The 56,552-nt window shown below is 72.8% G+C and carries 53 protein-coding genes and 1 tRNA gene (2 of these 54 cut by a window edge); 21 read left to right on the forward strand and 33 right to left on the reverse strand.

Going from position 1 to position 56,552, the window contains the following annotated elements:
* The 16 genes from AB0C84_RS08705 to AB0C84_RS08780 form a co-directional block, all read right to left on the reverse strand.
* Nucleotides 1–354, reverse strand: partial view of a S28 family serine protease gene (locus AB0C84_RS08705; RefSeq protein ID WP_361062921.1) — the start only. 1,059 nt of this gene lie to the left of the window's left edge; 354 of the gene's 1,413 nt are visible here — the first part of the coding sequence; its start codon is at nucleotides 352–354; its stop codon lies off the left edge, out of view.
* A 305-nt stretch (nucleotides 355–659) separates the two neighbouring features.
* On the reverse strand, nucleotides 660–1,253 hold the full coding sequence (locus tag AB0C84_RS08710; protein ID WP_361062924.1) for a GNAT family protein: 594 nt from the start codon (nucleotides 1,251–1,253) through the stop codon (nucleotides 660–662).
* Nucleotides 1,250–1,681, reverse strand: a complete 432-nt coding sequence (locus AB0C84_RS08715; RefSeq protein ID WP_258944469.1) for a thioesterase family protein — start codon at nucleotides 1,679–1,681, stop codon at nucleotides 1,250–1,252. The genes AB0C84_RS08710 and AB0C84_RS08715 overlap by 4 nt, the downstream gene beginning before the upstream one ends.
* A gap of 41 nt (nucleotides 1,682–1,722) precedes the next feature.
* A complete protein-coding gene (locus AB0C84_RS08720) occupies nucleotides 1,723–3,066 on the reverse strand; it encodes an enolase C-terminal domain-like protein (protein ID WP_361062927.1) in 1,344 nt (447 codons plus the stop codon).
* Complete coding sequence (locus AB0C84_RS08725; RefSeq protein WP_361062930.1) at nucleotides 3,063–4,598, reverse strand: aldehyde dehydrogenase (NADP(+)); 1,536 nt, start codon at nucleotides 4,596–4,598, stop codon at nucleotides 3,063–3,065. Before AB0C84_RS08725 ends, AB0C84_RS08720 begins: the two co-directional genes overlap by 4 nt.
* 248 nt (nucleotides 4,599–4,846) lie before the next feature.
* The gene (gene ettA, locus AB0C84_RS08730; protein ID WP_361062933.1) at nucleotides 4,847–6,511 is read right to left on the reverse strand and encodes an energy-dependent translational throttle protein EttA; all 1,665 of its coding nucleotides are present in this window, start codon (nucleotides 6,509–6,511) and stop codon (nucleotides 4,847–4,849) included.
* Nucleotides 6,512–6,558: 47 nt separating this feature from the next.
* Nucleotides 6,559–7,848: a GGDEF domain-containing protein gene (locus AB0C84_RS08735; RefSeq protein WP_361062936.1), complete on the reverse strand. Its 1,290-nt coding sequence runs from the start codon at nucleotides 7,846–7,848 to the stop codon at nucleotides 6,559–6,561.
* Between the two features lie 663 nt (nucleotides 7,849–8,511).
* Entirely contained in the window at nucleotides 8,512–8,976 is a 465-nt protein-coding gene (locus tag AB0C84_RS08740) for a single-stranded DNA-binding protein (RefSeq protein ID WP_179846908.1), read from the reverse strand.
* An 84-nt stretch (nucleotides 8,977–9,060) separates the two neighbouring features.
* Nucleotides 9,061–10,776: an ABC transporter gene (locus AB0C84_RS08745; protein WP_361062939.1), complete on the reverse strand. Its 1,716-nt coding sequence runs from the start codon at nucleotides 10,774–10,776 to the stop codon at nucleotides 9,061–9,063.
* Nucleotides 10,773–12,758: an AAA family ATPase gene (locus AB0C84_RS08750; protein WP_361062942.1), complete on the reverse strand. Its 1,986-nt coding sequence runs from the start codon at nucleotides 12,756–12,758 to the stop codon at nucleotides 10,773–10,775. Before AB0C84_RS08750 ends, AB0C84_RS08745 begins: the two co-directional genes overlap by 4 nt.
* The gene (gene cobA / locus AB0C84_RS08755) at nucleotides 12,755–13,993 is read right to left on the reverse strand and encodes a uroporphyrinogen-III C-methyltransferase (protein ID WP_361062945.1); all 1,239 of its coding nucleotides are present in this window, start codon (nucleotides 13,991–13,993) and stop codon (nucleotides 12,755–12,757) included. Before cobA ends, AB0C84_RS08750 begins: the two co-directional genes overlap by 4 nt.
* Before the next feature lie 127 nt (nucleotides 13,994–14,120).
* Nucleotides 14,121–15,200 (reverse strand): nicotinate-nucleotide--dimethylbenzimidazole phosphoribosyltransferase, encoded by a 1,080-nt coding sequence (gene cobT / locus AB0C84_RS08760; protein ID WP_361062948.1) that lies wholly within the window; start codon nucleotides 15,198–15,200, stop codon nucleotides 14,121–14,123.
* Nucleotides 15,201–15,217: 17 nt separating this feature from the next.
* The gene (gene cobC / locus AB0C84_RS08765) at nucleotides 15,218–16,243 is read right to left on the reverse strand and encodes an Rv2231c family pyridoxal phosphate-dependent protein CobC (RefSeq protein WP_361062951.1); all 1,026 of its coding nucleotides are present in this window, start codon (nucleotides 16,241–16,243) and stop codon (nucleotides 15,218–15,220) included.
* Entirely contained in the window at nucleotides 16,240–16,836 is a 597-nt protein-coding gene (locus tag AB0C84_RS08770) for a precorrin-8X methylmutase (protein WP_361062954.1), read from the reverse strand. Before AB0C84_RS08770 ends, cobC begins: the two co-directional genes overlap by 4 nt.
* Nucleotides 16,833–18,077, reverse strand: a complete 1,245-nt coding sequence (gene cbiE, locus AB0C84_RS08775; protein WP_361062956.1) for a precorrin-6y C5,15-methyltransferase (decarboxylating) subunit CbiE — start codon at nucleotides 18,075–18,077, stop codon at nucleotides 16,833–16,835. Before cbiE ends, AB0C84_RS08770 begins: the two co-directional genes overlap by 4 nt.
* A 2-nt stretch (nucleotides 18,078–18,079) precedes the next feature.
* Nucleotides 18,080–18,559: a hypothetical protein gene (locus AB0C84_RS08780; RefSeq protein ID WP_361062959.1), complete on the reverse strand. Its 480-nt coding sequence runs from the start codon at nucleotides 18,557–18,559 to the stop codon at nucleotides 18,080–18,082.
* A 132-nt stretch (nucleotides 18,560–18,691) separates the two neighbouring features.
* Between AB0C84_RS08780 and AB0C84_RS08785 the strand changes: the two genes are divergently transcribed.
* Nucleotides 18,692–19,291: a TetR/AcrR family transcriptional regulator gene (locus AB0C84_RS08785; protein WP_361062962.1), complete on the forward strand. Its 600-nt coding sequence runs from the start codon at nucleotides 18,692–18,694 to the stop codon at nucleotides 19,289–19,291.
* A gap of 198 nt (nucleotides 19,292–19,489) precedes the next feature.
* Here the strand turns inward: AB0C84_RS08785 and AB0C84_RS08790 are convergent, their stop codons facing one another.
* The gene (locus AB0C84_RS08790) at nucleotides 19,490–20,002 is read right to left on the reverse strand and encodes an ATP-binding protein (RefSeq protein ID WP_179846900.1); all 513 of its coding nucleotides are present in this window, start codon (nucleotides 20,000–20,002) and stop codon (nucleotides 19,490–19,492) included.
* A gap of 203 nt (nucleotides 20,003–20,205) precedes the next feature.
* Between AB0C84_RS08790 and AB0C84_RS08795 the strand changes: the two genes are divergently transcribed.
* From AB0C84_RS08795 to AB0C84_RS08810, 4 genes are all read left to right on the forward strand, one after another.
* Entirely contained in the window at nucleotides 20,206–21,051 is an 846-nt protein-coding gene (locus AB0C84_RS08795) for a helix-turn-helix transcriptional regulator (RefSeq protein WP_361062965.1), read from the forward strand.
* Nucleotides 21,048–21,248: a DUF397 domain-containing protein gene (locus tag AB0C84_RS08800; protein ID WP_258945524.1), complete on the forward strand. Its 201-nt coding sequence runs from the start codon at nucleotides 21,048–21,050 to the stop codon at nucleotides 21,246–21,248. Before AB0C84_RS08795 ends, AB0C84_RS08800 begins: the two co-directional genes overlap by 4 nt.
* Before the next feature lie 147 nt (nucleotides 21,249–21,395).
* The gene (locus tag AB0C84_RS08805) at nucleotides 21,396–22,415 is read left to right on the forward strand and encodes an LLM class F420-dependent oxidoreductase (RefSeq protein WP_361062969.1); all 1,020 of its coding nucleotides are present in this window, start codon (nucleotides 21,396–21,398) and stop codon (nucleotides 22,413–22,415) included.
* A gap of 97 nt (nucleotides 22,416–22,512) precedes the next feature.
* Entirely contained in the window at nucleotides 22,513–24,273 is a 1,761-nt protein-coding gene (locus tag AB0C84_RS08810) for an acetolactate synthase large subunit (RefSeq protein WP_361062972.1), read from the forward strand.
* A gap of 13 nt (nucleotides 24,274–24,286) precedes the next feature.
* Here the strand turns inward: AB0C84_RS08810 and AB0C84_RS08815 are convergent, their stop codons facing one another.
* The gene (locus tag AB0C84_RS08815) at nucleotides 24,287–25,087 is read right to left on the reverse strand and encodes a methyltransferase domain-containing protein (RefSeq protein ID WP_361062975.1); all 801 of its coding nucleotides are present in this window, start codon (nucleotides 25,085–25,087) and stop codon (nucleotides 24,287–24,289) included.
* A gap of 140 nt (nucleotides 25,088–25,227) precedes the next feature.
* On the reverse strand, nucleotides 25,228–25,434 hold the full coding sequence (locus AB0C84_RS08820; protein ID WP_258945528.1) for a hypothetical protein: 207 nt from the start codon (nucleotides 25,432–25,434) through the stop codon (nucleotides 25,228–25,230).
* A gap of 334 nt (nucleotides 25,435–25,768) precedes the next feature.
* Here AB0C84_RS08820 and AB0C84_RS08825 point away from each other — a divergent pair, with 334 nt between their 5' ends.
* The 4 genes from AB0C84_RS08825 to AB0C84_RS08840 all read left to right on the forward strand — a co-directional run bounded on the left by AB0C84_RS08825 (nucleotide 25,769) and on the right by AB0C84_RS08840 (nucleotide 28,828).
* Nucleotides 25,769–26,962, forward strand: coding sequence for a histidine kinase (locus AB0C84_RS08825; protein ID WP_361062978.1), 1,194 nt, complete (start codon nucleotides 25,769–25,771; stop codon nucleotides 26,960–26,962).
* A 25-nt stretch (nucleotides 26,963–26,987) separates the two neighbouring features.
* A complete protein-coding gene (locus AB0C84_RS08830; RefSeq protein WP_179846894.1) occupies nucleotides 26,988–27,635 on the forward strand; it encodes a response regulator transcription factor in 648 nt (215 codons plus the stop codon).
* A gap of 89 nt (nucleotides 27,636–27,724) precedes the next feature.
* A complete protein-coding gene (locus tag AB0C84_RS08835; protein WP_361062981.1) occupies nucleotides 27,725–28,057 on the forward strand; it encodes a hypothetical protein in 333 nt (110 codons plus the stop codon).
* A gap of 96 nt (nucleotides 28,058–28,153) precedes the next feature.
* Complete coding sequence (locus AB0C84_RS08840) at nucleotides 28,154–28,828, forward strand: DUF4328 domain-containing protein (protein WP_339154761.1); 675 nt, start codon at nucleotides 28,154–28,156, stop codon at nucleotides 28,826–28,828.
* A gap of 15 nt (nucleotides 28,829–28,843) precedes the next feature.
* On the opposite strand, the gene dnaE is transcribed toward AB0C84_RS08840, so the two are convergent.
* The 3 genes from dnaE to AB0C84_RS08855 all read right to left on the reverse strand — a co-directional run bounded on the left by dnaE (nucleotide 28,844) and on the right by AB0C84_RS08855 (nucleotide 32,867).
* Nucleotides 28,844–32,206 (reverse strand): DNA polymerase III subunit alpha, encoded by a 3,363-nt coding sequence (gene dnaE, locus AB0C84_RS08845; protein WP_361062985.1) that lies wholly within the window; start codon nucleotides 32,204–32,206, stop codon nucleotides 28,844–28,846.
* 1 nt (nucleotide 32,207) lies between these two features.
* Nucleotides 32,208–32,483 carry a DUF6504 family protein gene (locus tag AB0C84_RS08850; RefSeq protein WP_179846891.1) on the reverse strand — a complete coding sequence of 92 codons (276 nt, stop codon included), beginning with the start codon at nucleotides 32,481–32,483 and terminating at the stop codon, nucleotides 32,208–32,210.
* Between the two features lie 111 nt (nucleotides 32,484–32,594).
* On the reverse strand, nucleotides 32,595–32,867 hold the full coding sequence (locus tag AB0C84_RS08855; protein ID WP_258945532.1) for a hypothetical protein: 273 nt from the start codon (nucleotides 32,865–32,867) through the stop codon (nucleotides 32,595–32,597).
* 315 nt (nucleotides 32,868–33,182) lie between these two features.
* Here AB0C84_RS08855 and AB0C84_RS08860 point away from each other — a divergent pair, with 315 nt between their 5' ends.
* From AB0C84_RS08860 to AB0C84_RS08875, 4 genes are all read left to right on the forward strand, one after another.
* The gene (locus AB0C84_RS08860) at nucleotides 33,183–33,875 is read left to right on the forward strand and encodes a TetR family transcriptional regulator (RefSeq protein WP_258945533.1); all 693 of its coding nucleotides are present in this window, start codon (nucleotides 33,183–33,185) and stop codon (nucleotides 33,873–33,875) included.
* 80 nt (nucleotides 33,876–33,955) lie between these two features.
* The gene (locus AB0C84_RS08865; RefSeq protein ID WP_361062990.1) at nucleotides 33,956–34,918 is read left to right on the forward strand and encodes a quinone oxidoreductase; all 963 of its coding nucleotides are present in this window, start codon (nucleotides 33,956–33,958) and stop codon (nucleotides 34,916–34,918) included.
* 73 nt (nucleotides 34,919–34,991) lie between these two features.
* Entirely contained in the window at nucleotides 34,992–36,302 is a 1,311-nt protein-coding gene (locus AB0C84_RS08870) for a DUF4389 domain-containing protein (protein WP_361062993.1), read from the forward strand.
* Nucleotides 36,303–36,377: 75 nt separating this feature from the next.
* Entirely contained in the window at nucleotides 36,378–38,078 is a 1,701-nt protein-coding gene (locus AB0C84_RS08875; protein ID WP_361062996.1) for a serine/threonine-protein kinase, read from the forward strand.
* Here AB0C84_RS08875 and AB0C84_RS08880 read toward each other — a convergent pair.
* Entirely contained in the window at nucleotides 38,071–39,048 is a 978-nt protein-coding gene (locus tag AB0C84_RS08880) for an alpha/beta hydrolase (protein ID WP_361062998.1), read from the reverse strand. The genes AB0C84_RS08875 and AB0C84_RS08880 overlap by 8 nt on opposite strands.
* Nucleotides 39,049–39,156: 108 nt before the next feature.
* On the opposite strand from AB0C84_RS08880, the gene AB0C84_RS08885 reads away from it, so the two are divergent.
* Nucleotides 39,157–40,818 carry a serine/threonine-protein kinase gene (locus tag AB0C84_RS08885; protein ID WP_361063001.1) on the forward strand — a complete coding sequence of 554 codons (1,662 nt, stop codon included), beginning with the start codon at nucleotides 39,157–39,159 and terminating at the stop codon, nucleotides 40,816–40,818.
* A gap of 43 nt (nucleotides 40,819–40,861) precedes the next feature.
* On the forward strand, nucleotides 40,862–42,265 hold the full coding sequence (locus tag AB0C84_RS08890; RefSeq protein ID WP_361063003.1) for an amino acid permease: 1,404 nt from the start codon (nucleotides 40,862–40,864) through the stop codon (nucleotides 42,263–42,265).
* 7 nt (nucleotides 42,266–42,272) lie between these two features.
* Here the strand turns inward: AB0C84_RS08890 and AB0C84_RS08895 are convergent, their stop codons facing one another.
* The 5 genes from AB0C84_RS08895 to AB0C84_RS08915 all read right to left on the reverse strand — a co-directional run bounded on the left by AB0C84_RS08895 (nucleotide 42,273) and on the right by AB0C84_RS08915 (nucleotide 46,836).
* Nucleotides 42,273–42,911, reverse strand: coding sequence for a LysE family translocator (locus tag AB0C84_RS08895; protein WP_361063006.1), 639 nt, complete (start codon nucleotides 42,909–42,911; stop codon nucleotides 42,273–42,275).
* A 64-nt stretch (nucleotides 42,912–42,975) separates the two neighbouring features.
* Nucleotides 42,976–43,608 (reverse strand): DUF1444 family protein, encoded by a 633-nt coding sequence (locus tag AB0C84_RS08900; RefSeq protein WP_258945541.1) that lies wholly within the window; start codon nucleotides 43,606–43,608, stop codon nucleotides 42,976–42,978.
* Between the two features lie 51 nt (nucleotides 43,609–43,659).
* Nucleotides 43,660–45,171, reverse strand: a complete 1,512-nt coding sequence (locus tag AB0C84_RS08905; protein WP_361063009.1) for a cobyric acid synthase — start codon at nucleotides 45,169–45,171, stop codon at nucleotides 43,660–43,662.
* Complete coding sequence (locus AB0C84_RS08910) at nucleotides 45,168–46,064, reverse strand: cobalamin biosynthesis protein (RefSeq protein ID WP_361063012.1); 897 nt, start codon at nucleotides 46,062–46,064, stop codon at nucleotides 45,168–45,170. Before AB0C84_RS08910 ends, AB0C84_RS08905 begins: the two co-directional genes overlap by 4 nt.
* Nucleotides 46,048–46,836: an aminoglycoside phosphotransferase family protein gene (locus AB0C84_RS08915; protein WP_179846884.1), complete on the reverse strand. Its 789-nt coding sequence runs from the start codon at nucleotides 46,834–46,836 to the stop codon at nucleotides 46,048–46,050. The genes AB0C84_RS08910 and AB0C84_RS08915 overlap by 17 nt, the downstream gene beginning before the upstream one ends.
* Nucleotides 46,837–46,941: 105 nt before the next feature.
* Between AB0C84_RS08915 and AB0C84_RS08920 the strand changes: the two genes are divergently transcribed.
* Nucleotides 46,942–47,015: transfer RNA gene (locus tag AB0C84_RS08920), tRNA-Arg, on the forward strand.
* Nucleotides 47,016–47,091: 76 nt separating this feature from the next.
* Here the strand turns inward: AB0C84_RS08920 and AB0C84_RS08925 are convergent.
* Complete coding sequence (locus tag AB0C84_RS08925) at nucleotides 47,092–48,360, reverse strand: MFS transporter (protein ID WP_361063016.1); 1,269 nt, start codon at nucleotides 48,358–48,360, stop codon at nucleotides 47,092–47,094.
* A gap of 254 nt (nucleotides 48,361–48,614) precedes the next feature.
* On the opposite strand from AB0C84_RS08925, the gene AB0C84_RS08930 reads away from it, so the two are divergent.
* The 5 genes from AB0C84_RS08930 to AB0C84_RS08950 all read left to right on the forward strand — a co-directional run bounded on the left by AB0C84_RS08930 (nucleotide 48,615) and on the right by AB0C84_RS08950 (nucleotide 54,157).
* Entirely contained in the window at nucleotides 48,615–49,781 is a 1,167-nt protein-coding gene (locus AB0C84_RS08930) for a cytochrome P450 (protein ID WP_361063019.1), read from the forward strand.
* Between the two features lie 362 nt (nucleotides 49,782–50,143).
* Nucleotides 50,144–51,529 (forward strand): M28 family peptidase, encoded by a 1,386-nt coding sequence (locus AB0C84_RS08935; protein WP_361063022.1) that lies wholly within the window; start codon nucleotides 50,144–50,146, stop codon nucleotides 51,527–51,529.
* Complete coding sequence (locus AB0C84_RS08940) at nucleotides 51,526–52,524, forward strand: aspartyl/asparaginyl beta-hydroxylase domain-containing protein (RefSeq protein WP_361063025.1); 999 nt, start codon at nucleotides 51,526–51,528, stop codon at nucleotides 52,522–52,524. The genes AB0C84_RS08935 and AB0C84_RS08940 overlap by 4 nt, the downstream gene beginning before the upstream one ends.
* A 67-nt stretch (nucleotides 52,525–52,591) precedes the next feature.
* On the forward strand, nucleotides 52,592–53,365 hold the full coding sequence (locus AB0C84_RS08945; protein WP_361063028.1) for a class I SAM-dependent methyltransferase: 774 nt from the start codon (nucleotides 52,592–52,594) through the stop codon (nucleotides 53,363–53,365).
* 33 nt (nucleotides 53,366–53,398) lie between these two features.
* Nucleotides 53,399–54,157, forward strand: coding sequence for a sulfotransferase family protein (locus AB0C84_RS08950; protein ID WP_361063031.1), 759 nt, complete (start codon nucleotides 53,399–53,401; stop codon nucleotides 54,155–54,157).
* A 136-nt stretch (nucleotides 54,158–54,293) separates the two neighbouring features.
* On the opposite strand, the gene AB0C84_RS08955 is transcribed toward AB0C84_RS08950, so the two are convergent.
* From AB0C84_RS08955 to AB0C84_RS08970, 4 genes are all read right to left on the reverse strand, one after another.
* Nucleotides 54,294–54,752 (reverse strand): MarR family winged helix-turn-helix transcriptional regulator, encoded by a 459-nt coding sequence (locus AB0C84_RS08955; RefSeq protein ID WP_361063033.1) that lies wholly within the window; start codon nucleotides 54,750–54,752, stop codon nucleotides 54,294–54,296.
* A gap of 32 nt (nucleotides 54,753–54,784) precedes the next feature.
* Entirely contained in the window at nucleotides 54,785–55,774 is a 990-nt protein-coding gene (locus AB0C84_RS08960; RefSeq protein WP_361063036.1) for a LysR substrate-binding domain-containing protein, read from the reverse strand.
* Between the two features lie 201 nt (nucleotides 55,775–55,975).
* Nucleotides 55,976–56,170 (reverse strand): hypothetical protein, encoded by a 195-nt coding sequence (locus AB0C84_RS08965; protein ID WP_361063039.1) that lies wholly within the window; start codon nucleotides 56,168–56,170, stop codon nucleotides 55,976–55,978.
* Nucleotides 56,167–56,552, reverse strand: the 3' portion of a protein-coding gene (locus tag AB0C84_RS08970) for a hypothetical protein (RefSeq protein WP_361063042.1). Its footprint extends 199 nt past the window's final position; 386 of the gene's 585 nt are visible here — the last part of the coding sequence; the start codon falls outside the window, past its right edge — the gene reads right to left on this strand; the stop codon is at nucleotides 56,167–56,169. Before AB0C84_RS08970 ends, AB0C84_RS08965 begins: the two co-directional genes overlap by 4 nt.

Consider the following 56,552-nt stretch of genomic DNA (forward strand, 5'->3'; position numbering starts at 1 on the left):
GACCAGGGCCGTCGGCTCGGAGGTGAACATCGTCTCCGGCGTGTTGTACCCGCTGGTGTAGAGCACCATGGGACGGTCCGCCGACTTGTGCTGCAACATGATGCGCTGCTCGAACCACTGCCCTCGCGGGTTGCGGTGGTCGACCGGCTGCCTGTACTCCAGCCAGAACCAGCGGTAGCCCGGCAGGGTGGACGGCTTTTCCGTCACCTGCATTCCGGGGATCGCCTTCAGCTGGGCAAGGATGTCGCCCGCCTGGGCGGCGCCGGCCTTCGCCGTGCCCGCCTGGGCCAAGCCCGCGGCCTGCGCCGCGGTGGCGCCCGCCCCGGTCATGCCCGCGGCGAGCAGCAGTGCCATGGCTCCTCGTGAGACGCGCCGCATTGTGCCCCTTTCACGTGGGTTCTCCACATTCGCGTCGCGACCCTAGAGGGAGAAGCCCACCGAAAACGGATTGCTGTTGGGCTTGTTACCTATCCGTGACGGGTCGGTTGTCACCCGATCAGACCGGCAAACAGGCCCAGGAGGGACGCAACCGTGATCAGGTAGGCAATGGCGTACACGCTGGAAGAACGCGGGGCGGTGCGGTGGGCCTCGATCACGTCCGGAACGGCGAACGGCCGCGAGCGGAGATCAGGAGCGGCGCTCAGGCCGCGAGGCGGGGATCAGGCGGGAGGGACGAGGGTGAACCCGTCGTCCCAGGGAGCCAGGCGTTCGAAGAGCCGCTCGTCGTGCCAGCGTCCATCCAGGTGAATGTGGCGGCGGGCCGTCCCCACGGGCGTGAAGCCGTTGCGTTCGAGCACGCGCTGGGACGCGAGATTGTCGACCCTCGTGAACGCCTCGACGCGGTGCAGGAGGAGCGCGCCGAACGCCACGTCCAATGCCTGCCTGACCGCCTCGGTGGCGACGCCCCTGCCGGCATGCGCGCGCGCAACCCAGTAGCCGACGAAGCAGCTCTGGAGAGGACCGCGCAGGATGTTGTTGAGCGTGATGCGACCGGCGATCTCGCCGTCGACGAGGATCACGCCCGGCCACATCTCCTCCACCGCGTACGCCTCGACCAGCTCGCGCAGGTTGGCACGCTGGCCGTCGACGGTGAAGTACGCCTCGCCCCGCTCCGGTTCCCAGGGACGCAGGTAGGCGCGGTTCTCCCGGTACAGCACCGCCAGCGCCTCCGCGTCCGCCATCTGGACGGCGCGCAGCCGCACGCCCGCCCGACGGCCGTCGAGCGCGGGCGGGGGACCGGCGAGGGCCGTCATGCGCGGGGCACCACGTACCGCCCGATGAACTCCCGTTCCTCCGGGGTGAAGCGGCGCAGGCGGTTCGCCTCCACGTCGAACGCGACGAGGGTCGAGGTCGCCTCGGCGTACACGTGGTCGTCGTCCCGCACCTCGTAGGCCAGCTTGAACGACGCCGCGCGGGCCTCGGTCACCCACGTCTCCACCCGGATCGGGTAGACGGTCGGCAGCAGCGGGTACCGGTAGTCGATCTCGTGCCGGGAGATCACCATGCCGCGAACGGGCTCCTCCCCCTTGCGCACCGGGTCGCCGTGGAACATCTCCAGCCGGGCGTCCTCCAGGTAGCCGAGGAACTTGACGTTGTTCACGTGTCCCTGGGAGTCGATGTCACCGAACCGGATCTTGAATTCGTAGACGTGGCGGTACTCGGCCGCGGGCAACTGCTGCATGTCCTCGCCTGGGTTACGGGGAACCGGGGGTCGGCCCGATGCTACCCGGAGCGGGCGGAGCCCCTGACGAGGCAGGGGCGCTTCGGGTCGAACCGCCAGCCCGGGACCAGGTACTCCATCGCGGCGGCGTCGTCGCGGTCGCCCAGCCCGTACCGGACGTAGAGGTCGTGCGCCGCCTCCAGCCGCTCCTCGTCGACCTCGACGCCGAGCCCCGGGCCCTCGGGCAGCGCGACCGCGCCACCGGTGATCCGCGGCGGGTCGGTCGTGAGGCGCTGGCCGTCCTGCCAGATCCAGTGCGTGTCGATCGCGGTGATCTCGCCGGGCGCGGCCGCGGCGACGTGGGTGAACATCGCCAGGGACACGTCGAAATGGTTGTTGGAGTGCGATCCCCAGGTCAGCCCCCACGCCTCGCAGAGCTGCGCGACACGGACCGAACCGCGCATCGTCCAGAAATGCGGGTCGGCGAGGGGGATGTCCACCGCGTCCAGCCGGATCGCGTGGCCGAGCTGCCGCCAGTCGACCGCGATCATGTTGGTGGCGGTGCGCAGGCCCGTGGCGCGGCGGAACTCGGCCATCGTCTCCCGGCCCGAGTAGCCGCGCTCGGCGCCGCACGGATCCTCGGCGTAGGCGAGGACGTCCCGCAGCGCGGTGCCGAGCCGGACCGCCTCCTCCAGCGACCAGGCCCCGTTCGGGTCCAGGTTGACGCGGGCGCCGGGGAACCGCTCGGCGAGCGCCCGCACGGCCCGCGCCTCCTCCTCGCCGCGCAGGACGCCGCCCTTGAGCTTGAAGTCGGCGAACCCGTAGCGCTCCCGCGCGGCCTCCGCCTGCCGGACGATCGCCTCGGGCGTCAGCGCCTCCTCCCGCCGCACCCGCAGCCAGCCGTCCGCCCCGTCCGGTGGCGCCTCGTACGGAAGGTCCGTCCTGTTGCGGTCGCCGACGTAGAAGAGGTAGCCGAGCACCGGGACCGAGCGGCGCTGGACGCCGTCGCCGAGCAGCGCCGCCACCGGCACGCCGAGGAACCGCCCCATCAGGTCGAGCAGCGCCGCCTCGATCGCGCTCAGCGCGTGCACGGTGATCCTGGTGTCGTGCGTGAGGGGGCCCCGCCCGCCCGCGTCCAGGTGGCCGAACGTCGCGCGGACGGAGTTGAGGATCTCGTCCGAGCGTCCGATGGGCTTGCCGACCACCAGGTCACGGGCGTCCTCCAGCGTCCGCCGGATGCCCTCGCCGCCCGGAACCTCCCCTACGCCCGTGCTGCCGGACGAGTCGGTGAGCAGCACCAGGTTCCGGGTGAAGAACGGCCCGTGGGCGCCGCCCAGGTTGAGCAGCATGCTGTCGTGTCCCGCGACCGGCACCACCCGCATCCCGGTGACGACGGGCGTGCTCACCGCGGCACCCCCTGGTAGGCGATCGGCCGCTGGAACCGCTCGACGGCGAGGCTCCCGACGGACGTCGTGCGCTCGTCGGACGTCGCCGGATACGGTCCGCCGTGCACCATGGCGTGCCCGACCCGGACACCGGTGGGCCAACCACCCCACAGGATCCGTCCGGCGAGCCGTTCCAGGATGGGCAGCAGCCGCGCCGCCGCCTCGCCCCCGCCGTGGACCGTCGCCGTGAGCTGGCCCTCCAGCCCGCGGGCCAGCCCGATCACCTCGTCGAGGTCGGCGCAGCGGACGACGAGCGAGCACGCGCCGAAGATCTCCTCCTGGAGGTCGGGTCCGAAGTCCCCGGCGTCCACGGCCGCGAGAGCCGCCCGGCAGCCGGCCACCGCGTCCGGCTCCCGGCCGCGCGCGAGGATCTCCACGCCGGGCCGCCGTTCGAGCCTCTCGACGCCTTCGGCGTAGGCGCGGGCCAGGTCGCGCGTCAGCATGGGAGCCCCGGGGTCGGCCTCGAACGCCGTCGCCGCCGCGGCCAGGAAGGCGTCCAGACCGGGGCCGTCGACCGCGAAGACGAGGCCCGGGTTCGTGCAGAACTGCCCGGCCCCGAGCGTCACCGACCCGGAGTACTCCCCCGCCAGCTCGGCGGCACGCTCCGCCAGCGCGTCCGGCAGCAGGAAGACGGGGTTGACGCTGCTCATCTCCGCGTAGACCGGGATCGGCCGCGGCCGGGCCGCCGCCGCCCTCGCGATCGCCAGGCCCGCCTTCCGCGACCCGGTGAACCCGACCGCCCGCACCCGCGGGTCGGTGACGAGCGCGATGCCGAGCGTGGGCCCGTCCCCGTACAGCATCGAGAACACGCCCTCGGGCAGCCCCGCCTCCTCGGCGGCCTCCGCGACGGCACGTCCGGCCAGCTCGCACGTGCCGGGATGGGCGTCGTGCGCCTTGACGATCACCGGGCAGCCCGCCGCGAGCGCGGCGGCGGTGTCGCCGCCCGCCACCGAGAACGCCAGCGGGAAGTTGCTCGCCCCGAAGACCACGACGGGCCCGAGTGGCACCCGCCCCTGCCGGATCTCGGGGGCGCCCTCGCCCGCGGGGTCGACGCTCGTCGCCGGCCCGGCCGCGACACCGGCGCCGCCCGGCGGGTTCGCGCCGTAGCGGGCGGTGGAGCCGGGCGCCGTCGCCGCGCGCAGGTCGGAGGCGAACAGGCGCAGCTGCCCCGACGTCCGCGCGACCTCCCCGGTCAGCCGGGCGGCGGGAAGCCCCGTCTCGGACGCGGCGCGCCGGACGAGCTCGTCGGCCTGTTCGTCGAGCCTCCCGGCGATCGCGTCGAGGAACGCGGCACGCTCCTGAAGACTCGTCTCGCGGTAGGCGTCGAACGCCTCCTCCGCGAGGGCACAGGCCCGTTCGACCTCGGCGTCGCCGCCGTAGCGGTACTCAGGCCCGAGACGCTCGCCGGTGCGGGGATCGACGGCGCAGATCGCCTTCCCCGTCCCGCTGACGCGCTCGAACCCGATCAGCATCTGCCCGGTGAGCTGCGCCAACGTCCCCGTCCTCCTAGCTTGGCCCGACTACCTGACCCGGACGATAGGAGACACGATCGATACCTGTCCAACACGAAAAACGCATCGTTCGATGCCCCCCAAGCATCACCACCGACACACCTCCGTCCGAAAACGCCGCCGGGTGGGAACGCCGCCGCCCGGGAACGCCGCCGGGTGGGAGCGCCTCTGGTGGGAATGCGAACGGCCGCGCGGGTGGGGGTCGCGCGGCCGTTCGGGGAGGTTTGGGGTCAGTCGCGCTTGAGCTTGCGGTGGGTGACCCGGTGCGGGCGGGCGGCGTCGGCGCCCAGCCGCTCGATCTTGTTCTTCTCGTAGTCGGCGAAGTTGCCCTCGAACCAGAACCAGTTCGAGCCTTCCTCCCACGCGAGGATGTGCGTGGCGATGCGGTCCAGGAACCACCGGTCGTGCGAGGTGATCACGGCGCACCCGGGGAACTCCAGGAGGGCGTTCTCCAGGCTGGACAGGGTCTCGGTGTCCAGGTCGTTGGTCGGCTCGTCCAGCAGCAGGACGTTGCCGCCCTGCTTGAGCGTCAGCGCCAGGTTGAGCCGGTTGCGCTCGCCGCCGGACAGCACGCCGGAGGGCTTCTGCTGGTCGGGGCCCTTGAACCCGAACGCCGCGACGTACGCGCGGGACGGCATCTCGACCTGGCCGACGTTGATGTGGTCCAGGCCGTCCGAGACGACCTCCCACACCGTCTTCTTCGGGTCGATGCCGCCGCGGCCCTGGTCGACGTAGGAGATCTTGACGGTCTCGCCGACCCGCAGGTCGCCCGCGTCCGGGTGCTCATCCCCGATGATCATGCGGAAGAGCGTGGTCTTGCCGACGCCGTTCGGGCCGATGACGCCGACGATCCCGTTCGGGGGAAGGTTGAACGTCAGGTCGTCCATCAGGAGCCGGTCGCCGAACCCCTTGTTCAGCTTGTCAGCGACGATCACCGTGTTGCCCAGGCGCGGGCCCGGCGGGATCTGGATCTCCTCGAAGTCGAGCTTGCGGTACTTGTCGGCCTCGGCGGCCATCTCCTCGTACCGCTCAAGGCGGGCCTTGCTCTTGGTCTGGCGCGCCTTCGGGTTCGACCGGACCCACTCCAGCTCGTCCTGGAGGCGCTTCTTGCGCTTGGCGTCCTTGTTGCCCTCGACCTTGAGCCGCTCGGCCTTCTTCTCCAGGTAGACGGAGTAGTTGCCCTCGTAGGGGTAGCAGCGGCCCCGGTCGAGCTCCAGGATCCAGGTGGCCACGTTGTCGAGGAAGTACCGGTCGTGCGTGACGGCCAGGACGGTGCCCTCGTACTTGGCGAGGAACTGCTCCAGCCACTGGACGCTCTCCGCGTCGAGGTGGTTGGTGGGCTCGTCCAGGAGCAGCAGGTCGGGCGCCTGCAGCAGCAGCTTGCACAGCGCGACGCGCCGGCGCTCACCACCCGACAGCTTCGACACCTCGGCGTCGCCGGGCGGGCAGCGCAGCGCGTCCATCGCCTGGTCGAGCTGGCTGTCGAGGTCCCAGGCGTTGCGATGGTCAAGCTCCCCCTGCAGCTTGCCCATCTCCTCCATCAGCTCGTCGGAGTAGTCCGTCGCCATCTGCTCGGCGATCTCGTTGAACCGGTCGAGCAGCGCCTTGGTCTCGGCGACGCCCTCCTGGACGTTCCCGAGGACGTCCTTCTCCTCGTTCAGCGGCGGCTCCTGCTGCAACATGCCCACGCTGAACCCGGGCATGAGGCGCGCGTCGCCGTTCGAAGGCTGTTCCAGACCGGCCATCATGCGCAGCAGCGTCGACTTACCGGTGCCGTTGGGCCCCAGGACGCCGATCTTCGCGCCCGGAAGGAAATGCAGGGTGACGTCGTCAAGGACGACCTTGTCGCCATGTGCCTTGCGCACACGCTGCATCGTGTAGATGTACTCGGCCATATCCTCAAGACTAGGGGGTACTGGAACCTGTTTTTCGCGTCGCCGCCTCAGTTGCCGGACGGCTTGGGCCCCTCCAGCGCGGGGAGGCACACCCGGTCGCGCCCCGAGGACTTCGCCCGGTAGAGCGCGAGGTCGGCCGCCGTCATGAGTTCCAGGAGGTCATGGCCGTGCGTGCGGAACAGCGAGACCCCCACCGAGACCGTGACCGTGACGGTGCCCTCCTCCGCGGGGACGGCGAGGCGGCGCACCCGGCCGCGGAGGCGTTCGGCGACGCGGCAGGCCTCCACGGTGTCGGCGCCCGGCAGCAGGACGACGAACTCCTCTCCCCCGAAGCGGCCCACCACGTCGTAGTCGCGCAGCTGATGGCACAGGGTGCTGGCCACCCCCACCAGCACCTGGTCGCCGACCAGGTGGCCGTGGGTGTCGTTGACGCGCTTGAAGTGGTCGATGTCGATCAGGAGGAGGGCGACGGCGTCGTGGGTGCGCTGGGCCCGGGAGAGCTCGGTGTCGGCCTCGCGCTGCCACGCGGCGGCGTTCAGCAGCCCCGTCTTGGCGTCGGTGCGCGCGGCGGCCTGGAGCTGCTGGTGCATCAGGCTGCGCTGCAGGAGCATCACCGGCGGGAGCGCCAGCAGGAGCAGCCCCAGCGACAGGGCGCTCGTGATCGCCACCAGGATGCCGACGCAGAGTTCCACCGTGTCGAGCAGGAGGCTCTCGCGCGTCCACAGGACGTCCCGCCACCGGCTCTCGGGATCGGCGGCGTGCGCGGCGACCGCGACGATCGCCGCGTTCACCACCGTGAACAGCGCCGCGCAGCCGACGGCCGCCGGGATGCCCGGGTAGCTCTCGACGACCCACTGCGGCGCCCCCTGCAGCGGATCGGCCACCACCCGGTGGAACACCACCGACGCGCACGCCCCGGCGATCCCGAGCGCGGCCGCGACGACCGCCCGCCGGTAGATCAGCGTCCGGCGGACGCGGAACTGCAGCAGCGCCTGCATCGGCACCGGGATCAGCAGCGCGTACACCGGCGGCAGCAGCAGCGCGACCGGCAGCCACCAGGCCGACAGCAGGTCGCGCGCGACCCCCGCCGGCATCCCCAGCCTGCGCGTCGCCTCGATGCACACGGCCCCGCACGCCAGCAGGGACCCGAAGGTCATCAGATCGTCGCCGCGGAACGGGGTCTCCACCAGCCCCGCGACGATGAGGCACAGATGGACGGCGACGACCACCGGCACGTAGACCACGAGCAGGGACGGACGCCCAAGTCGCGCCCTGCGCCTCGGCCTGCGGACCAGCTCCCCACCACGCTCCTCGGCGGACGACTGCACTGCCGTCATCCTTCCCCCTTACGCACATCACGTTGTGTAACACGATAGTTGCAACGTGTGCGGAACGGGCGTGAAACAGGTACGTTCGGGAACGCACATGCGGGTGACCGTTCTGATCACCGTTATCCGGGCCCGCTGATCAGTGAGGCCCGACCATCCTGAGGGGGACCATCATGCGCGGCGTTTCCTGGATCTGACCAGCTGAAAGCCACCGACGACGCCGGGGGCGCGCACTCACCGCTCCCACGGCTCACACTCCCCCCACCAACACTTTCCGCCCCACCTCCGATCTCACCCAGCAACCACCCCTGCCCACCCCACCCCCGCGACCAACCAATGGCCGCACCTGGCCGCCCACCCTCCACGACGCACCCACCCCAGCCCCAGCCCGCAACGCCGCAGGCCGGGTGACCGGGGTGAGCCCATGGACGACGCCATGGGGTAGGTGGAGGGCATGCGGCGAGGCCCTGCCGCCTACGTGCGGCTGCGCCATAACCGGCTGGCCTCGGGCAGACCCCGTCGAGCGGCTCCGCAGCCGGGTGACCGGGGTGAGCCCATGGCAACGCCATGGAGCAGGTGAGGGCGTGCGGCGGGGCCCTGCCGCCTACGCGCGGCCCTGGCATGACCAGCCGGCCTCGGGCAGACCCCGTCGGGGGGCTCCGTGGGGCTCTGTCAGGCGGCTTTGGGCTCTTCTTCTTCTGTGGGGGTGGTCAGGGCCCATTCGTCGGCGGCGTCGCGGGCGAGTTGGCGGTCTTCGTCGGTGAGGGGGCCGCTGCGCTGGGCGGGGCGGTAGTCGACGGTGCCGCGGGTCAGGTCGGGGCCCAGGGTGGTGGCCTCGACCTCGGCCGAGAAGCGCCACTGGTCGTCGCGTTCGTACTGGCGGATGCGCAGGCGGCCGGTGACCAGGATCGGCGTGCCGCGCTGGAGGTCGGACGCGTTGACGTTGTCGGCCAGGCCGCGCCAGCAGTTCACCGTGACGTACAGGGAGTCGTCGTCCTGCCATTGGCCGGTCTGCCGGTCGAAGCGGCGGGGCGTGCAGCCCACCCGCAGCGACAGGAAGGGGTGGCCGTTGGCCGTCACGGCGTAGCGGGGCTCGGCCGCTACCCAGCCGGTGATGGTGACGTGCGCCTCGTTCATCGCGTCCTCCGTTGTCTCGCGTACGAGGACAACGCTGGCTCAGCGGCGGCGGGCGGGGCCGGAGGTCGCGGAACTGTGGATAACTCAGCCGCGGCCGAGGGCGACGTCGACGTCCCGGCGGAACCGGGCGTAGACCTCCAGGTCCTCCTCGATGGGGACGATCACCTTCTCGCGCGCGACGCGCTCGATGCCCTGGCGCATGTGGTGCTCCATCTTCTCGCCGTGTTTGGCGGACGACAGCGCGACCATGTTGCGGCACGCGGACGCGGTGAGCCAGCCCATTCCGAGCGTGCAGACGACCAGGACGGCGACGTACGGGATCAGGCCCGCCTGGCCGATGAGTCCGTCCGGGTCGTCGCCGCCGAGGCCGAGCAGGCCGTAGGCGACGAGGAAGCCGATCCACACGACGCTGAGGGCCGCGACCAGGACCAGGAAGTACTGCCAGGTCTTGACGAGCCACCACCAGCGCGGCACCACGTTGAACGTGGGCAGGGCGTCCTTGAGGGACTCGCCGAGGGCCTCCGGGATCTCGGCGGCGTGGGAGCGGGCCGCGGTGCGGACGGAGCGGCCCCAGTGCGGCGGGAGCTCGGCGGTGACGCCCTCGGCGACGCTCTGGAGCGCGTTGTCGACGTCGCCCTGCTGGGCGCCGATCGGGCCGGTGAAGGCGTTGCGCAGCTCCTCGCGCAGCTCGGTGAGGCGCATCCGGCGCAGCGGGTCGGACCGCAGCCGGGTGACCATGGCGGTGACGGGCCAGCCGATGAAGTCGGCGGCGCGCAGCTCGTAGGCGCTCTCCATGGCCTCGGCGACGGCGGGCGCGCCCGCGGCGTCGGTGAGGGCCTGCAGGAGCTCGGCCTTGCGGCCGTCGTCCACGGTGACGGGAGGCTCGGCGTCGAAGCGGTAGCCGGTGAACCGCTCGGCGGCGCGGTCGACGTCGGCCGACAGCCGCTCGGTGCGGGCGCGGCGGGCGGCGACGGTGTCGACGAGGGTGTCGCGGAAGCCGTGCACGCCGTCCTCGGCGACCGCGGAGGTGGTGACGATCCGCGGGTCGGCGAGCCCCTCGGCCTCCAGCAGGCGGCGCAGGTCGGCGACGCAGTCGTCGATCTCGTGCGGGGCGAGCCGGTCGACCTGGTTGAGGACGATCAGGGTGACACCGGCGTGCCGGGCGAACGGGACGATGTAGTTGCGGTGCAGGGCCGCGTCGGCGTACTTCTGCGGGTCGACGACCCAGACCAGCAGGTCGGCGATGGTGACGAACCGGTCGACCTCGGCGCGGTGCATCGCCTGGATGGAGTCGTGGTCGGGCAGGTCGATCAGGACGAGGCCCTGGAGGGTGGCGTCGGCGCGCTCCAGGTCGAGGGCGCTGGCACGGGCGTAGCGGTGGCGCTTGTCGACGTCGAGCCAGTCCAGGAGGGGGCCGGCGCCGTCCAGCCCCCAGACGCAGGCGTGGGCCTGCGACGTCATCGGGCGGCGCATCCCGGTCGGCGACAGTTCGAGCCCGCAGATCGCGTTGAACAGCGAGGACTTGCCGCTGCCCGTGCCTCCGGCCAGGGTGACCACGGTGTGGTCGCCCGACAGCCGCAGCCGCTGCCCGGCGCGCCGCAGCAGCGCGCCGGCGTCGTCGAGGACGGGCTTGTCGAGCCGTCCGATGCCCGCCTGGACGAGCCGGTCGAGCCCGTCGAGCCGCTCGACCAGCCCGGGCGGGCCGGCGGGCTCGGCGGGGGCGCCGGGTCCGGGCGCGGCGGGGAGCGGGGTCTCGCCGGTTCCCGCGGGGGAGTTCGCGGGGATGGCCGAGGTGGTCATCGGGCAACCTCGAGGTTGTAGGTGGCCTGGTACAGCTGGACGGGAACGGTCTCGTCGGGGATGCCGGCGGAGTCGAGCACCTGGCCGAAGCGGATGGCCTCCTCGTCGAACAGCATCCCGATGCGGCTGCGCAGGTCGGCGCGGGCCTTGGCGCCCATGCCGCGCAGGGACTCGGCGCCGAACAGGGCCTTCAGCAGCCGCTGCGGGACGGCGCTGTTGCCGCCCTCCACGGCCACGTCGGACGTCCCGTACCCGAGCAGGCCGATCATCAGGACGAGCGAGACCGCCTCGGTGTCGAACGAGACCAGCTTCGCGACCGAGCGCTTGGTGACGCCGTGGGTGCGGATCAGCTCCTGGACGTGGTCCTGCCAGGCGCTGACGGCCCGGGTGACGCGGCGCGACAGCTCCGGGGAGACGTGCCCGAGGCCGGCGTCGGCGCCGGCGAGGACCTGCTCGCCCGCCGGGTGCTCGCGCCAGCGGGCCATGGCCTGCTCGGCGCCGTGCTCGGCGGACGCCATGATCAGCGATTCCAGCCCGCTGCGCAGCGCCGCCTTGAGGGCGCGCACCCGGGCCGGGCTGCGGTGCCGGCGGTTCGCGGCGCGGCCGCGCCGGGACCGCTGGACGTGCAGGGCGCGCAGCAGGTCGCCGGTGCCGGCGAAGTCCTGCCAGCGGGCGAGCACCTCGCCGCGCAGCAGCGAGCCGTTGCGGGTCGCCTCGTCCAGTTCGGCGAGGGCGGTGCCGTATCCGGCCTCGACCTCCCTGGCGAGCTCGGTGCGCCGCTCGACCTGCGCCTCCACCTGCCGGGCGAGTTCGGGGACGCGGGTGCGGAAGCTGTCCAGGACGGCGGCGAGGGTGTCGCTGACGACGATCTCGCGGTCCTCGGCGTCCTCGGCGACGCCGATGAGCCAGTCGCGGATGTCCTCGACGGTCTCCTCGGGGAGGCGGCTCTCCTCGATCCGGGTCTCGGGGATGGTGAAGCGGCGCGCGTCGCCGACCTCGTGCTCGTCGAGCATCTCGGCGAAGTGCTCGACGATCTCGCCGCCGCCGGCGCCCGCGCCCTGCGGGACGCGCGACAGCACGACGCCGATCGTGGCGCCGTTCTCCTTGGCGCGCTGGAGCATCTGCCAGACCTGGGCGTCGGCGTACCGGGCGGCGGTGGTGACGCACAGCCACAGGTCGGCGGCGGCCATCAGCTTGGTCGCGAACTCGTAGTGGTCCTCGAAGACCGAGTCGAAGTCGGGGCTGTCGAGCAGGGCGAGGCCGGGCGGCAGGACGTCGCTGGCGATGACGACCAGCTGGTCGCCCGCGATGGCGTCGGGCGCGGGGCCGCGGACCCGTCCCATGCCGGGCAGCATCGGCCCCTCCATGAACCACCGCACGTGGTCGGGGTGGCAGACGAGGATCGGGCTGCTGGTGGTGGGGCGCAGCACGCCGGTCGCGCTGACGCGGGCGCCGACGAGCGTGTTGACCAGGGTGGACTTGCCCGCGCCGGTGGAGCCGCCGAGCACCACGAGCATGGGGGCGCCGGAGGCCTGGACGCGCGGCAGGACGTAGTCGACGAGCTGGGCGCGCAGTTCGTCGCGGGCCTCGCGGGCCTGCTCGACGCCGGGGACGTCCAGCAGGAGGTCGAACGCGCCGAGCTGTTCGCGCAGCGCGGTCAGGGTGCGGACCAGCTCGCCCCGGTTGACCGTCGCGCCGGCCCTGGGGGCGCGCCGCCGCCCGCGCCTGGGCTTGGCCTCGGTCTTCTCGGCGTCCGTCGCCTCGTCCTCGGGTGCGGCGGCGTCGTCCTCGCCCGCGCCCTCCTTCGAGGTCTGCTTCTCGCGTGCCGTGTCGCGGCCTCCCGTGTCCTTCTCGGACGCGTCCTCGCCGCCCGTGGTCTCGCCGGACGCCGCGGCCTCGTCGGGGGCGGGCTCGCCGGCCCGGCCCGAGCCGGCGCCGGCCTCCTCGTCGTGGACCGTGCTCTGCTCTGCGGGGGGTGTCACGGATCCCGTCCCAAGTCCGCTCGAATCATGTCGATCTCTTGTGCCACGTTGACCACGTCGCCCACGACCACGATCGCCGGGGGCCGGACATCTGCGGCGGCCATCTCGTCGGCCACCGTGCCCAGCGTCGCCGTCAGCGCCCGCTGGCCGGGGAGGGTGCCGTCCTGCACCACGGCCACCGGCGTTCCGGACGACCGACCATAGCGCATGAGGGCCGCCGCGATGAGCCCCATCCGCTCCACCGCCATGAGCAGGACGATCGTGCCGTTCGCGCGGGCCAGCGCCTCCCAGTCGACGGTCGAGTCGGGGTGCCCGGGAGGGACGTGCGCGGAGACGACGTGGAACTCCTGCGCGACGCCCCGGTGGGTGACCGGGATGCCCGCGGCCGACGGCACGGCGACCGCGCTGGTGATGCCGGGGACGACCGTGACGGGGACGCCGTGGCGGGCGCAGTACAGGGCCTCCTCGCCGCCGCGCCCGAACACGAACGGGTCGCCGCCCTTGAGCCGGACGACGAAGCGGCCCTGCCGCGCGTGCTCGACCAGGTACTCGTTGATGCGGTCCTGGGTGACCGTCCGGCCGTAGGGGATCTTGGCGGCGTCGACGACCTCGACGTCGGCGGCCAGCTCGTCCAGCAGCCCGCCGGGGGCGAGCCGGTCGGTGACGACGACGTCGGCCATGGCGAGCAGCTGGCGGCCGCGCACGGTGATCAGGCCGGGGTCGCCCGGCCCGCCGCCGACGAGCGCGACGCCCGCGGGCTTGGTGCGGGAGTGCCGGGACTCCAGGGCGCCGTCGCGCAGGCCCTCCACCACCGCGTCGCGGATGCCGGCGGCGCGGCGCGGGTCGCCGCCGAGCAGCACCCCGACGGTCGCGTCGCCCGCGTGCCCGCTGGCGGGCGTCCAGGCCGGGGACGACTCGGCGTCGTCGGCCCGGACGGACCAGATCCGCGCGGCGTCGGCCTCCGCCACCACGTCGCCGTTGACCTTGGCGTCGTCGGTGACGGCCTGCACCAGCCAGGCGCCCGCGCAGTCGCCGCGCCGGTAGTCCCGCCGGTGCCAGGTGATCCGGCCGCGCTCGGCGAGGCCCTCCAGGGTGGCGGTGACCGAGGGGGACACGAGGACCACCTCGGCGCCCGCGTCCAGCAGGGCGGGCACGCGGCGCTGGGCGACCCGCCCCCCGCCGACGACGAGGACGCGTCGCCCGCCGAGTCGCAGGCCTAGCAGGTACGGGGGCACGGTGGATCTCTCGGACGCGGGTGGCGGACAGTTTATTTGTGGAACAAAGGTACTCGGCTCGGGGAGTCCGTGGAGAGGGGCCTCGCCCGTTCGATAGCCGAGCGTGACTCATTCCGTGATCGCGTTGTTACGGCCGCCCGGCGTCCTTCTCGCTCACTCCGGCGGAGTCGAAGGTGGCGACCTCGTGCAGGACCCGGGCCGCGCTCTGGACCAGCGGCAACGCCAGCAGGGCACCGGTTCCCTCGCCGAGCCGCAGTTCGAGGTCGACCAGGGGCCGCAGGCGCAGGGACTCGACGGCGGCGCCGTGGCCGGGCTCGGCCGAGCGGTGCCCCGCGACGCACGCGCCGAGGGCGTCCGGGCACAGCGCGGCGGCCGCGAGGGCGGCGGCGCCGGCGATCACGCCGTCCAGGACGACGGGGACGCGCAGGGCGGCCGCGCCGAGGACGAACCCGGCGATCGCGGCGTGCTCCAGCCCGCCGACCGCCGCGAGGACCTCCATCGGCGCCCTGCCGTGCCCTTCGAGGAGCCCGTGCCGGTCGAGGGCGGTGCGCACCACCTCGACCTTGCGCGCGTGGGTGGCGTCGTCGATGCCGGTCCCCCGGCCGGTGACCCGCTCGGGCGGCAGGCCGGTGAAGGCGGCGATCAGCGCGGCGGACGCGGTGGTGTTGGCGATCCCCATGTCCCCCGTGAGCAGGCACCGGGCGCCCTGCCCGTGGAGGTCGCGGGCCACCTCGATGCCCGCCTCGACGGCGAGCCGGACCTGCTCGGCGGTCATCGCGGGCCCGGCCGTCATGTCGGCGGTGCCCGGCGCGACCTTGCGGCGGAGCAGGCCGGGGGCCTCCTCCAGCTCGGCGGCGACGCCGATGTCGACGACCGTGACGTCCGCGCCGACCTGGGCGGCGAACGCGTTGACGACGGCGCCGCCGGCCAGGAAGTTGGCCACCATCTGCGCCGTGACCTCCTGCGGCCACGGAGTGACGCCCTGGGCGTGGACGCCGTGGTCGGCGGCGAACACGGCGACGGCGGCGGGCTCCGGAAGCGGCGGCGGGCACTGCCCGGCGAGCCCGGCGAGCCGGACCGACACCTCCTCCAGGACGCCGAGGGACCCGGGCGGCTTGGTGAGCCGGGCCTGAAGGTCGCGGGCGTCCCGCATGGCCGTCTCGTCCAGGGGGGCGATGGAGGCGACGGTCTCCTCGATGAGGTTCATGGTGTCCTTTCGGGGGGTCAGATGCCCAGCTCGCCGAGCACGTCCAGCAGGCGGTCGTTGGACGGACGGTCGCGCACGGCGATCCGCAGCCAGTCGGGGCCGAGCCCTGGGAAGGTGTCTCCGCGCCTGACGGCGTAGCCGCGCTGCCTCAGCAGGGCCCTGATGCCCAGGGCGTCCGGCACGGACAGGCACAGGAACGACGCGCGCGCCCCGGGCACGACGTACAGGCCCCTGGCCGACAGCTCCGCGGCCAGCCGATCGCGTTCGGCGGCGAGCTCGACGGCCCACGCTTCGCCTTCGGCGACGGCCTCGGGGGTGGAGCAGGCCTCGACGGCGGCGAGCGCGGGCGTGGACACCGCCCACAGCGGCTGCGCCTCCGCCAGCCGCCCGATCAGCTGCGGGTCGGCCAGGACGTATCCGGCGCGCAGCCCCGCGAGCCCCCACGTCTTGGTCAGGGAGCGGATGACGACCACGCCCGGGGGCAGCCGGGCGGCGAGGCTCTCCGGCTCGCCCGGGACGCAGTCCATGAACGCCTCGTCGACCACGACCGTCCGTCCGAGCGCGGCGAGCGCGGCGATCGCCTCGGCCGGGTGCAGGACCGAGGTCGGGTTGGTCGGATTGCCGATCACGACCAGGTCGGCGCCGTCCGGGACGGCGCCGGGGTCGAGGGTGAAGTCCTTGTCGAGGATCAGCCGCTCCACCTCGCGCCCGGCGGCCCGCAGCGCCGCCTCCGGCTCGGTGAACTGGGGGTGCACCACCACGGCCCGGCGCGGGGTGAGCACGCGCGCGAGCAGCACGAACGCCTCCGCCGCCCCGGCGGTGAGGAGCACCTCCCCGGCGGTCCTGCCGTGCCGCGCGGCGACCGCCCTGCGGGCGGGGCGGGGGTCGGGGTAGGCGGCGAGGCCGTCGACGGACGCGCGGATCCGGTCGGCCAGCCACGCGGGGGGCGTGCCGGTGCGGACGTTGACGGCGAAGTCGGCGAGGCCGTCGCCGACCTCGGTGTCACCGTGGTGGCGCAGGTCGACCTCGGCGGGCCCGGTCACGGCCGTTCCGCCTGGTAGTAGAGCAGCGCGTTGGCGGCCGCGGCGGCGACCGCCGACCCGCCCTTCTCCGAGACGTTGCTGAGCTGCGGCAGCCCGCTGGCGCGCAGGGCCTCCTTGGCCTCGCAGGCGCCGACGAAGCCCACCGGCATCCCGATCACCAGGGCGGGGCTGACCCGCCGGGCGACGATCTCGAAGATCGCCTCGGGGGCGGAGCCGACCACCCAGACCGCGCCCGGCCCCACCTCCGAGTACGACAGCCGGACGGCCGCGGCCGACCGGGTGATGCCCGCGGCGCGCGCCATCCGGGCGGCGGCCGGGTCGGCGGCGTGGCAGACCGCTTCGCGGGCGCTGATCCCGGCGGCGGCCATGCCCTCGTCGGTGACGATCGGCGCACCCGCGCGCAGCGCGGCCCAGCCCTGGGCGAGCGACTCCTCGGTGGTCACCAGGTCCACCGCGTACTCCAGGTCGGCGGTGGCGTGGATCACCCGCTCGGCCACCGCCCGCCACAGCGGCGGCATCGGGGACAGGTCCACGCGGGACCGGAGGACCTCATACGAGCGCACCTCGATCGGGTGGGGCCGGCGGACGGTCAACTGCGCTCCTCCACAACTCCGGGCAACGCGGGGATGGTCTCGACGGGGCGGCTCGTCCGGGGCGGCCGCCCGGGGGTGCGGGCGCCGCGTTCGCCCCAGACGACGATCACGGGCTCGGCGGCCTCGTCCCGCGGGGTCAGCGGGGCGGCCTGGAGCCGGACGGCGTCGGCGGCGAAGCCGTGCCCGTCCAGCTCGTCCAGTATGGCCTGTGCCTCGGCGGCCGTGGCGAGGACGACGATCCGGGACGGCCGGAGCGCCGCGCAGACCTGGACGGCCTCCGGCCCGCCGCGGCCGAGGAAGACGGCGTCGGGCTCGGGGAGGTGCTCGGCACTGGACCGGACGTCGCCGGACGCCATCGCGACCTTGACGCCGTGCAGGCGGACGTTCTCCCGGACCCGCGCGCAGGCGGAGTGGTCGCGGTCGACGGCCACGACGGCCGCGCCAAAGCGGGCGCACTCGATGCCGATCGAGCCGTCGCCGGACTCCACGTCCCACACCATGTCGCCGACCCTGGGGCCGAGCTTGGCCAGGACGAAGGCGCGCACCTCAGGGCTCGGGCCGGGTCCGTCGCCGAAGGCCTCCGCCGGGAGCGCCCATCCCGTGGGGCCGGGCACGGGCCCGGAGACCCAGCTCGCTTCTCCCAGCGCGTGGCGGTTGTCAAGGACGAGAACGACTTCGGGGTCGTTCCAGGGGCGCGTGGTCGCCTCCGCCGGACGGACGTAGACGATCCGCTCTCTGGGGCCGCCCAGGTCTTCGCAGACCACGAAGGAGCGCGGCGTCACGGGGAACAGCGCGCGCGCCAGCTCGGACGGTCCCGCGCCCGGCTCGGTCAGGACGGCCACCTTCGGGTGGGCGCGGCACGCGTTGACGGCCTGCCTCAGGTGCCCGCCCTTGGCGGAGACGACAAGAGCGTCGTCCCAGGGCAGGCCTGCCTGGGAGAAAGCACGCGCCACCAGGGGCGTCGCGGGAAACGTCTCTGGCGCGTGGCCCTTTTCGAGCAGTTCGCGGACGACGCCGAAGTAACCGGGGTCGCCGTCCACGACGAGTACGACGTCCTCTTTGGTGACGTCGACGCCTTCCAGCGCCGCGACGAATTCCGTGGTGGCGACCGTGCGGGCGCCCGATGCCAGGGGCAGTCCATCCAGATGGCCTGGGGCGCCTATGACCAGCGTTGCACTCTGCAGAGCCGCCTCAGCCCCCTCCGAAAGGGGCGTCCCGTCGCGGCCGACTACCGTCAGCATCGCTATCGGGCCATCCGCCCGTACATGCCGACCATGCGCTCTCCCGTCGCGTCCAGGAGCACCACCTGGGCGGCGACCGGGCTGGCCGCCGACCCCTCCGCTTCAGCGGCGAGGCGTTCGAGGCCCCCGGCCGTCCTGCGGCACAGCTCCCGACCGCACGGGCCGAGCCTGCCCGCGGCGTCCCACAGCTCGTAGACGTCCTGGCCGGACGTGGCCTCGGCCACCCGTCCGGCCAGGGCGGGCCCGCAGTCCATGTCCAGCGTGATCGACTCCAGCAGGCCGGCGGCGCCGCCGAGGAAGGCGGCCTGCTCGTCCAGGCGGGCGACCATGACGACCTGGGCGAGCCCGGCCTTGACCGCCTCCCGCACCCGTTCCGCCGCGATCGGGACGAAGCACGCGTCCGGCAGCTTCGGCAGCATCCGGCGCGCGGCGTCCCGCGCGCCGTCTCCGTACATCACGAGCGTCTTCTCCGCAGCGGTCACCTGTGCCGTCCCTCCTGGTCGTCGGCGACGAGCCTCCCGGAGGCGCCGTCGGCGCGGCGCCATGGCACGCCGACGAGCGGCGGATCGGTCGCGGCCGTACGGCGCCGGCCGCCCACAGAATAGGCTGTCGCGGTGAGCTACCAGCGCCTGTCCCCGGACGAGCGGCGCGCCCAGATCCTGGACGTCGCGCGGCGGATGTTCACCGAACTGCCGTACGCCGAGGTGTCCACGGCCGCGATCGCGCGGGAGACCGGCGTGCAGCGCGGCCTGATCCACTACTACTTCGGGACGAAGCGGGAGCTGTTCCTCAAGGTCGTCCAGGGGCTGACCGCCTCGGCCGCGATGCAGGCCCCGCCGCCGGACGAGGGGCTGGCGCTGCCCGAGGCGGTCGAGCTGCTCGTCAACCTGTTCCTCGACACCGCCGAGCGCAACGCGACCACGTGGTTCGCCGCGCTCGACGCCGAGGGGTTCGGGCAGGACCCCGAACTCCTGCGCATCGTCAACCGGTTCCGGGACGAGACGGTCGAGCACATGCTGGCCGTGCTGGGCGTGGCCGAGCCCACCGAGACGCTGCGGGCCGTGCTGCGCGCCTACTCCGGACTCGCGGACGCGGCGACGCGCCAGTGGCTCCAGGAGAAGACCCTCGACCGCGACCAGGTGCGCACGCTGCTCACCCGGTCGCTGCTCGCGCTGGTCAGCGACATCGGCCCCGCCCTGGAGAAGACTCGGTAGACCCGGCCACGGGCAGGCGCGGGTTAGGACTCATCTCGAAGCCGCCTGGGCCACGCGCGAACGCGTGACCTGCCCGGTGCCGCAAAGCCGGAGGCGAGCGGAACCGGGCAGATCGCGAAGCGATGCCGCGTTCGCCCAGGCCCGGTCACGTAGCGAGCCGCCAGGCGAGCTGCGTGGACCGGGACTTCGAGAACACGGCTAGTCGGAAGGCGTCTCGATGGTTCCGGGTACGGCGAACCAGACGGCCTTGCCCCGGACGGGCGGCCCGAGGCGGGAGAGGGTCCGCCGCAGGCCCCAGCGTCCGTGGGACAGTTCGTGGACGATGCTGAGCCCTCGCCCGCAGTCGCCGGACGTCCAGGAGTACACGGGCAGTCCGGCTCCCGCGTAGGTGTCGAAGACGGCGCAACGCACTTCGCCCGCCGTCCCGTCCCCCATGTAGAGCCACAGCTCGTGGGGGCCGTGCTCTCCGGCGTGCTGGTGGGCGTTGGTGGCCAGTTCGCTCACCATGAGACGGGCGTCGGCCGCCCCGTCCGGCGGCACCCCGAGGGAGGCGAGGGCGCCGCAGAGGACGCGGCGGGCGTACCCGGCGCCTCCGGGGCCGCCCGGCAGGGCCCACACCCAGCCGGGCACGCCGTCGCCCCGGGCTGGATCACCGCCCGCCAGGGCGTCGGCCATGGTCTCCGCCGTCAGATCAGCTGGCGTGGTCTTCACGGTTCCTCCCGCGTGACTGGTGCGAGTGCGAAGGGCGGGCGGGCGCGATCGATCGTCACTGTCGGTTTACGACCGATCACGGATCCAAGAGTCTCGTGAGATTCTCACAATCGCAACACCCTTCATGGAATTGCTCTGACCTTCCTGCCGGGTTCGTCAATCGCGTTGTGACGGGCGGCGGGAGTGATAAAGACTCCACTCCCATGACCTACCGCCCCACCGTCCGTGGCCGCCGCCTCGCCAGGGAGCTCCGCAAGCTGCGCGATGAGCAGGGCCTGACGCTGCAGGAGGTGGCGGACCGGCTCGACTGGTCGAGAGCCACCGTCTCCCGCCTGGAAACCAGCCAGACCCGCCCCAAGCCCGGCGACATCGCCGACATCCTCGACCTGTACGGCGTGCCGAGCCCGGACCGCGACGCGCTCATCACCCTGGCCCGGCAGGCCGGTCAGCGCGGCTGGTGGACCGCCTACCAGGACGTCTTCGCGGGCAGCTACGTCGCGCTGGAGGACGAGGCCTCGCACATCCGCACCTGGGACCCGCAGCTCGTGCACGGGCTGCTGCAGACCGAGGACTACTCCCGCGCGGTGATCACGGCGGGCCGGCTGCTGCCCTCGGACGAGGAGATCGAGCGCCGCATCTCCGCCCGCAAGATCCGGCAGGCGCTGCTGGACCGCGCCGACGCGCCGCGCCTCCAGGTGATCTTCGACGAGGCGGTGCTGCGCCGGCCGATCGGCGGCGAGGAGGTGATGCGGGCCCAGCTGGACGCCCTCGTCACCGCCGGAGAGACCCGCCCATCCGTGACGATCCAGGTACTCCCCTACACAGCAGCGGCGCATGCGGGCTTGGATGGACGTTTCACCATATTGTCGTATCCAGACCCCGCAGACCCCGATATCGCCTACGTCGAGGGCACTATGGGCGACGTTTACCTTGAGAGCGCCGAGGAAATAGCAAAACATAGGGACCGCTTCGAACGGATCGTGAAGCGGGCCTTGTCCCCCGAGGAGTCCGCGCACCTCATAGCCAAGGCAGCAAGGAGCAGCCTGTGACCCACCTCCAGCGCGAACTCACCCTGGCCGTCTGGCGCAAGTCGTCCCGCAGCGGAAGCGGAGACCAGTGCGTCGAGATGGCCGCCCTGTCCAGTGACCTGCGCGCGGTGCGCGATTCCAAGGACCCGTCCGGGCCGGCCCTGGTGCTGACGCCGGCCGCCTGGCGGGATCTGCTGGACGGGATCAAGGAGAGCTAGCGACCGGTGGCGGGGCCGCGGCGAGGTTCGCCGCGGCCCCGCGCCGTACCTGGGCACCTCCGCGGCCCAACCCCGGAGCGGGTCCCCTTCCGCGAAAATAGAACGTGTTCTAGTATCGCCGGTGCGTCGACTACCGGAGGGTGCAACGTGACCGCGGAACTCAAGCTCGGCATCAACGTCGGCTACTGGCAGCGCGACCCCGAGGACCAGACCGAGACGGTCCTGGCCGCCGAGCGCTGCGGCTACGACTCGGTGTTCACCGCCGAGGCGTACGGCTCGGACGCGTTCACCACGCTGGCCTGGTACGGCGCCCGCACGTCCCGGATCAAGCTGGGCACGGCCGTCGTCCAGATGTCGGCGCGGACCCCGGCGGCCACCGCCATGCACGCGCTGACCCTGGACGCCCTGTCGGGCGGGCGCGTGATCCTCGGGCTCGGCGCGTCCGGCCCGCAGGTCGTGGAGGGCTGGTACGGGCAGCCGTTCCCGAAGCCGCTCGCCCGCACCCGCGAGTACCTCGACATCGTCCGGCAGGTGTGGCGCCGCGACGCCCCCGTCACCAGCGAGGGCCCGCACTACCCGCTGCCCTACCCGGGCGGGTCGGGCCTCGGCAAGCCCCTGAAGTCGATCGCCCACCCCCTGCGCCCTCAGATTCCGGTCTACCTGGGCGCGGAGGGGCCGAAGAACGTCGCGCTGTCCGCCGAGGTCGCGCAGGGCTGGCTGCCGCTGTTCGTCGACCCCGAGCAGATCGAGCCCGTCTTCGGCGGCTCGCTGGCCGCACGCCCCGAGGGCTTCGAGATCGCCGCGACCGTCACCACGATCGTCACCGACGACCTGGCCGCCGCGCTGGAGTTCGCCAAGATCCCGCTGGCCTTCTACATCGGCGGGATGGGCGCCAAGGACCGCAACTTCCACCTCGACCTCATCGGCCGGCTCGGCTACGCGGAGGAGGCGGGACGCGTCCAGGAGCTGTTCCTCGACGGCCGCCGGGACGAGGCGATCAAGGCCGTGCCGGACGGGCTGGCCGACGCGATCTCCCTCCTGGGCCCGCTCGGGCGGATCAGGGAGAGGCTGGCGCTGTGGCGGGACAGCCCGGTGACCACCCTGCTCATCGCCGGGGTGAAGGACGAGCCGACGCTGCGCGCCATCAAGGAGATGGCCGACTCCTGAGAGATCGAGAACACATCATCGCGCGGAATGGAGGTAGGGACCCGGGTGCTGCACCGGAAGCACCCAGGACAGACGCAGACTGGAGATGGGACACACGATGTCCACGCAGGACGCCGCCCGGCTTCTCGTCAGGACCCTTGAGGCGGAAGGCGTCGAGTACGTCTTCGGCATCCCGGGCGAGGAGAACATCCACTTCGTCGACGCGCTGAACGACTCGCCGATCCGGTACGTCCTCGTCCGGCACGAGCAGGGCGCCGCGTTCATGGCGGAGATCTACGGCCGGCTCACCGGGAAGGCGGGCGTGGCCTCCGCCACGCTCGGCCCCGGCGCGATCAACCTCCAGCTCGGCGTCGCGGACGCCACCACCAACAGCACGCCCGTCGTCGCGATCTCCGCCCAGGTCGGCCTGGACCGGATCTACAAGGAGTCGCACCAGATCGTCGACCTGGTGTCCCTGTTCCGCCCGATCACCAAGTGGTCGGAGCTGGCGCCGCGGGCGGAGGCGCTGCCCGAGATGGTCCGCAAGGCGTTCAAGACGGCGCAGACCGAACGCCCCGGCGCCGTCTACCTGGCGATCCCGGAGGACGTCGAGTCCGCCGAGGTCCCCGCCTCCCTCGGGCCGCTGCCGGTGAACGTCGTGCGCGCGCAGGAGCCCTCCGCGGCCCAGATCGCCCGCGCCGCCGACGTGCTCGCCCTCGCGCGGCGGCCGGTCGTCCTCGCCGGCCACGGCGCCACCCGGGCCCGCGCGAGCGACGCCCTGGTGTACTTCTCCGAGCGCCTCGGCCTGCCGGTCGCCACCACCTTCAACGGCAAGGGCGTCTTCCCCGACGACCACCGCAACGCCCTCGGCGCGGTCGGCTTCATGCGCCACGACTACGTCAACTTCGGCTTCGACGAGGCGGACGTGCTGATCGCCGTCGGCTACGAGCTCCAGGAGTTCGACCCCGTCAAGATCAACCCGAACGCGGACAAGAAGATCATCCACATCCACCAGTCGCCCGCCGAGGTCGACGACCACTACCCGGTCGAGGTCGGCATCCAGGGCGACATCTCGCGCTCGCTTCGCGCCCTCGCCGACTCCGTCCACCGCCGCTTCGACATGAACGGGACAGACCGTCCTCCAGCCCCCGCCCACCACCATCCAACGGACGAGCTCCGCTCGACGGACCGTCCTCCAGCCCCCACCCGCCACCATCCAACGGACGAGCTCCGCTCGACTGGTCAGAGGATCCGGCAGATGCTCCAGGAGGAGCTGGCCGAGGGGGCGACCGAGGACGGCCACCCGCTCTCCCCCCGCCGCATCGTCGCCGACGTCCGCGCCGCCATGGGCCGCAGCGACATCGTCCTCGCCGACACCGGCGCGGTGAAGATGTGGATGGCGCGCATGTACCCGACCTACGAGCCGAACACGCTCCTCGTCTCCAACGGCCTGTCGTCGATGGGCTTCTCCGTCCCCGGCGCGATCGCCGCCAAGCTCGCGCACCCGGACCGCAGGGTGCTGGCCGCGACCGGGGACGGCGCGTTCCTGATGAACAGCCAGGAGCTGGAGACGGCCGTCCGCGAGAACATCCCCATCACCGTGCTGATCTGGGACGACTCCGCGTACGGGCTGATCGAGTGGAAGATGGACCTCGACCTCGGGCGCAGCTCCAACATCAGGTTCGGCAACCCCGACTTCGTCCGGTACGCCGAGAGCTTCGGCGCCCGCGGCTACCGAGTCGAGTCGGCCGCCGAACTGCTGCCCACCCTCCGCAAGGCCCTCGCCGACGACGCGGTCTCCGTCATCACCGTCCCGGTCGACTACTCCCACAACCTGCAGCTGACCGACAAGCTCGGCGACCTCACCGGCCCCTTCTGACGGCCCCAGCCGGTCAGGCGCGGCAGATGATCTCGCCGTGGGTGACGGAGTACCAGCCGTCCTCGGCGGCGGCCCACGCCTTCCAGCCCTCGTAGACGCGCTGGAGCTCGGCGCGGGTGGCGTGGCCGCCGGCGACGGCGTGGTCGGCGACCGACGACCTGATCAGGCGGCCGCCCCACGACTCGCTCCACCACTCGCGCTCCTGCGGGGTGGCGTAGCACCAGGCGGAGGCGGACGCGGTGACGTCGGTGAACCCGGCGGCGCGCGCCCAGGAGACCAGGCGGCGGCCGGCGTCGGGCTCGCCGCCGTTGCCGCGCGCGACCTTGTAGTAGATGGGCAGCCAGGCGTCCATGCCGGGCGGGTCCGGGTACCAGGTCATCGTGCCGAAGTCGGCCTCGCGCACGGCGACGATCCCTCCGGGCCGGGCCACGCGGCGCATCTCCCGCAGCGCCTGGACGGGGTCGCCGACGTGCTGCAGGACCTGGTGGGCGTGGACGACGTCGAACGTGCCGTCGGGATGGTCCAGGGCGTGGACGTCGGCGACCGCGAACTCGACGTTGTCCAGCGAGGCGGTGTTCCGGCGGGCCTCGTCCAGGACGGCCTCGGCCGAGTCGGCGGCGACGACGCGGCCCGGCGCGACGCGTTCGGCGATCCCGGCGGTGATGGTCCCGGGCCCACAGCCGACGTCCAGCACCGACAGGCCGGGCCGCAGGTGCCCGGCCAGGTGGGCGGCGGAGTTCTCGACCGTGCGCCACTGGTGCGAGCTGAGGACGCTCTCGTGGTGGCCGTGGGTGTAGGTCGCCTTCGCGGTCATGGGGATCACCTCTCTGTGTCCGGTGCCCTCACCGTACGACGGCTTCTCAGAATTTGAGAAATGTGTATCAATATGTGAGACATGAAGGCAAGAAGAAAGGGATCGAGGCGCGGGCCTCGATCCCTTTCCGGTGGTTCGTGTCAGGCCGCCACGGCGACGCGGCGGGCGGGCAGGGGCTGCGGACGCACCGGCAGGGCCTCGACCGCCGCGAGCGGGGGCGCGGTCTCGGCGTAGGCGTTCAGCGTCGCATGGGAGAGCTCGGTGAGCCACGGCTCCACGACGGTCCGCTCGGCGGGCCCGTACAGCCGCGGGTGGGTGAGATGGAACGTGCCGGTCGCTGCGCTCACTGCCAACGCCCCTTCCTTCGCCCGGTGGGGCCGCGCCTGTGCGAGCGCCACCGTCTGTCACATACCCCTAGGTACGTCGTTGAAAGCGATCCGGTTCGACATCTGTTCCCGATGTCTCCCGAATCACAAGGTCAACGCTACGCGGAGGGTCTGACATTCTCGAACCTTTATTCGAGCCGACCGGGACGCGGGGGCAGGCTCAGCGATCACAGAGCGCAACAGCGGACCGGCGCGGCGGCGGGCGCCCACATCGGGCGTGGAGGCGCCTAGCGGGGAGTGGGATCGGCCGAATGGTCGATTCCGTGGTGCGTGTCGGGTCGTACGCTGCCTGAGCGTGAGTGACGTAGGGGCACGGCTGGATCGCATCCATTCGGTGGGCGGCTGCGTGGTGCGCGCGGCGTACGCCGGGTTCGCGTGCCTGTATCTGCTGGCGTGCACGGCGGCCGGGATCGGGGACCCCTCCGCCCTGTGGATGGTGTTCGTCGCGGCGGTGGCCAACTTCGCTGCGGTCTCGGGGCGCGGTTTCCTGGTGTGGGCGGCCGGGGCGGGGGCCCTGTCGGCGCTCAGCACCCTGTACCTCGGCACGGTGGTCCGGCCCGAGGCCGGCGCCCCCAGCCTGTTCGCGGAGATCGGCGGCCTGCTGATCGTCATCGCGCGGGTGGTGTGGAAGGCCCGCCGCGACCGGCTCGTCCCCATCGCGGTGCTGCTCGGCGCGGCGATCCTGGCGACCCCGCTGCGCTGGTCGCCGATCGCGGCGGCGCTGTTCACCGCGCCGCTCGGCATCACCGTGGCGATCGCGCTCGGCGTCGGCCTCTACCTGCGGGCGCTGGACGCGCGGCGGGCCAGGTCGCTGGCGTCGGCGCGGCGCGACGAGCGGCTGGAGCTGGCCCGCGACCTGCACGACTTCGTGGCCCACCACGTGACCGGCATCGTCGTCCAGGCGCAGGCGGCGAGGTTCACGGCCGGGTCCGGCGCCGCGCAGACGCAGGAGCAGCTCGACCGGATGCTCGGCGAGATCGAGAAGGCCGGCACCGAGGCGCTCACGTCGATGCGGCGCATGGTCGGGCTGCTGCGCGACGCCCAGAACGTCGACGCCGCGGACGGGGAGGCCGTACCGGACGGCGGCTCCAGCACCCGTCCGCTCGGCGACATCGCGCGGCTCAGGGACCTCGTCGAGGGGTTCACCCACCCGCCGGCCGCGCTCACGCTGGAGCCCGGCCTCGGGACGCTTCCGCCGGAGGTCGCGGCGTCGGCGCACCGCGTCGTGCAGGAGGCGCTGACCAACGTCCGCAAGCATGCCGCCGACGCCGCGACCGTGCGGGTCACGCTCGCGCGGGTCGGAGACGACGTCGAGGTCGCCGTGCGGGACGACGGGCGGGGGCGCGGTGGACGGCGGCTGCCGTCCGGCGGGTTCGGGCTCACCGGGCTGGGCGAGCGGGTCGGCGCGCTCGGCGGGCGGCTGCACGCGGGCCCGCGCCCCGAGGGCGGGTGGGAGGTCGTCGCACGGCTCCCCGTTTCGGACGGATAACCGGTGATGCGACACAATCGGCAGGGTGACCATCCGCGTACTGATCGCCGACGACCAGCAGATGGTCCGGACCGGGTTCCGGATGATCGTCGACTCGCAGCCCGACATGGAGGTGGTCGGGGAGGCCGCCGACGGCGCCGAGGCCGTCGCGCTGGCCCGCCGCCTGCGTCCCGAGGTGTGCCTGTTCGACATCCGGATGCCGCGGATGGACGGGCTGGAGGCGACCCGCGCCCTCGCCGGGCCGGGCGTCCCCGACCCGCCCCGCGTCGTGATCGTCACGACGTTCGACATGGACGAGTACGTCTACGGCGCGCTGCGCGGCGGCGCGGTCGGGTTCCTGCTGAAGGACAGCGGGCCCGCGCTGCTGGTGGAGGCCGTCCGCGCGGCGGCGAACGGCGGGTCGCTGGTGTCGCCGTCCGTCACCGTCCGGCTGCTGGAGCACCTGGCCAGGCCGCCCGCGCGGCCCGTCCGGCCGCGCGAGCCGCTCACCGAGCGGGAGCTGGACGTGGTCAGGCTCGTCGCGCGCGGCCGGACGAACGAGGAGATCGCCGCGGAACTGTACGTGTCGCTCTCCACGGTCAAGACGCATCTCGGCAGCGTCAACCGCAAGCTGGACACGCGGAACCGGGTCGCGACGGCCGCGTGGGCCTGGGAGTCGGGCCTCATGACCTGACCGCCTCGGCGAGGGGAACGCGGACGGGGGAAGGGACGGAAGACGGGGGAGGCTCGGCACTGGCACCGGAGTCGTTGAACGGACTGCCCGTGACCGTGCTGGTCGTGTGGGTGCTGTTCGCCGTGGGCTGGGGCGCCGTCCTGCTGGCCCTGCGGCGGGGCCTGCACGGACCGGCACGGGGCCCCGCCCTGTTCGCGCACGTCGCGACCCCGGCGGGCACCGTCCTGTTCTTCGCCCTGATCGGCCTCGGGTCGCTGTACGCGACGATCGCGCTGACCGCCGAATGGTGGGCGCTGCTGGCGGTGACCCGGTTCCGCCCCGAGCGGCTGCTGTCCACAGGCGGCCTCGGGCGCCTCGCCGCCTGGGCCGCCGCCGCCGCGGCCGCGACGGGCGCGGCGACATGGCTCGTATTTCACATGTGACGATCCTGTAAGGGCCTGAACTCCCGTTGGGCCGTGCCAGTCAAACGTACGTAGTATCCAAAACAGCCGACAGCAAAGGCCCTGGGGAGGTGGATCATGCCGTGTGCGTTGTGCGGCGACATCATCCCGACCGAGGTCGACCGGTGCCCGGCCTGCGGCGCGTGGGCGCGGCGCCGCGACTTCCGCGCCGTCGGCGTGGCCGTGTTCATGCTGCTCGGCTTCAACGCGTTCGTGGCCCTCGGCTCGGGGATCAGCCTGCTCAGGCTGGCTCGTCCGCTGCACGGCGCGACGCACGACAGCTACGACGCCGCCGCCACCGGCAGGGCCCTCGCGCCCTACGCGGACGTGTTCACGATCGGCACGATCATGGCGGCGGTCACCGGCCTGCTGTACCTGACCTGGCTGTGGCGGGCGTTCCACCAGTCCCCCGGCCCGCACCGCCACCACCGCGCCTGGGTGCTGCTCGGCTGGTTCCTCCCGGTCGTCAACCTGTGGCTGCCGCCCCGGATGGTCTACGAGGTGTGGGTGAACAGCGGCCGGTACCGGACGGCCGAGCGCCAGGCGGCCGGGCTCGTCGTCGTGGGCTGGTGGGCGTGCGCCCTGCTCGGCCTCGTCCTCGGCCGCGTGTTCGCGCACGGCAGCGTCGAGACACTCGCCGACGCACGCCTCGACGTGCACGTCGGCGTGGCCGCGGCCGCCTTCCAGGCTCTGGCCGCCGCCCTGTGCATGGCCACCGTCTTCCAGATCACCCGGATCCAGATCACCCGGTGACCGGTTCGGACCGGATCAGGTAGGGGTGGGGCCGGAGCTTCCCTGGCTGGTGTGCCAGAGGGCGGTGCGCGGCGGGCGCCTGACGGCCGGGCCTGCGTGGCCGATGTCGGAGTACGGCGACATCGCGAAGCCCGTGGGCTGGACGATGCGGCGGCCCACCGGACGCCCCCGGCCGGGCGGGCCCGCCATGGCGGCCCGGACGGCGTCCGGGCCGCCGCGGCGCCACTCCTCGTGCAGGGCGTTGAGATCCCAGCAGGCGTTCGCGGTGATCGAGACGGCGCGGTCGCCGGCACGGCGGAGCCGGCCCCGGGCGACGAGCAGCCAGGAGCCGAACACGGTGGCGGCGCACCGGTCCTGCACCGACTCGAAGAACGTGAGGTCGACCGGGCCGGTCGCGTCGTCCAGCGTGGCGAAGATGACCCGCTGCCCCGACCTGACCGCCGGGGTCTGCGTCGCCACCTTGACCCCGGCGACCAGGACCTCGCTCTTGTCCGGACGTCCCGGCAGGTCGGCGGCGCGGACGACGCCGAGCCCGGCGAGCAGCCCGGCGTAGAAGGTCATGACGTGCCGGCTCACGTCCATGCCCAGGATGTCCAGCTCCGCCTCGACCACCTCGGCGGGCGTCATCGGCGGCAGCCCGCCCGCCGGGATCTCCTCCGCCAGGCCTGCCTCCACGCCGGTCAGGTCCCCGTCGCCGTCCTCCCGGCCGAGAGGGAGCTGGCCCTCCGGGACGCGCGCGGGACGGGCGGTGACCCGGTCGAGGGCGCCGACGCGGCACAGCAGGTCGCGGCGCGGGACGCCGTCGTGGAGGGCGTCGAACGCGCCCGCCAGGACCAGCCGCTCGGCGATCGGCCGCGAGACCCGGGCGCGGCGCCAGAAGTCGGGCAGCGACCGGTACGGCCGGGCCCCGGTGATCCTGCCGATCTCGGCGTCGGAGATTCCCCTGACCTCGCTCAGCGCGACCCGGATCCCGGCCGGGCCGCCCGCCGGGACGATCTCGGCGCGCCAGTCCGCGTCCGAGCGGTTGACGTCCAGCGGCAGGATCGGGACGCCGAAGTGCCGGGCGTCGTCGAGGATGACCCGCTTGGGGTACATGCCGGGATCGTGGGTGAGGACGCCGGCGTAGAAGGCGGCCGTGTGGTGCCGCTTCAGCCAGGCCGACTGGTAGGTGGGCAGCGCGAACGACGCGGCGTGGGCCTTGCAGAAGCCGAACGCGCCGAACGCGGTCAGCATCCGCCACACGCGCTCGACCGTCGCCCCGTCGTAGCCGCGCGCCAGCGCCCGCTCCCGGAACCAGGCGCCGACCACGGCCTGGCCCCGCTCGTGGTTCAGGCTCCGGCGCGCCGCCTCCGCCTTGGACAGGCCGCATCCGGTCATCACGTCGATGACGCGCAGCACCTGCTCGTGGAAGACGACCACGCCGAGGCTCTCCCGCAGCGCCGGTTCGAGGTCGGGATGCGGGTAGGCGGGCTCCCGGGTCCCGGCGCGGGCCTCCAGGAACGGCGTCACCATGTCGGAGTTGACGGGGCCGGGGCGGAACAGCGAGATGTCGATGACCAGGTCGTCCAGGTCGCGGGGCTGGAGCCGGCCGATCAGCTCCCGCTGGCCGGGCGACTCGATCTGGAAGCAGCCGAGCGTCCGGGACGTGCGCACCAGCGCGTACGTCGCGGGGTCGTCGCGCGGGACGTCCTCCAGCGCGATCGTCTCCCCCGTGACCCGGGCGGCCTCCGCCACCGCGTGCGCCATCGCCGACTGCATCCGGACGCCGAGCACGTCGAGTTTGAGCAGCCCCATCGCCTCGACGTCGTCCTTGTCGAACTGGCTCATCGGGAACCCCACGGCGGCGCGCTCGACCGGCGTCCGGTCCCGCAGGCCCGGGTTCGACAGCAGGACGCCGCACGGGTGCATGGCGATGTGGCGGGGCAGCCCGTCCAGGCGCTCGGCGATCCGGAACAGCACCTCCAGGCGCCCCGCCGCCAGGTTGCTCTGCCGCAGCTCGGGCAGGTCGTCCAGCGCCGCGCGGATCTGGTTCGCCCGGATCCGCGGGAACGCCTTGGCGATGGCGTCGATCTCGTGCGGCGGGAGCCCGACGGCGTTGCCGACGTCGCGCAGCGCGCTGCGCGCCCGGTAGGTCTCCATCATCGACACGCACGCCGTGGCGTCCGCGCCGAACCGGTCGAACAGCGCCTGGTAGGCCTCCAGCCGGCGGGCCGACTCCACGTCCAGGTCGATGTCGGGCAGCCCCTCGCGGCTGTCGGCGAGGAACCGCTCCATCACCAGGTCGTGCCGCAGCGGGTCCAGGTCGCCGATGCCGATCAGGTAGTTGACCAGGCTGCCCGCGCCCGAGCCGCGGATCGCGCAGCGGATGCCGCGCGCCCTGATCAGCGCGGCGGCGTCGGCGACCGTGAGGAAGTACGGCGCCAGGCCCTTGCGCCCGATCACGCCGAGCTCCTGGTCGAGCCGGGCCGCGGCCTCGCGCGACCCGTCGAGCCCGCGCCGCGCCATCCCGTCGGCGCACCGGGCGGCGAGCCGCGCGTGCGGGTCGCCGTCGACGGCCGGCAGGTGGACCTCGTCCATGCCGAGGTCGCGGCCGGGATCGAGGACGCAGCGCTCCGACAGCCGCCGGGTGGCCGCGAGCAGCGCGTCCGCCCCGTCCGGGCCGCAGATCGCCTCCGCGACCCGGCGCATCTCGGGGACCGACTTCAGGTACGCCTGGCCGGTGCGGTCGTCCAGGTGCCGCCGGTCGAGCGGGACGAGGCGGCGCGTCACGTCCAGGACCTGCGCGACCGGGTGGTCCGACGGGTCCAGGTAGCGGACGGCGTTGCCGAGCACGGCGGGCACGCCGGCCTCGCGGGCGAGCGCGAGCATCCGCGCCGCGCGCGGGCCGTCGCCCTTGTCGCGGTGATCGACGATCTCGATCACGGTCTCGGCGGTGGCGCGCCAGGCCGCCAGCCTGGCCGCCGCCACGTCCGGGCGCCGCCCGGTGAGGGCCCGCCCGACGTCCGACGCCGGGCCGAGCAGGACGATGAGGCCCTCGGCGTGGGCGCCGACCATCTCCCTGGTCACCAGCGGGCGGCCGCGCTCGCCCGCCGCGTGCGCCGCGGTCACCAGCCGGCACAGCGACCGCCATCCGGCGCGGCCCTCGGCGAGGACCACGACGCGTTCCTCCCCGGTGGAGGCGACCCTGAGGTCGGCGCCGACGACGGCGCCGATCCCCGCGTCCGCGCACGCCCGGACGTGCCGGACGGCGCCGTACAGGCCGTCGCGGTCGGTCAGCGCCAGCGTCTCCATGCCGAGGACCGCCGCGCGCTCCGCCAGCGCCGCGGGCGGCGCCACACCGAACCGGAGCGAATAGGACGAAGCGACATGAATATGCACGTCAGTCCCATACCCGGGATAGCAGCCAGCTGTCGGCGGCCACGTCATAACGCAGCTCGTAGACGCCGATCTCCCGGTCCGGGGTCGCCTCGATCCGCCAGAACTCCCGCTCGCCAGTGGCCTCGCCGTCGGGCTGCCGCTCCCGCCACCAGTCGCGGGTCGTGACCCAGTGCTCCAGCACCCGCCGGACGGTGTAGAGCCGGCCACGCCAGACGAACCGGACCGGACGGCCGTCGCTCACCCAGACGTCCACCGGATCGCCGAACACGCGCGTCATCAGCCTCCCCCTCGCGCTCGCCGCACGGGGGAAGAGCATGCGGACCTCGTTCTCGAACAAACGTTCGGAGCACGAGTCTAGGGAACCCCGGGCCCGGGGAGCAAGGCGGGGTCAGCCGAGAAGCGCGCGGACGCGGTCGGCCACCTCGGCGGGGCGGTCGGCGTCGGCCATGCCCCCCGCCGGCCACAGGTAGTACCAGCCGTCGCCGCACGGGGTGGCGAGGACGATCACATGGCGTCCCGTGCCCGGCACGTAGACGGCCAGCAGGGACTCCCCGGGCCCGGCGAACCGCCAGGCCAGGCCCCGGGCCTCGACCTCGCGCGCGAGCGCCGCGAGGTGACGCCGGCGCATCTCGGCGATCTCCCGCCCACCGACTACAGACACATCAGCCGCCTCAGCCGATCCGAGCCGCCGTCATGACCTTGAGCGATCCTCCGGCGACGGTTGGTGACCGGTCCTCAGCATGACTCCGATCCGGCGGCCGTGCGGGGAGAATCCCAAGAGTGGGGACGGGTGTACCCCGCCCGCCAGGGGATGGTCCGCAGAAGCGGTGTAACGCGCCGTCCGGATACGGGCCAATCACCGCGCGGATGGTTTCCGGTCCTCGGAACCTGGCCCGCATGCGGAGGGGCCGTCCGTGATAAAAGCCTCTGTGAGGCGGGCATCGCCCGCGTCAGCCAAAAAAGAAGGAGCGAGCCGATGAGCGCCGTCCCCGCCGGCGACCCGTCAGGCCACACACACCACCGCGTCCACGGGCACGGTGCCGAGCAGGACCGCGCCCTGGCCGGGCTCCGCGAGCGCAAGAAGCAGCGGACCCGCCTCGCGCTCATCGACGCGGCCCTGGACCTGTTCCTCGCCCAGGGGTACGAGGCGACGACGATCGACGAGATCGTGGCGGCGGTCGAGGTGTCGCAGCGCACCTTCTTCCGCTACTTCGGCACCAAGGAGGACGTGGTCACGAGCTTCCTCACCGAGCACGACCAGGTGCTGGAGGAGGCCCTCGCGGCCCGTCCCCCCGGGGAGCGGCCGTTCACCGCGCTGTTCGAGTCGCTGCGCGTCGTGCTGCGCACGATCGCCGAGAGCGACCCCGCCGACAGCGCCCGGTTCCGCCGCGTCCGGCAGGTGATCGAGGCGACGCCGTCGCTGATGGCGGCGCAGATGGCGCGGTACTCGGCGTCGGCGGAGGCGCTCGCCACCGAGATCGCGCGCCGCGAGGGCGTCGACATGGAACAGGACCTGCGGCCGCGGATCGTCGTGTCGTTCTACCTGGCCGCGACCAAGGTCGCGTTCGAGGACTGCGCCCGCCACGACATCTGGGACCCCGGGACGGTCGCCGCCCGCGTGGAGGAGGCCGTGACGCTCGTCGGCCGGACCATGCGCGACTGGGTGTGAGCGCCCCTCCGGTGGAATAGCTTCCGACGGCCCCGGGTTCTCCCGGAACGTCACCGCGAACCGACCGTCAGGAGAACGACATGCGCGCGATCGTCATCACCCGCCCCGGCGGCCCGGAGGTCCTGGAGGCGTCCGAGCGCCCCGCCCCGGAGCCCGGGCCCGGCGAGGTGCTGATCGACGTCGCGGCGGCCGGGATCAACTTCATCGACGTGTACTACCGGACCGGCGCCTACCCGCAGGAGACCCCCTACACGCCGGGCGTCGAGGCGGCCGGGACGGTCGCGGCGGTCGGCGAGGGCGTCCGGGAGTTCTCGGCGGGCGACCGCGTCGCGTGGGCGAACGTGCAGGGCGGCTACGCGGAGAAGGCCGTCGTCCCGGCGGACAAGGTCGTCCCCGTGCCCGCCGGGGTGAGCCTGGAGGACGCGGCGGCGTCGCTGCTGCAGGGCATGACCGCGCACTACCTGACCAGGTCGACGTATCCGGTCCGGGAGGGCGACACCGTCCTCGTGCACGCGGCGGCGGGCGGGATGGGGCTGCTACTCACGCAGGCGGCCGTCTCCCTCGGCGCCCGGGTGATCGCGACGGCGTCCACCCCGGAGAAGGAGAAGCTGGCGAAGGACGCGGGCGCGGACGCCACGATGGGCTACGACGGGTTCCCCGAGCGGGTGCGGGAGCTCACCGGCGGCGAGGGCGTCGCCGTGGTGTACGACGGCGTCGGCGCTCCCACGTTCGACGGGAGCCTGGAGAGCCTCCGGCGGCGCGGCACCCTCGCCCTGTACGGGGCGGCGGGCGGCCCGGTCCCGCCGTTCGACCCGCAGCGCCTCAACCGGGCCGGGTCGGTGTTCCTGACCCGGCCGTCCCTCGCCCACTACGTCGAGAAGCGCGAGGAGCTGCTGGAGCGCGCCGCCGACGTCTACGCGTGGGTGGAGTCGGGGGCCGTGAAGGTCCACGTCGGCCGCCGCTACGACCTCGCCGAGGCCGCCGCCGCACACGCCGATCTGGAGGCCAGGCGCAGCACCGGCAAGCTCCTGCTGATCCCCTGACCGTCCCGCCGGGGCACCCGGCCTCCCCTAGGCTGGCCCCCGACAGACGATCTTACAAGGAGCGCCGCCCCCCATGACGACGTACGCCGCCGGACCGCTGGAGCACGACGAACCCCGCGTCCTCGGCCCGTACCGCCTGCTCGGGCGGCTCGGCCGCGGCGGCATGGGGACGGTCTACCTGGCCGCCGAGCCCGACGGCCGGCGGGTCGCGGTGAAGGTCGTCAACCGCGAGCTGGCCGGGGAGCCGGCGTTCCTCGCCCGGTTCCGCCGCGAGGTGACCGCCGCGCGGCGCGTCCACCGGTTCTGCACCGCGCCCGTGATCGACGCCGAGCTCGACCAGGACCCGCCGTACATCGTCACCGAGTACATCGACGGGCCGAGCCTGGAGAAGGCCGTCCAGGACAGGGGCCCGCTCCCCGGCTCCGACCTGGAGGGCCTCGCGGTCGGCGTCGCCACCGCGCTCGCCGCCATCCACGGCGCCGGGATCGTGCACCGCGACCTCAAACCCGCCAACGTCCTGCTGTCCTCCACCGGCCCCCGCGTCATCGACTTCGGCATCGCCCGCGCCCTCGACGCCGCCGACGGCCCCACCCGCACCGGCCAGTTCGTCGGCACCCCGTCCTACATCGCGCCCGAGGTGCTGCGGGGCGAGCCGGTCGAGCAGGCGTCGGACGTGTTCTCGTGGGGCTGCGTCGTCGCCTACGCCGGGACGGGGCGCCCCCCGTTCCAGGGCGGCTCCGTCGCCGAGACGTTCCGCCGCATCGAGCACGACGAGCCCGACCTCACCGGCCTGGACCCGCGGCTGCGCGACGTCGTCGCCGCCGCGCTCGGCAAGGACCCGCGCGACCGGCCGACGGCGCGGCGGCTGCTCACCCTGCTCGTCGGGCAGGAGAAGGCCGACCTCACCCAGGCCGTCGAGACGATCTCGGCGTCGTGGCAGGGGCCGGATCCGGCCGCGGAGCCGGCCCCGGGCCGGGCCGCCGGCCGGCCGGCGGCCGTCGAGGTCCCGGCGCCCAGGCCCGCGCCGAAGGCCCCGGCCCCGGCGCCCGCGGTGCGCGAACCCGGCCCGGGCGAGGAGACGGTCCTCGTCGACCTGCCGTTCCCGGCCGCGTGGCGCGGCCCGCGGCGCTGGCTCACCCTGCTCAGGGGGCTGCTGGTGGTCCCGCACCTGGTCGTGATGCTGCTCATGTACGCGGCCCTGGTGGTCGTCATGCTGCTCAGCTGGCTGGTCATCCCGTTCACCGGCCGCTACCCGCGCGCCCTGTACGCGCTGGTCGTCGGCTGCCAGCGCTGGTCCAGCCGGGTCGTGGCGTACGCGTTCGGGCTCACCGGCGAGAAGCTGCCGCCCTTCCGCACTCTTCCGCGCGCACGCCGAACGCACTGACGGCTTGGCGCGTCCGAATTATCGTGGACCGCTAGGGTTCAACCACAAAGACTCCCGACGCCCCTCAGGATCATGATGACCACGCACGCAGGAGAGAACGGCGAGACCCTGCGCCCCGGCGACCCCGGAGAGCTCGGCCCCTACCGGCTGGTCGGGCGGCTCGGCCGGGGCGGCATGGGGACGGTCTACCTCGGCGAGGACAGCGCCGGGCGCCGCGTCGCCGTAAAGATGATCAACCGGGAGCTCGCCGGCGAGGGCACGTTCCGGGAGCGGTTCCGGCGCGAGGTGACCGCCGCGCGGCAGGTCCGCCGGTTCTGCACCGCGCCCGTGATGGACGCCGAGCTGGACACCGACCCCCTGTACGTCGTCACCGAGTACATCGACGGGCCGAGCCTGGAGAAGGCCGTCTCCGAGCGCGGCCCGCTGCCCGGCTCCGACCTGGAGGGCCTCGCGGTCGGCGTCGCCACCGCGCTCGCCGCCATCCACGGCGCCGGGATCGTGCACCGCGACCTCAAACCCGCCAACGTCCTGCTGTCCTCCACCGGCCCCCGCGTCATCGACTTCGGCATCGCCCGCGCCCTCGACGCCGCCGACGGCCCCACCCGCACCGGCCAGTTCGTCGGCACCCCGAACTACCTGCCGCCCGAGCTGCTGCGCGGCGAGCAGGTCTCCTCCGCCTCCGACGTGTTCTCGTGGGGCTGCGTCGTCGCCTACGCCGGGACGGGGCACCCCCCGTTCGCGGGCACCACGGTCCCGGAGATCTTCTACCGCGTCGTCCACGAGGAGCCGAAGCTCGACGGGCTCGACCCCGCACTGCGCGACGTCGTCGCCGCCGCGCTCGACAAGGACCCCCGGCGGCGGCCGACCGTCCAGGACCTGCTCGGACGGCTCGTCGGCAACGGCCAGGCCGACCCGGCGAGGCTCGCCGAGACCGTCCAGGCGAGCTGGCACGGACCCGCGAGCGAGCCGACCGTCCAGGCGCGGACGGCCCAGGCCACCTTCCAGCAGCCGACCCCGCCGATCGCGGCGCCGCCGGGGACCGGCGCCACCCGCCAGGACGCGCATCCCGCCCCCCGCCCGGGCGGCGGGCGTTCCCGGCGCCCTCTGATCATCGGGGGCGCCGTCGCGGCAGCCGTCGTCCTGCTCGCCGTCGTCGGGTTCCTCGCCCTGCGCCCGGACGGCCCGCCCGACGACCTGGCCACGACGTTCAGCGACGAGTTCTCCAGCGACGGTTCCGGTTGGGGCAGCTTCAGCGAGCAGTACAGCTACACCAACGGCGCCTACCGGATCCAGACCTACGGCACCATGGGCACGATGGGGCGCGACGTGCCCAAGGACGAGTTCGCCCCCGACCCGATGCTGGCCACGGTCAGCGCCAAGGTGGCCCAGGGGTCCCCCGACGGCATGTACGGGCTCTACTGCCGCTCGGCCGACGACAACTACTACATGTTCCTGGTCCGCAACGACGGCAAGGGCGCGGTGCTCCGCAAGGCCACCAAGGACCGCGGCACCAAGGAGCTCGACAACCCCGACTCGGTCTCCGGCTACTCCGAGGGCGAGTCCAACAAGCTCCAGATCGCGTGCGAGAGCGGCGACGACGGCAAGCAGGTCCGGCTGAGGCTCTGGGTGAACGGCCATCTGGCCATCGACAAGACCGACACCGACCAGCCGCTCGGCAACGGCAAGGCCGGTCTGGAGGTCATCCGGGGCGGCAACGCCGCGCAGCAGATCATCGTCGACTTCGACGACTTCGACCTGTCGAAGATCCTCAGCTAGGCCGGGGGGCCGGCCGGTCCGGCAGGTAGCCGTTCGTCCAGCGGGCCAGCTCCGCGAAGACCTGCGAGCGGGCCGGTTCGGCGGACAGCACCAGGTCGTGCAGGCCGCCCTCGATCCGTACGAGCGTGACGTGCCGCCCGATCCGCGGCGCCCACCTCGCCATGTGCTCGACGTCCAGGACGGCGTCGGCGCCCGTCACGTCCAGCACCCTGCGGGTCGGGCGGACGCTGCGCGTCGACGCCATGACCAGCACCGGGACGTCGACGTCCAGGCCGCGGTGCAGGCGCAGCTGCCCCCGGCGGACGGCCGCCAGCCACGCGGCCCGCACCGGGAACCCGGCGAGCGGCTTCCAGGCGAGGTCGAACTCCCACTCGCCCTCGTGCTCGCGGTGGATGCTGCGCGGGTACCGGTCGGACACGCCCGCGGGCAGCTTCGCCTTCGGGAACCGGGGACGCAGCGCCCGCGCCAGGCCCGCGCCGACCTTGCGCATCACCAGCGGCTCGGCGAGGTCCAGGAACGGGCTGTTGAGGAAGACGCCGTCGACCAGGCCCTTGCCCCTGGCCCTGTCGGCCCACAGCGCGGCGACCAGGCCTCCGGTCGAGTGGCCGTTCAGCAGCAGCGTGTCGTGCCCGTCCACGTCCCGGACGATCCGCACCGCCTCGTCGATCTCCGGGAAGTAGTCCGACAGGCTCTCGACGTAGTTCGGGGTCTGGTGCGGACGCAGTGAGCGCCCGTACTTGCGCAGGTCGAGCGCGTAGAAGTCGAAGCCGAGCTCGACGTAGAAGTCCGCGAGGTGCCGCTGGAAGAAGTAGTCGACGAAGCCGTGCAGGTAGAGCACCGCCCGCCGGGACGGGTCGCCGCCGCCCCGGCGCCGCACGAGCGTCGCCACGACCTCGCCCTCCGCGTCGCGGCCCATCGGCAGCTCGATCGCCTCGTACCCGGGCCCGAGCACGTCCGCCGTCACGTCCACTTTTCCTCCCGCTGTCCGGTGAACTGATGCCCCATGATCGGGCGTCAAAGAGACTGACCGTACGACAGACTGAATCACAGCCCCTCTCCACCCCCCGGGAGTCGAGCCATGCAGGCGCCCCTCCGCGACCGAGACCCGCGGCTGCTCGGCCCGTACGTGCTCACCGCCCGCCTCGGCCGGGGCGGCATGGGCACCGTCTACCTCGGCGAGGACGAGTCGGGACGGCGGGTCGCGGTCAAGGTCATCAACGCGGAGCTGGCCGACGACGAGGCGTTCCACGACCGGTTCCGCAGCGAGGTGACGGCGGCGCGGCAGGTCAGCCGGTTCTGCACGGCCGCCGTCCTGGACGCGCGCCTCGACGGCGACCCGCTGTACGTGGTGACCGAGTACGTCAACGGGCCGTCCGTCGAGGAGGCCGTCAAGGCGGACGGCCCGCTGCGCGGCGGCGACCTGGAGGCCCTCGCGGTCAACATCGCGACGGCGCTGGGCGCGATCCACGGCGCCGGGATCGTGCACCGCGACCTCAAGCCGTCCAACGTGCTGCTGTCCCCGACCGGGCCGCGTGTGATCGACTTCGGCATCGCCCGGGCGCTGGACGCCACCGAGGGCCCGACCAGGACCGGCCAGTTCGTCGGCACGCCCGCCTACATCGCGCCCGAGCTGATGCACGAGCGGAAGATCACGCCCGCGGCCGACGTGTTCTCCTGGGGCTGCGTCGTCGCCTACGCGGGCACCGGGCGCGCCCCGTTCGGTGGCGGGACGCTCCCGGAGGTCATCAGCCGGGTGACGTCCGGCGACCCCGACCTGGGCGGCCTCGACCCGGCCGTCCGCGACCTGGTGGCCCGGTCGCTGGCCAAGGACCCCGCCGAACGTCCGACGGTGAACCAGCTGCTCCAGGCGTTGACCGGCCGGGACGAGCCGCCCGCGACTCCGCCCGCTTCGGAGCCGGAGCCGGCGCCGGCGCCGGAGCCTGCGCCCGCGCTTCTGACGAGCGTCGACTCCGTGCCGCCGACGCGTCCGGTCGGCGCGCGGGTCCCGGCGGCCCCTGCGAGGAGGCCGTCGCCGCACCGCAACCGGGGCCTGCTCATCGCCGCGACCGGCGCGGTCCTCGCCGTCTCCGCCGTGATCGGAGCCCTCAACATCCCGGGCGGCGACGACGCCCCGGACGCCTCGGGCCCCGGCTCGGCCTCCGCCCTCGGCGACGAACCGCCGGAGGTCAAGGACAAGATCTTCGACGACCGGTTCAACGACGTGGACTCCGGCTGGAAGACGGCCGCCACCCCCGTGTTCGACGCGGCCTACCGCGACCGGAAGTACGAGATCCACGTCCTGCCGAAGGCCGCGCGCACGACCGTCGACGCTCCGGTGGGCAGGATCCCCGACTCCCAGCTCATCGAGGCCGAGGTGACGCCGAAGGACGCCTTCGGCGAGGCGGGCGTGTACTGCCACGGAGGCTTCGGCTACGCGTTCCTCCTGAGCTCGGACGGGCGCGCTCGCATCGCCAAGCTGTCCACCTGGCAGGCGCAGACGGTGACGACCGGCACCGTCCCCAAGCCGCGCGGCACCGACCGCCTCCAGGCCGCCTGCGTCAAGCGCGAGGACGGCAACATCGACCTCGCCATGTGGGTGAACGGGAAGCCCGTCGCCTCGTCCGCCGCCACCCCGCCGAGCAGCGTTCCCGGTAACAGCGGCCTGCTCGTCGTCCGCAACGCGGGCGCCACCGGATGGCCGCAGGCGGTCTTCGACGACTTCGCGCTCTGCGGGGTCTGACCCCCGTCGGACGCATCCGCGCAGGTCATCTACTGTTGTCGTGATGTCCGAGAGCAGTGACCGCGCCGGACTGCGCGCCGGGCTGCGCCGCCGCCACATGACGATGCTCGCGATCGGGGGCGCGATCGGCGCCGGGCTGTTCGTCGGCAGCGGCGCCGTGATCAGCACCGCCGGGCCCGCCGCCGTCCTGTCGTACGCGGCGGCCGGCCTGCTCGTGCTGTGCGTGCTGCGGGCGCTCGGCGAGATGGTCGTGGCGCGCCCCGTCGCCGGGTCCCTCGCCGAGTACGCGCGGATGGCGCTCGGCCCCTTCGCCGGGTTCACGATCGGCTGGCTGTACTGGTACCTCTACGTGATCCTCGTCGGCGCCGAGGCGACCGCGGGCGCCGGCATCCTCGCCGGCTGGACGGGCCTGCCGCAGTGGACGCTGGCCGCCGCCCTGCTCGTGGCGATGACGGCGGTGAACCTCGTCTCCGTCCGCTCGTTCGGCGAGTTCGAGTTCTGGTTCGCCTCGATCAAGGTCGCCGCGATCCTGGTGTTCGTCGTCCTCGGCGTCCTGTACGTCACCGGGCTGTGGCCGGACTCGCCCGGCGGGGCCGCCGTCCTCACCGGGCACGGCGGGTTCGTCCCGAACGGCGCCGGATCGGTCTTCACCGCCGTCGTCGCGGTGATGTTCGCCTTCGGCGGGACGGAGATCGTCACCATCGCCGCCGCGGAGAGCGAGGAGCCGGGCCGGGCCGTCGCCAGGGCCACGAGCAACGTGCTGTGGCGCGTCGCGCTGTTCTACGTGCTGTCGATCCTGCTCGTCGTGTCGATCCTGCCGTGGAACGACGCGAAGATCCTGACCAGCCCGTTCGTCAGCGCCCTGGACCGGCTGGACGTGCCCGCCGCCGGCACCCTCATGCAGGCGGTCATCCTCACCGCCGTCCTGTCGGTGCTCAACTCGGCGATCTACGTCTCGTCCCGGATGCTGTACGTGCTGACCCGCGACGGCGACGCCCCCGCCGGGCTGGTGCGGCTGAACCGGCGCGGCGTCCCCGTCCGGGCGATCCTGCTCGGGACGGTCGCCGCGTGGGCGGCGGTCATCGCGTCCTACGCCTCCCCCGACCAGGTCTTCAAGTTCCTGATGAACTCGATCGGGGTCGTGCTGGCCTTCGTCTACCTGGCGATCCTGTTCTCGCAGCTGCGGCTGCGCCCCCGCCTGCGGCGCGAGGACCCGGCGAGCCTCACCTACCGGATGTGGCTGTTCCCGTACCTGACCTGGCTGGTCATCGCCGCCCTGCTCGCCGTGCTGGTCTCGATGGCGTTCCTCGACGGGCAGCGCTCCCAGCTGATCGCCTCTCTGGTCAGCCTCGCCGTCGTGGCGCTCGCCTACCCGCTGCGACGCCGCTTCGGCAGGCGGCCGCCGGTCACCGCGCCCCTGACCGCGCCGCGCGGGACGCGCGTCTAGCCGGGCCTCAGTCCTTGCGGCCCGTCGCCGCGACGGTGACGCCGAGGCCGATCATCATCAGCCCGCCGGTGCCGCCGATCGCCGCGAGGCGGCGCGGCGAGCGGGCGAACCAGTCGCGGGCCGTCCCCGCCGCGATCCCCCACACGCTGTCGCAGCACAGGGCGATCACCGCGAAGATCGCGCCGAACACCATCATCTGGAGTTCGACGTGGCCGTTCTCGCGCACCACGAACTGCGGGAGGACGGCTGCGAAGAACACGGTCGTCTTCGGGTTGGTGATGCCCACGAAGAAGCCCTGGAGCAGCGCCCTTCCGCCCCCGCGGTCCGCCTCGCTCCCGGCGATCGCCTCCTGGAGCGAGCGCCGGTGCCGGATGGCCTGCACGCCGAGGTAGACGATGTAGACCGCGCCCACGATCTTCAGCGCGGTGAACACGACGACGGAGCGTTCCACCACCGATCCGATGCCCACCGCGACCGCCGAGGTCAGCACCAGGGCGGCGAGCACCCCGCCGACCACCCCCGCGAGCGCGGTGCGCCGGCCGTGCGCCAGCGCGCGGCCGACGACGAACAGGACGGACGGCCCGGGGATCAGGATGATCGCCAGCGCCATCGCGGAGAACGCCAGAAGCTGATGAGTCGACACCATGACCCGCAGAGTACGCATCCCGGTCATGGCGTCTCACCCGGTTTTCCGAGGAGCCGGGACGGGCTCAGTCCGTGAGGACGTCCCAGGTGCCGCCGCGGCGGACCAGGAGGTTGTGCGTGAGGAGGCTCCCGGCGGGGACGTCCCACTCCGGGTCGGCACCGTCGTCCCCGCGGTCCTCGGCCCAGACCTGCGCGACCGCCCAGCGGAGCTTGTCGACGCCGTCCGGGTGGCCGGTGCCGGACGCGACGAACACGTCCCGCGCGGGCGCCGCGACGACGAGGTCGCCCTCCACGTCCTGCGCCAGCTTCTCCAGGAACCCCTCGTCCAGCAGCAGGCCCGACTCCAGGCCCCCGCCGCGCGCGGACGCGCCCAGCGACACCGTCACGGCGCGCACGTCCGGGTACCAGCTGAGGCTCAGCTCGGGACGCAGGTCGCGCAGGTTGATCACGGCGTGGCGGCGCAGCTCGCCCTGCGCCACCCCGAGGTCGGCGCAGTGCCGGCGCGCCACGTGCTCGTAGCGGCGGCCGCCGGGGGCGCCCTCGTCGGCGATCTCCACCGCGTAGGTGACGTACAGGTCGGCGGCGAACGGGTCGCGGATCGGCTCCTCGTCCGCCGGGAGCGGGAACTCCAGCTGGACCTCGGCCGGCACCCGCGCCTTCATCAGCGGGACGATCAGCTTGGACCGCGGGTCGGTCACGGGGCGTTCCTCCTGGTGCTCTGCCTGCGTGCGCCTGTGTTCACGAGTGGATCACCCTACCGCCGCGGAGGGCGGCTCCGGGGCTCCGCCGGGCGGGACGACGGGCAGGCCCCCCGGCGCGCCGCCCTCGATGATCCGCCACACGGCCGCGGTGTCCATGTGCTCCTCGACGAGGTCGCCGAGCGCGTCCAGGGTCGCCTCCCTCAGCGCCTCGAACGACACGTCCGGGGCCGGGACGAACTCCCGTTCCGCGGTCCGGGCGACGTCCGCGAGGAACGCCCTCCGGAAGCCGTCGTTCTCCATCGCGCCGTGCCAGGTCGTCCCCCAGACGGCGCCCTTCCGGCATCCGTCGAGGAAAGGCTCCCCTTCCGCGGTCACGATGCCGTGGTGGATTTCGTAGGCGTGCACGGTCTCGCCATAGGCGCTTCCCGTAGGCCGCCCGAGAGTCTTCTCCTTCTTGAATTCGACTCTCGCGGGAAGGAGGCCGAGCCCCTCTGCTCTTCCCTCCTTGGACTCGACACCGTCCACGATCTCCTCGGCGAGCATCTGGTAGCCGCCGCAGATGCCGAGGACCGGCCGTCCCTCCTCGGCCCTTCTCCTGATCTCCCCGGCCATTCCCCGGTCGCGAAGCCACGCCAGATCGGCGACCGTCGCCCGGGTCCCCGGGAGCACCACCAGATCGGCATCGGCCAGATCGCCGGCACTCGCCGCGTACCGGACGACGACGCCGGGCTCGCAGGCCAGAGCGTCCATGTCCGTGAAATTGGAGATGCGCGGGAACCGGACGACGGCGACGCGCAGGGTCTCTTTCCCGTAAGGCCCTTTCGCGTCGGGTCTCGGCGCGTCCAGGGCCAAGGTGTCCTCGGAATCGAGATACAGGCCGAGTTTCCAGGGCAGCACTCCCAGCGTCGGCCGCCCGGTGAGCATCGCGAGCTGCTCCAGCCCCGGCGCGAGAAGCTCCTCCGCCCCCCGGAACTTGTTGATGACGAACCCGGCGATCAGCGCCTGGTCCGCGGGCTCCAGCAAGGCGACCGTGCCGTAGAGCGACGCGAAGACACCGCCCCGGTCGATGTCGCCGACCACCACCACCGGCAGGTTCGCGGCCCGCGCCAGCCCCATGTTCACGATGTCGCCGCCCCGCAGATTGATCTCGGCGGGACTCCCGGCCCCCTCGCACACGACGACGTCGTACTTGGCCCGCAGCTCCTCGAGACTCTCCAGCACGACGCCCTTGAGCCACTCCTTGTGCGCCCCGTACTGGAGAGCGTCGACCTCCGCGACGGGCCGCCCCAGCACCACGACCTGGCTTCTGCGGTCGCTTCCGGGCTTGAGCAGCACCGGATTCATCTGCGCGACCGGCTCCACACCCGCGGCCTGCGCCTGCATGTACTGCGCCCGCCCGATCTCCGCCCCGTCACTCGTCACCATCGAGTTCAGCGACATGTTCTGGGCCTTGAACGGCGCGACCTTCACGCCCTGCCGTGCCAGCCACCTGCACAGCCCCGCCGTGACGACGCTCTTGCCCGCGTCCGACGTGGTCCCCGCCACCAGAAGCCCGCTCACCGCACGCTCCAGACCACGGCCGCCGCCGCGAACGTCACCGCCGCCGAAAGCTTGACCGCCCTCCGGATGTCCCTGACCTCGGGCGCCCGGCCGTCCCCCATCTCGGGGCGCCGCTCGACCCGTCCGCCGTAGGCGTTGGCACCGCCCAACCTCACGCCGAGCGCCCCAGCGAAAGCGGCCTCGCAGCGCCCGGCATTGGGACTCGGATGCTTCGCCCCGTCCCTCCGCAGGACGCGCCAGGCCTCCCGCCCCGAGCAGAGAGCGACCAATCCCCCCGTCACCCTGGCCGGAACCCAGTTCGCGACATCATCGAGCTTCGCCGCCGCCCACCCGAACCGTTCGTACCTCGGACTCCGATACCCGACCATCGCGTCAAGCGTGTTGACGGCCCGATACATCAGCAGCCCCGGAATGCCCGCCACCGCCCCCCACACCAGAGGCGCGGTCGACGCGTCCGACGTGTTCTCGGCCACCGACTCCACCACCGCACGGCTCAGATCGCGGGCGTCCAGCCCCCGCGGATCCCGCGCGCACAGATGCGAGAGCCGCTCCCTGGCCGCCCCCACGTCCCCCCGCTCCAGCACCCGCGCCATGTAGAGCCCCTCACGTCCCAAGGACGTCCCGCCTAGCACGGCCCAGGTGACGCCCGCGGTGACGACACAATGCACCACAGGCCGCCGGCTCACCCGCTCGAGCGCGACCCCCGCGACCCCGGCGCCCCCCACCAGCGCCGCGACATAGACGACGCCCCGCCAGCGCGAATCCCCATACACCCGGCGCTCCGCCGCCGACGCCACCCGGCCGAACCCGGCCACGGGATGCCACCGTTTCGGGTCCCCGAGAACGGCGTCCAGCGCGACCCCGAGGACCAGCCCCTCACCAGAGACGCGCATCGAGCTCATCCCAGTGCCGCTCCAGCCAGTCCTGGGCCCGCCGTATCCGGGGACCTGCGCCCCCCTGCCAGATCCGTGCCCATCCCCCGCCACGCTCAGCCCTCTCCCGCATCGCCCGATAGGACCGCTCGAACCTCACCCGCGCCGCCGGCAGCACCTCCCGCCGCCGCTCCCGGTCCAGCCCGTACGCGTCACAGAAGACCCGCAGCCTACGACCCACGTCCGCCCCGTAGAGCACGGCGTCCCGATCGGCCGGATCCTCGATGGGCCCCCAGTGACGCAACGCCGTGACCACGTCGAACACCCGCGTGGTGGGCCGCGCGAGGTCGAAGTCGATCAGAGCGACGGGCCTCCCGCCCCGGAAGACCACGTTCTCCGGCGTCACGTCGCAATGCCCGATGACCTCGGGCTCCCCGTCCACATTGGACGTCTCCGCGTCCCACGGCGCCCCCACCGGCGCCTCGTACGACGCGACCGCGTCGTGGTACCGCCTCAGGAGCCGCCCCACGTCCCGCAGCACGTCCTCCGAGACGACACCCGCCGCCAGCGGCCGGTGCGGCACCTCCCCCGGCACCCAGCTGAGCACCTCCCGCCCCAGCTCATCGACCCCCAGCACCCGCGGCGCCTCGAACCCCACGTCCTCCAGGTGCCGCAGCAGCCCGTGGACCGCCGGACTGTGCGCCCGCAGCGGCCGCCGCACCGTCTCCCCGACCCGCACCACACCCTCCGAAACGTCCCCGCCGGAGAGCGGCACCTCAATGTTCACCGCCACAGCACCCCAAGATAGAACCCCCGCCCCAGCGGTAACGCCGTTATGGATGTGGAGCCGGACGACGCGCACCCTTACACTGTGTCCCGGCGTCCCGCCGGGCGCCGAGCGCCCGTAGCTCAGCTGGACAGAGCATCGGACTTCTAATCCGACGGTCGCGGGTTCGAATCCTGCCGGGCGCGCAACCTTCTGACCTGCACGAACGCCATTCTCTAGTCGGGTGACCTACGTCACGATCGGCCGACGCGTCATCACCGGTCAGGAGCCGGTCTTGGTGCCCGGTGGGCGAAACGACGGCTCGGGTGCTCCGGGTGGCGGGGTGGGGTCTTTGCTCGGAGGGTCTTGGGGCTGGGGTTCGGTCTTTACGCGTAGTAGCCAGATGGCGCATATGGCGGTGACTGCGGCCATGAGGGTCAGCAGGATCCGGTAGTCGACTACCAGGGACAGTGCTGCGCCGAGGGCGATGGAGGCGGTCTGGGGAGTGCTGATGACGCCCATCGCCGCGGTCAGTGCTCGGCCGCGCAGGGCGTCGGGGGTTCGTCGCTGCACCGCCATGACCAGGCCGACGGTCGTCCAGCACATGCCGAAGCCGAAAAGGAACGCCCCCACGGCCACCGGGGGGATGGCGGGCGCCAGATAGACCAAGGACGCCATCGTCACCAAGGCGATGCCCAGCATCACTGTGCGCAGGTCGCCTACGCGGCGGATGGCGGCGCCCGCCGCCAGGCCGGCGCAGACCGCGCCCGCGCCCTGCACACTGCTCAGCACGCCGACGAACGCGGGAGCGCGGTGAAGCCCGTCGTCGACGATGGAGAAGATGAGGGTCTGGGAGAAGCCCGTCACCAGCATGGCCAGGCCCAACGCGCCCACCAGCGTGCGCAGGGACGGGGACCGGTAGATGTGGCGCAGGCCCGACAGCACTTCTTCGCGCAGCTTCAAAGCACCCGTGACATGACGCTGGTCACCGGGCGCCCGGATGAGCCACACGCATGCCGCGGCCGCCAGGAACGTCGCCGCGTCCAGCAGAGCCACCACGTGGCCGCCCGTCACCGTGAACAACGCCGCGCCGAAGAGGGGGGCCAGCAGCTTCACTCCGTCGGCGGAGGTCTGGAGCAGGCCGTTGGCGTCGGGGAGCGCGTCCTCGTCCACGATCGCCGTGACGAGGGCGGCCTGGGTGGCGGTGATGATCACACCGGCGACGCCGTAGCAGAGGATGATCGCGTACAGCAGCCAGACCTGGCCCTCGCCGCGCACCAGCAGGCTCAGCGGCATGACGCCCGCCATCACCAGGTTGGTCACGATGAAGATCTGGCGCCGCGGGAACCTGTCGATGAGCACCCCCGCGAACGGGGCGAACAGGAACGGCAGGGCGACGAAGAAGAAAGCGCCGCCCGCCGCCGCATTGCTGCCGGTCAGCTCTTTGACCCAGATGCCGAAGGCGATGATGAGCGCCCGGTCGCCCAGGGTCGACAAGGTCTGCCCGATGATCAGGAAGCGGAATCCACGATTGGTCAGCAGGACCTTCACGGGCGGCCTCCTCGGCGGCGAGGCGGAACTTCGAGATCATGCCATATCGGAGGGTGCGAGGATATGGAAGTCCGGTGGCCGGATCCGGCGCTCGGCAATTCCGCCCAGTCCATTTACCATCAGTAAAGATCATGTGTCGGACGATCTCCGGACACCTGAGCGACAGCGCCGTCGTCCTCCCGGCACCCCGTACGGGATGCGACGAACGGGCCCCGAGGCCGCTCGCCGGTAGCCGTCCGTGCGAGGAGGTCTGTATGTCGGAGGCGCCGGTCGCGGACCCGGCCGCGGGTCTCGCGGAGCCCGAGGCGCTGCTGGATCCCTACTCACTCTTCGGCCGCCTGCGCGAGAGTTCGCCCGTCTACCGCAGTGCCTTCCTCGACTCCTGGGTGCTGACCAGGTATGACGACTGCGCCGCGGTGCTGCGCGACACGGAATCGTTCGCCTCGGACTGGCGCCGGATCGGCGAGGCCGTACCGGAGCCGCTGCTGAGCATCCAGTCGCTCGACCCGCCCGAGCACACGGACATCCGGCACTTCATGGTCGACGCGGTCCGTGGTCTCGACCCGGGCATGCTGCGCGAGCGCATCGCCGTGCAGGTCCGCGCCCGAGCCGAGCGGCTGCGCGCGGCCGGGGAGTTCGACTGCGTGTCCGACCTCACCGCGCCGCTCGCGCTGGACACCATCACCGCGGTGCTCGGGGTGCCGCCCATCGACGCCGCGTGGTTCCTGCCCGTCTCGCAGACGATCGTGGACGGCATGGACGCCGGGATCTGGCCGCAGACCGCCGGACCCGCCGTGCGGGCCCGCGCTGAGCTGGCCGAATACACCGGCCGGTGGCTGGACGACCCGCCGGCGGAAGGGCTGGTGGCGCATGTGGCGGCCAAGGCGCCCGGCTCCGGCATCGCGCGCCCGGTGCTGCTGAACACGCTGCGGGCCGTCCTGCACGCCGGGTTCGAATCGGCGGGGCGGCTGCTCAGCAACGCCCTGGTCGTCCTGCTGAACTCGCCTGACAATTTGGCACGTTTCACTCGGGCCGACCTGTCACTCGCGGTGGAGGAACTGGTCCGGTACGTAACGCCGGTGCAGGCCGACGGGCGGGCGTGTGTACGGGAGACGCGCATCGGCGGCCATGTCATCGCGCCCGGCGAAGCGGTGACGCTGCTGCTCGCCGCCGCGAACCGGGACCCGGCCAAGTTCACCGAGCCCGACGAGCTGGACTTCGCCCGGTATCCGAACCCGCATCTGGGATTCGGCCGGGGCGCCCACTCGTGCCTCGGTCAGTCGCTGGCGGTCCTCCAGGCACAGGTCGTCCTCGGCCTGCTCGCGACCGAGTTCCCAGGCCTCCGCCTCGCCGACGAGCCCGTCTACCACCGGAACCTCACCCTGCGAGGCGTGGCCCGACTCAAAGTCCGCCTCAACTGACAGACCTGGGATCCGTCTTGACAGAAGGGAGGTGGGGCGGATGCGTTACCTCCACTGAGTGACGTAGCGGGTGCCCGGCATAACGGGGCGCGCTTACCACCTGCCACGATATGCCGGGCACCTATTATTCACCACGCGGCCAGCCTCAGAGACCCTTTGCACATATCAGCATGGTTTCTGTTTCTTGGCATCACATGTTTTCCTCTGGAGCGCTGATGAGGGTGTTTGTGCGCACGAAAACCGCCTTGATAACCGGCCTCGTCACCATGACCGCCACCATCCTTTCGGCCGCTCCACCGTCCGCCGCCCCCCACGCCTCCGCGGCCTCATCCCACGCGGCGGCGGACGGTAGGTCTGGGGACTTGTGGCTGGCGCGGCTGCTGGCGGGGTCCACCCGTGGCGGCGACGCGTGGCGGCACCTGCGTGTCCTCGACCGGATCGCCACGCGGAACGGCGGGGTGCGCGCCGCCGGCACACCAGGGTTCGAGGCCTCCGCGCGCTACGCCGCCAAGGTGCTCACCGCCGCCGGCTACCGCGTCCACCAGCAGCACGTGCCGTACACCGACTTCCGGGTCGACGCGGAAAGCGCGACGGTAACGGCGCCCGCCGCCCGGCAGGTGCGCGCACTGGTCATGCGCTGGTCACCCGTCACCCCGCCCGGCGGTCTCGACGCCCATCTCGTCGTGCCCCGGGCCACGACGGGCGACGCCGCCGGATGCTCCGCGGCAGACTACGACGGGCTGCCCGTCGCCGGATCCATCGTGCTCGTGGCGCGCGGATCCTGCGGCTACACGGCACAGCAACGCGTCGCCGCCGAGCTCGGCGCGCGGGCGATGCTGATCTACCTGTCCACGCCGAGTCCGAACAACATCTACCGGCTGCACGCGTTCAACCCGCAGGCGTTCACCATCCCGGTGGCCAGCGTCACGCAGGCGCAGGCCGAACAGCTCGCCCAAGAGTCCTCGCGGCACCAGGTGCGGCTGCGTCTCGACCTGCGCGGGCACGAGGTCGCGGCAGTCACCACCAACCTGTTCGCCGAGACGCGCGGCGGCGACGACCGCACCGTCATGGCCGGCGCCCACCTGGACAGCGTGACCGAAGCACCCGGCATCAACGACAACGCCGCCGCGGCCGCCGCGCTGATGGCGACCGCGCTGCGGCTGGCTCCCCATCAGGACGAGGTGCGGCACAAGGTCCGGTTCGCGCTGTGGGGGGCCGAGGAGCTCATCGACGTCGGCTCCAACTACTACGTGCGCACCCTGCCGGCGGCCGAGCGCGCCGAGATCGCGCTCTACCTCAACTTCGAACTGATCGCCGCGCCGAACGGGGTGCGGTTCGTCCTCGACGGGGACGCGAGCGAGCAGCCGCCGGGCACCCCGCCGGGACCGGCGGGCTCGCAGGTCGCGGAGAAGGTCTTCAAGGACTACTTCGACCACGCCGGACTCCCCTACGAGAGCCACGACCTGCGGGCCGTCGGCTCCGACCACGAGCCGTTCGTGGCCGCGGGCATCCCGGTCGGCGGCCTGAACGGCGGCGTCCTCGGGGTCAAGACCGCCGCGCAGGCGGCGCGGTTCGGCGGGACGGCCGGGCAGCTGTACGACCCCTGCTACCACCAGCCGTGCGACACGATCGGCAACCTCGACCGCCGGGCTCTCGGCGAGAACGTCCCCGCCATCGCGTGGGCCTTGGGCCGCTTCGCCCTCGACGTCTCCGACCTGCCCGCCGGCGCCCGGGAGCAGCGACCATGACGACGTACCACCAGGCCATCGAATCGCTGACGGATCCGCCCGCCGCCTACCCGCCGTCGGCGCCTATGCGGCTCAGCTTCGACGTCGACGCGCTGCGCGCCGACCTCGAACGGCTGCGGCACCAGCGGTGGCGCGCCCAGCGCCCTTACGGCCAGGACGGCGCCGCCACGGAGTCCGGAGTGGACTGGCGCATCCTGCCGCTGCGCAGCGTCGGCGGCGATCCGGCACGGACCGACCCGGGCGGCGCGGGCCTGACCGACTTCGCCGACACCCCGTGGCTGGCCGACGCCCCGGCCCTCGCCCAGGTCATCGACGCCCTGCCGGCGCCGGTCCGGGGCGTCCGGCTGATCGCCCTGGGCGCGGGCGCGACCGTGCACGAGCACCGCGACTACAAGTACGGGTTCGAACGGGGGCTCCTGCGGCTGCACGTGCCGATCGACACCAACCCGGACGCCGCCGTGGTCATCGACGGCGTGTCCGAGCACTGGACGGCGGGACGGTTGTGGTTCGGCGACTTCGGCCGAAGGCACTACGTGGCGAACGGCGGGGACCGCTCCCGGGTGCACATGGTGCTCGACTGCCTGGTCAGCCGGGAGATCGTCGGGTTGTTGCCGGACGAGTTCCTGGAGCTGCTCCCGCTGAGCGAGGTGATGTTCGCCCGCGATCCGGTGCCGCTCACCGCGTCCGAACGCGACCGGCTGTGCTGCCGGTTCCGGCTGCCGGGCGACTTCGCGCAGTGGTCGGAGGAGGAGGTCGAGGCCAGGCCCGACAGCGACGCCGCGGTCCTCGTGCACGAGGACCGGCTCGTCCTCGCCATCGACGGCGAGCCCGCGTTCGGCCTGGTGCATCTCGGGCTGGGCGAGTTCCGCCTCAGCGGCTGGAGCGAGGAACGCACCATCGCCGTCGAGTCCACCGGCCAGGTGCGGATCAGGGAACGCGCCGGCCGCGCTCTGCGCGAGTGGACCCGTCCGGCACAACCCACCCAGGCCGGCTGACGACGCCGGCCGCGCACGTCATCTGACGACGCGCGCTCGTTCCGACCAGACAGGCAGGTGACTTCGCATGTCCTCGTCCACCCGGGTCGCTCCGCTCGGCACCGACCCGTACGCCTTCCAGCCCGGTTACTACGACCTCTTCCGCGCCTCCCGCGGAGAGGGCGCCCTCCCCGACCCCCGGTTCTTCGCCGACCGCGCGCCCAAGGGCGGACACGCGCTGGAGATCGGCGCGGGCACCGGCCGGATCACGCTGGCCGTGGCCGAGCGAGCCGCCACCGTCCTGTGCCTGGAGCGGTCCGCCACCATGCGCGCGGTGCTGCTGGCCAAGCTCGCCGAACGCCCGCACCTGCGCGCCCGCGTCACCGTGCTCGACCGCGCGGCGCCCCACTTCGACCTGGCCCGCCGCTTCGACTTCGTGTACCTGGCGGGTGTGCTGGAGCACGTACCGCACCCCGAACGGCCGGCGCTCTTCGAGGCGATCGCCGGACATCTGGCCGAGGACGGCGAGGTGGCGATGGACATGGTGCTGTCGGAACCCGTACCGGACTGGCCCGAGCACGTCACCGACGAGGCCACCCTCGGCGACTGCCGGTACGAGATGTCGTGCGAGGCGCGGCCCGACGGCGACGACCAGGCGCACCTGCGGTTCGTCTACCGCACGTACCACCAAGGTGATCTGGTGGCGACCGAAGTGGTGGAACGCGCCCACTACCTGCACCGGCCGGACGCCGTCATCGCCGACCTGGCGGCGGCCGGACTGACCCCGACGGCCGGAACCGCCCTCCACCCCGTCGCCGACGGGGAGGACCCCGGCACTCTGGTCGCCCGCCGTACGACCTGAAACGTCATCCACTTCATCCTGAGGAGAGTTCGCGTGCAGGTCATCGGCGTCGGTTTCCTCCGAACGGGGACGACTTCCCTCGCGCTGGCACTCGACCGGCTCGGGTACGGCCCCTGCTACAACATGCGCGTCCTCAACGCCGAGCCTGAACGGGCCGCCGACTGGGCCGCCGCGATGGACGGGCGGACGGTGGACTGGGGAAAGGTGTTCGCGGGCTACGGCTGCTCCGTCGGCTCGCCGGGCAACGCGTTCTGGCGCGACATCGTCGACGCGTTCCCGGACGCCAAAGTGGTGCTCACCGTCCGCGACCCGGAACGCTGGTACGACAGCGCCGCGCAGACCATGTCCGCCGTGCTCGCCAGGCCCCCGCTCCTGGTGCGGGTGCTGAGCTGGCGAGGCCCTCGCCGCCCCGACCCCCAAGCCCAGGTCCTCGACCGCGTACAGCGGACGACGTGGCAACGTGAGATCGGCGGGGAGTTCGGCAAACGCGCGGAGATGGCCGAAAGATTCGAGCGGCATGTCGCCGAGGTGAAGGCGTACGTGCCCGAAGACCGGCTGCTGGTGTTCGAGGTCAAGGACGGATGGGCGCCGCTGTGCGCCTTCCTCGGCCTACCGGTCCCCGACGAGCCGTTCCCCCGGGAGAACGACGCGGCCACCTTCAAACGCCGCCAACGACAGGCCCTGAAAAGAAGACTGCGCCCACGAATCCTAGCCACCACCGCAATCGCAACCGCCGCCGCAGTGGCCTGGGCACTACACCGCAAACACCACCCAAACCACCCCACCAAATAACCCAAAGGCCGTTGACTGTCCGTCAGCCACCGGCGGTCACGGAGGCGCGCCGCCGACCGCAGCAGGGTTGCTCACCATTCAGCGCAGTTCCGTCATCACACTCCTGCCGCATCTGCGCGTCCAGCGGCTCGATCGCTCAGATGGCGCAGCGGCTTTCGAGGGTGCGTTCGATCGTGGTGCTGATCGACGTCATCGCCTCGACGATGCGTCGGCGGTCGCTCTCCGAGAACGTGCTCAGCCGGACGCGCAGCACCTCCGCCGTGCGGTCCTCTATGACCTCGAAGGCGGCGCGGCCGCGTCGGGTCAGCCGGACCGTCTGGAAGCGCCTGTTCTCCGGCGACCTGTACCTGGTGATCAATCTGTTGGCCTGGAACCGGGCCAGGACGCGGCTGAGGTAACCGGGATCCATGCCCATCCGCCGGCGCAACTCCATCACCTCGGTGACGTCCCGCTGCGCCAGTTCGACGATCACCCAGCCCTCGGTCACGGAGTACGGGGCGTTCTCCCAGCTGAGGCGCAGACCGTCCACCAGATACCGGTATATCCAGCCGAGCGCCCGCGCGTCACGGACGAGGTCGCCGTCACGCGACCCCACGGCGGACTCCCGTGCCGCATTCATTGACCAAGTCAAACATATTTGTCCTCTCTTGTCTCCGGCCGCCGGCCCGGGCGCACGGCATGCCGGTCGGGCTCCGCGAGGGGCAGGCAGTGCGGCCCCAGCCCGGCGGCGACCCGGCGAAGGTGCTCGATCATGACCGACGAGGAGGGCAGCCGGTACTCGCCGGCCGGCGTGGCGGCCGCCACCGTCCGGGTCAGGGACGGCTCGCTCAGCGGGCGCACCACCAGGCCGGACGGGGTCGCCGACAGCGTGAGCGACGGAGCGAGAGCGACGCCGAGGCCTGCCGCGACGAGACCTCGCACCGTCATCTGGTCGTCGGTGCGGAACGCGATCCGCGGCTCGAAGCCCGCCTGCCGGCAGGCGCGCGGAAGGACGTCGATGGTCGAGCCGTGGTGCACTCCCTGGATCCAGCGGTCCTCGGCGAGGTCGGTCAGACGGAGCCGTTCGCGGTCCGCGAGCCGGTGGTCGAGCGGAAGCGCGACGTGGAGGGGATCCACGAGAAGCGGACTCAGCTCCACGTTCGCCGGCACCTGCAGCGGCACCACGGGGAACTCGTAGACCAGGGCGAGGTCCAGTTCGTACACGGCGACCGCGGCCATCGCCTCGTCCCGGTCGATCTCCGTCAGGTCGACCTCCACCTCGGGGACCCGCTGCTGGAACGCGCTCACCGCCCGGGGCATCAGCGTGGCGTTCGCGGTGGTGAACGACCCGAGCCGCAACCGGCCCCCGGTACCGTGCGCGACGGCGGCCAAGGACGTCTCGGCCGCACGCAGCTCGGCGAGGACCACCTCGGCGTGCCGCACCAGCACCCGTCCCGCCTCGGTCAGCCGCGCGCCTCGGGCATGCCGCACGAGCAGCTGCGCTCCCGCTTCCCGTTCGAGCACGGCGATCTGCTGGGAAACGGCGGAGATGGTGAAAGAGAGGGACTCCGCGGCGCGGGTCAAAGAGCCGTGCCGCGCCACCTCCCGGAGCACGCGCAGCCGCGTCACGTCGAGCATGGCGCAATGCTAGATACGCGGCTCGGAACCTTCCCGGCCGCCGAGGAAAGGCCCGTCCTGAACCGGACGGCGGGACGGGTGAAACCACGCCGACCGCGATGAGGACTCGCTTGCCGCGTCATCGTCCACCTCCTGGAAACGGACGTGCGCGACGCAGGAGGCACGAACGCTTCACCAGATCTTCCGCAGAAACTAGGCCTGTCAGCCCGGCTTCTCCCCTGTCACCAGGAGCACCGCTTTGCCCGCCACGCGCCGGTCGCGCAATCGGTGCAGGCTCTCCCGGGCGTCCCGCCAATCGTTCACGGCCGCGGTATCCACTGCCAGCTCCCCAGTGGCGACCAGCCGGGCAAGGTAGGTCAAGTCATCCTCAGTGCGGGGGCCGTCCAGGTCGTTCACTGCTTCCACCCTTCGGGGCCGACGACGACCTTGGCGGCGCCGAGCGCGGCGAGCCCTTCGCCGCGCTCGGGCCGACCGACCATCGCCGTCACCTCGGCCTTGAACCGCCGCGCCAAGTGGACGGCGAACCGGCCGACCCCGCCAACCGCGCCCGTCACCAGAACGCTGGCCCCCGCCAGGTCCCCTGCCATGCGCAACATCCGCAGCGCGGTCAGCCCGGCGGTCGGCAGCGTCGCCGCCCACTCGACCGTGAGCCCGTCCGGGATGACGGCGAGCCGGGCCGCGGGGACCGCGACCCGCTCGGCCCAGCTCCCGCCGTCCGCGATGCCGAACACCCGCGTGCCCGGGAGCAGGTGACCGGTGGCCGGTGCGGTGCCGGACT

This window comes from Actinomadura sp. NPDC048955 (genome assembly GCF_040649435.1).
In the GTDB taxonomy this organism is placed as follows: Bacteria; Actinomycetota; Actinomycetes; order Streptosporangiales; family Streptosporangiaceae; genus Spirillospora; species Spirillospora luteofluorescens.

Excerpts from the sequence above, each read along its gene's own strand:
- AB0C84_RS08710 (WP_361062924.1), bottom strand. The coding sequence starts at position 1,253 with ATGACGGCCCTCGCCGGTCCCCCGCCCGCGCTCGACGGCCGTCGGGCG.
- AB0C84_RS08715 (WP_258944469.1), bottom strand. The coding sequence starts at position 1,681 with ATGCAGCAGTTGCCCGCGGCCGAGTACCGCCACGTCTACGAATTCAAG.
- ettA (WP_361062933.1), bottom strand. The coding sequence starts at position 6,511 with ATGGCCGAGTACATCTACACGATGCAGCGTGTGCGCAAGGCACATGGC.
- AB0C84_RS08735 (WP_361062936.1), bottom strand. The coding sequence starts at position 7,848 with ATGACGGCAGTGCAGTCGTCCGCCGAGGAGCGTGGTGGGGAGCTGGTC.
- AB0C84_RS08740 (WP_179846908.1), bottom strand. The coding sequence starts at position 8,976 with ATGAACGAGGCGCACGTCACCATCACCGGCTGGGTAGCGGCCGAGCCC.
- AB0C84_RS08745 (WP_361062939.1), bottom strand. The coding sequence starts at position 10,776 with ATGACCACCTCGGCCATCCCCGCGAACTCCCCCGCGGGAACCGGCGAG.
- cobT (WP_361062948.1), bottom strand. The coding sequence starts at position 15,200 with ATGAACCTCATCGAGGAGACCGTCGCCTCCATCGCCCCCCTGGACGAG.
- cbiE (WP_361062956.1), bottom strand. The coding sequence starts at position 18,077 with ATGCTGACGGTAGTCGGCCGCGACGGGACGCCCCTTTCGGAGGGGGCT.
- AB0C84_RS08795 (WP_361062965.1), top strand. The coding sequence starts at position 20,206 with ATGACCTACCGCCCCACCGTCCGTGGCCGCCGCCTCGCCAGGGAGCTC.
- AB0C84_RS08810 (WP_361062972.1), top strand. The coding sequence starts at position 22,513 with ATGTCCACGCAGGACGCCGCCCGGCTTCTCGTCAGGACCCTTGAGGCG.
- AB0C84_RS08815 (WP_361062975.1), bottom strand. The coding sequence starts at position 25,087 with ATGACCGCGAAGGCGACCTACACCCACGGCCACCACGAGAGCGTCCTC.
- AB0C84_RS08840 (WP_339154761.1), top strand. The coding sequence starts at position 28,154 with ATGCCGTGTGCGTTGTGCGGCGACATCATCCCGACCGAGGTCGACCGG.
- AB0C84_RS08850 (WP_179846891.1), bottom strand. The coding sequence starts at position 32,483 with ATGACGCGCGTGTTCGGCGATCCGGTGGACGTCTGGGTGAGCGACGGC.
- AB0C84_RS08860 (WP_258945533.1), top strand. The coding sequence starts at position 33,183 with ATGAGCGCCGTCCCCGCCGGCGACCCGTCAGGCCACACACACCACCGC.
- AB0C84_RS08865 (WP_361062990.1), top strand. The coding sequence starts at position 33,956 with ATGCGCGCGATCGTCATCACCCGCCCCGGCGGCCCGGAGGTCCTGGAG.
- AB0C84_RS08870 (WP_361062993.1), top strand. The coding sequence starts at position 34,992 with ATGACGACGTACGCCGCCGGACCGCTGGAGCACGACGAACCCCGCGTC.
- AB0C84_RS08875 (WP_361062996.1), top strand. The coding sequence starts at position 36,378 with ATGACCACGCACGCAGGAGAGAACGGCGAGACCCTGCGCCCCGGCGAC.
- AB0C84_RS08885 (WP_361063001.1), top strand. The coding sequence starts at position 39,157 with ATGCAGGCGCCCCTCCGCGACCGAGACCCGCGGCTGCTCGGCCCGTAC.
- AB0C84_RS08890 (WP_361063003.1), top strand. The coding sequence starts at position 40,862 with ATGTCCGAGAGCAGTGACCGCGCCGGACTGCGCGCCGGGCTGCGCCGC.
- AB0C84_RS08895 (WP_361063006.1), bottom strand. The coding sequence starts at position 42,911 with ATGGTGTCGACTCATCAGCTTCTGGCGTTCTCCGCGATGGCGCTGGCG.
- AB0C84_RS08910 (WP_361063012.1), bottom strand. The coding sequence starts at position 46,064 with ATGCGCGTCTCTGGTGAGGGGCTGGTCCTCGGGGTCGCGCTGGACGCC.
- AB0C84_RS08930 (WP_361063019.1), top strand. The coding sequence starts at position 48,615 with ATGTCGGAGGCGCCGGTCGCGGACCCGGCCGCGGGTCTCGCGGAGCCC.
- AB0C84_RS08940 (WP_361063025.1), top strand. The coding sequence starts at position 51,526 with ATGACGACGTACCACCAGGCCATCGAATCGCTGACGGATCCGCCCGCC.
- AB0C84_RS08945 (WP_361063028.1), top strand. The coding sequence starts at position 52,592 with ATGTCCTCGTCCACCCGGGTCGCTCCGCTCGGCACCGACCCGTACGCC.
- AB0C84_RS08960 (WP_361063036.1), bottom strand. The coding sequence starts at position 55,774 with ATGCTCGACGTGACGCGGCTGCGCGTGCTCCGGGAGGTGGCGCGGCAC.